Origin of the sequence: Promicromonospora sp. NPDC052451, assembly GCF_044547525.1 — a bacterium.
In the GTDB taxonomy this organism is placed as follows: domain Bacteria; phylum Actinomycetota; class Actinomycetes; order Actinomycetales; family Cellulomonadaceae; genus Promicromonospora.
This window is the reverse complement of the sequence record NZ_JBIUAP010000004.1, coordinates 292,921-344,112: the sequence shown is the minus strand read 5'-3', so window position 1 is coordinate 344,112 and position 51,192 is coordinate 292,921. Positions and strand designations below refer to the sequence as shown.

Sequence of the window (51,192 nt, the reverse complement as noted above, 5' to 3'; positions counted from 1 at the left end):
TCTTGTCGCTTTTCTCGCTGTTGCGGATGACCGGGTCGGCGCGCCCGGGCTGCGGCGGGCGGGGGGCGCGGGCGCGGCCGCGCCCCCCCCCCCCCCCCCCCCCCCCCCCCCCCCCCCCCCCCACGCCGGGTCAGAGCCGGTCGAACGGGGCGGCGTAGCGGAACCGGCCGGCGTACTCCGGCCGCCATGCGCTCAGGGTCCGTGCCTGGAAGTAGTCGCCCCATGCGGGGTCCGGGGACTCGATCCCGGTCTCGCCGGCGGCCACGAACCCGAACCGGGAGTAGAGGGCGGGCTCGCCGAGCAGCACGACCACGGGTTCACCGAGCGCGTCGGCGGCGCCGAGGACGGCGTGCATCAGGGCCGCGCCGACGCCGCGCCCCTGGTGCGCGGGGTGGACGCTGAGCGGGCCGAGCCCCAGCGCGGACCGGCCCGCGAGCTGCCCGCGGGTGGCCACCACATGGCCGACCACCTCCGGATCGGCCGGCCCGGACTCGGCCACCAGCGACAGCTCGGGCACCCACCCCGGGTCGGCGCGCAACCACCCGACCAGGGTGGCCTCCCCGGGCGCGCCGTCGGCCTCGACCGACGGCGCGGCGTGCGCGACGCCCGAGAAGGCGGCCGCGGTGACGGCGCGGATGGACGGGACGTCGGACGGGCGTTCCTGCCTGATGAGCATGCGGTCACTGTCGAGGGCGCAGCGCCGGGGGAGCAAGACAAATATCGCCCCGGGGCCGGGCGCCGCGCGGGAGCCCTGGCCGGGCAATCAGCGGTCCCTGGTGAGCAGGGCACGGTCCTCGACGTCCGGCACGGACGGATCCGCCGGCACCTAGGAGACGGCTCCGGCACCTGCCCGCGTGGGACGCACGAGATCGTCGAGGATCCGCGTGAAGCCGGCCTCGCTGACGACGGGGATGCCGTAGGCCGCGGCCTTGCGGGCCTTGCCGGACATCGAGTCGGCGTCGGCGGCGACGACCAGCCGCACCTTCCGGGTGACGGCGGGGCGGGGGACGAGCCCGGCCGCGGCGGCCCGGCGCTCCCACACGTCCCGCGGCTCGTCCATCGCCCCGGTGAAGACGACCTGGTCGCCGGGGCCGAGGGGGTACCGGCCAGGTCGGTCACCGGTCCCGGAGCCCGCCTCGGCGGCGGCAGCCGCGTCCTGGAGGATGCGTCCGGCGTCCGCGGCGGGGACCTCCAGCATGGCGGCGACGGCCTGGAGGTCGGCCAGCTCCGCCGCGTCGAGCACGCCGTCGGCCGAGGCCACGGTGGCCAGCCCGGCGAGGTACTCGCGGTGCAGGGCGGCGGCCTCCGTGCGGCCGATCCCGAGCTGTCCGCACAGCTCGGCGAGCTGGTCGTGCTCGCGGGCGGAGATGTGCCGGTCCAGCAGCGCCCGGTCGACCAGCTCGAGGTACTCCTCCTTCTCCCACGTGGTGATCGGGGTGGTGCGGGCGGCGGCGAGCCGGGCGAGGAAGTGGGTGTCGCGCTCGGCGGAGACGCCCCGCCGCACGGGCCCGGCCCCCGTGGCCGGGATGACCGGCCAGGGTGTGGTCGCGGCGAGCTCGACGACGTCGTCCCAGCCGGGCACGACGTGCCGGGCGCCGCCGGCCAGGTAGATCCTCAGGAGCTCCGCGGCGGCCCGGGCGTCGGCGAGGGCCTCGTGCGCGGAGGCGAGCGCGACGCCGTGGTGCGCGCACGCCCCGGCCAGGGACCGTGGGGCGGTGGGGAAGAGCTGTGCCCCGGTGCGCATCGTGCACAGGGTGGTCGGCTCGATGAGCGGCACGTCGTACCCGGTCGCGGCGAACGCGTGCCAGACGAACCGGCGGTCGAACTGCGCGTTGTGCGCCACGAAGGTGCGTCCGCGCAGCAGCTCGGCGGCGTGGCCGGCGATGTCCTGGAACGACGGCGCGTGGCGGGCGTCGGAGGCGCTGATGCCGTGGATCTGCTGCGGACCGAGGTCTCGTCCCGGGTTGACGAGCGTGGCCCAGGTGTCCTCGATGCGGCCGTCGGGGTCGACCTGGACGACCGCGAGCTCGACGATCCGGTCGTGCCCGCCCGGGAACAACCCGGTGGTCTCCACGTCCACGACGGCGTACCCGGTCACGTGCGTCTCCCCTCGCAGCGGTGTGCAGAACCGGGCAATCGTCGCAGCCGGCCCGGGGCGGCGCAGGGTGTGCCGTGGGTGAAGCGCTGGCGCGGCGGGGTGATCTCGTGCCGGTGGTGGCAGTGGCCCGCTAGGCGGGCCCGGCCGGCGGAGGGCCGCCGAGGGCGTCCAGCAGGGGCGCCCGGCCAGGACCCGCCAGCCACTGGTCGAAGCGCAGCAGGAAGGGGAACGCCGCCCGCAGCCCCGCGAGGTCGGCGCGGCCCGCGAGCCTGCCGTCGTCGACGAGCGCGACCGACCTGGCCAGGACCTCGTCCTGGTCGAGCAGCGCCTGCGGCAGACGGCGGTAGGTGATCGGGCGCCGCGCCGCGCGTGTCAGCCGGTCGGCGATCTCGGTGCCGGTCAGGGCGTCACCGGCGATCTCGACCGTGCGGCCGCCGAACTGGCCGGGTGCGCCGAGGACGGCGGCGGTGACACGGCCGATGTCCTGCACGGCGACGAGCTGCATCGCCTGGTCGGGCCGCATCAGGAACGTCAGCTCGCCCCGCCCGGGGTCGGTCGCGGTCAGCAGGAGCTCCATGAACGTGGCCGGGCGGACCACCGTGGTGGTCATGCCGAGGCCCCGGACGTGCTCCTCGATCCGGCTCTTGACGTCGAAGTGGCGCACGCCGGTCGAGACCGGCCCGGCGGCGATCATCGAGCTGTAGACCAGGTGCCGGGCGCCGCTGTCCTCGGCGGCGTCGGCCACGGCGACGCCGTAACGGACCTCGTCGTCGTGGCTGAGCCCGGCTCCCGCCTGACCCGAGCTCGGCTGCACGCTGAACACGCCGTGCACCCCGGCGAACGCCGCACGCAGCGACCCCGGGTCGGCGAGGTCGCCCCGGACGACCTCGGCCCCCGCCGCGGCCAGCGACCGGGCACGGCTGCCACCCGGGTCCCGCACGACGGCACGGACGGTCCAGCCGGCGGTCAGCAGCGCCGCGCTCACGGCACCACCCTGCTGACCGGTGGCGCCCAGCACGGCGACGGTTCGTCCGGCGTCGGGCCGCCGGGTGGAGGTTCGGGTCCGGGAGTCGCTCATGTCCGGGACCGTAACGGAGCGCCCCGTCCGCCTGGCTAAAGTGAGAGCGGTGACGACCGAAGTGAGAGCGCGGTTGCGTTCGGACGCCCGGGACAACCGCGAGCGCATCGTCGCCGTCGCCCGTGCCGCGTTCGCGGACGGCGGCCTGGACGTGCCCGTCCGGGAGATCGCCCGGCGGGCCGAGGTCGGTCCGGCCACGGTCTACCGGCACTTCGCGACCAAGGAGGCGCTGCTGGCCGAGGTCTTCGCGGCCCAGATGGCGTCGTGCGCCGAGATCGTGCGCCGGGGGCGGGCCGCCGGCGACCCGTGGCGCGGCCTGAGCCTGGTGGTCGAGGAGCTGATGGCGGTCCACGCCCTCGACAAGGGTTTCGCGCGGGCCTTCACCTCCCGGATGTCCGAGCCCGCCGAGCTCGCCGCCGAGCGCGACCGCACGCTCGCGGCGCTGCGCGAGCTGGTGCGGCAGGCGAAGGAGGCCGGTGCGCTGCGCGCGGACTTCGTGCTGGAGGACATCAACCTCGCCCTGCTGGCCAACGAGGGGATCCGTGCGGACACCCCCGAGATGCGGCTGGCCGCGTCACGCCGGTTCGCCGCCCTGATGCTGCAGTCCTTCCAGGCCCGCCCGGTCGCGGCCCCGCTGCTCCCGGCGGTCCGGCTGCCGCCGGCCCAGGGGTAGCCGGGCGGCCCTACAGGTGCTCGGTGTAGAACGCCGCGAGCCGCTCGGTGGCCGCGTCGACGTACTCGGGCACGTCGTACATCTCGTAGTGCCCGGCGCCCTCGACCACCATGAGGTCGACCGGGTTGGGCGCCATCTCCCACAGCCGCATGCCGGACTCGTAGGAGCCCGTGGTGCCGCGCCGTCCGGCGAGGACCACCTGGAGCGGCTGGGTCATGAGCTGGTCGACCAGGTGGAACGCGTCGTAGCCCAGCAGCAGCGAGTCGCCGCGGGAGAGCCGCCGGTTGGTCGAGCGCTCGTGCCCGCCCCGTGGGGTGCGGTAGTAGGTGATCGCCTGCGTCGTGTCGAGGTCGGTCGTGCCGGCAGCCGCGGCGTCCTCCAGCGTGTCGGGGAGCCAGGCGTCGCGGCCCAGCTCGCCGGTGCGGTTCTCCTGGGTGCGGGCCTTCGCCATGGCGTCGAGCGCGGCGACCGGGCCGTCCGGCTGGAAGCCGCGGAACGACGTGCCCATGTTGCCCGGGACCACCGTGCCGACGGCCTTGATGCGGTGGTCCGTGCGGGCGGTGTGCACCGCGTAGCCGCCGCCCGCGCAGATCCCGAGCACGCCGATGCGCTCCGGGTCGATGCCGGGCAGCGTGCCCAGCGCGTCGATCGCGTACGAGATGTCCTCGCCGCGGCGGTAGGGATCCTCGAGGTCGCGCGGCTCGCCGCCGCTCCGACCCTGGTGGGCGGGGTCGAACACGAGCGCCGCGAGGCCCCGGGCGGCCAGCCGGGCGGCGTAGTTCGCGCCGATCTGCTCCTTCACGCTGCTGCCCGGGGTGGAGAGCACCACGGCGCGCAGGGGCGTGGCGTCCCGGTCGTCGGGGAGGTAGAGGTCGGCGGCGAGCTCGATCGGCCCGCGGGGGATGGTCAGGTGCTGCATGGGTGGAGAACCTCTCGTTCCATGGTGTGCTAGTTCAAAATGGAGAGTAGTACAGTTCTGAACTAACATCACGGTAGCACCCCGCACCACCCGGACCGAGGAGGGCACATGGCGGTCGACGCCGCACAGCTCTGGACCCTGAACCACCGCCTGCTCACCGCCGTGCTGGACGAGGCCGGCACCCAGCTCGAGGAGCTCGGGCTGGAGCCGAAGGAGTTCTTCGTGCTCGCCGAGGTCGCGGCGTCGCCGCACCCTGCCCGGCTCGCGAAGGAGCTGGTGATACCCAAGGCGAGCGTGACCGTGTACGTGCGCAACCTGGTCGCCAAGGGCTTCTTGCGCCGTGAGATCGACGACGCCGACCTGCGGCGCCACCGCCTGGTGCTCACCGACGACGGCGTCGCCGCACGCGACCGCTCGTTCGCGGCGCTCGCGGCGGCGTTCGACCGCAGGCTCGCACGCATCGCGCCTGGCGACCGCGCCGAGCTGGCCCGCATCCTGACGGCGCTGCTCGAACCCGCCACGCCGCTCGAGCCGGCCCCGGAGGTGTCGCGGTGAGCGCCGGCGAGCGCCCGACGCGGCCGTGGACCGAGGCCGAGCTGGCCCTGCTCGACCGGGCCGAGCTGATCCGCGTGGCGGGCGCGCGCGACGACGGCACCCTGCGCCCCTTCGTGACCATCGGGCACGTCCGGCTCGGCCGGGACGAGCTCGTCCGCTCGCTCCACGGGCCCGGCGGCGCCTGGTACCGCGCCGCGACACGGTCCGGTCACGGCCAGGTCGACGTCGCCGGGCAGCGCATCGCCGTCGCCTTCCTGCCCGACGTCGGCCGCGCCGCGGAGGTCGACCGGGCCCTGCGCGCCCGGTACGGCAACGACTCTGGCGTCCGCCGGATGACCAGCGACCCGGCGCGGACGGCCACGCTCCGGATGGTCCCGCTGGCGTAGTCCTTCGCCGGGGACTCTTTCATGAGGGCGGATGAATACGTGCAGGAATGGGTGAAAAACGGCAGGCCGGGTTCTATTTTAATGTGGAGTGATTCAATCTCCATGTGGACGGATTAAACCCGTTTCTTGTGCGTGAAGTGCGTGTGAACAACGGTCGAAGCGCTTGAGAGGCCTCATTTTTTCTCGGCATGATGAAAGCCATTCGCCGAGACAAGAACTGAGGGGTCATCGTGAATCATCAGTCCGTTGTCACCGTGCCCGGCCTGCTCGCGGCCCGGGCACAGGAGCGGCCCGACGCGACCGCGATCGAGCTCGTCGGTGCAGGCCGGCTCAGCTACGGGGAGTGGGACCGGCGCTCGCACGCGGTCGGCCACGGCCTCGTCGCCAGGGGCGTCCGGCCTGGGGACCGCGTCGTCGTCCGCGCGTCGGCCGACTGGATCGCCTTCGCGGTCGGGTACGCCGGCGTGCAGGCCGCCGGGGCGATCGCCGTCCCCGTGCTGGCGTCCAGCAGCGACGAGTACATCGCTCGCGTCCACGCGGAGGCCGGGGCGGTCGGCGTGCTCGGCGACGCCGTGCCCGGGTGCCCGGGCTGGTCCCTCGCCGTGCACCAGATCGAGGCGGGACAGCCGGCCGGCCCGACCGGGGTGCCGGTGAGCGGCGAGGACGACGCCGAGATCCTCTTCACCTCCGGCACGACCGGGCGGCCCAAGGGCGTCGTGTCCACGCACGGCAACCTCACGTACGCGATCCGCCAGCGCGTCCCGGACGGGGCGGCCGCGACCCAGGTGCGCACCGTCCTGCACGCGCTGCCGCCCGCGACCAACGCGGGCCAGTCCCTCCTGGTCCAGACGCTCAGCGCGGCGCCGCACACCATGATCGTGCTCGAGAAGTTCGACGCCGGCACCCTGCTGCGTACCGCCCAGCAGGTCAGGCCGGACGACATCGTGCTCGTCCCCGCCTACGCGCTGGCTCTCCTGCGGGCCACGGCGCGGTTCGACCTGAGCGGCGTGCGGCAGGTGCGCACGACGAGCGCGCCGATCTCGGCCGCGACGCTGGCCAGGCTGGCCGAGCTGTTCCCGCAGGCGAGCATCGTCAACATGTACACCTCGACCGAGAGCTGGCCCGCGCGCCTGCGGATGCGCTTCGACCCGGGCCGCCCGTTCTCGCTCGGCCGGGCGCACGGGCGCAGCGAGGTGCGTGTCGTCGACGCGTCCGGCGCGCCGGTGGCGGCAGGCACCTCGGGTGCGGTGCAGCTCCGGATCGACGGCGTGCGTCCGCGCCGCTACTGGAACGACCCGGACGCCACCGCGCGCGTCTTCGGGTCGGACCGGTGGGTGAGCACCGGAGACGTGGGCCGCCTGGACGAGGAGGGGTACTTCTACCTGGAGGACCGCAGCGCCGACACGGTGAACGTCGGCGGACGGAACGTGTCCACGCTCGCCGCCGAGGGCGTCCTGGAGGAGCACCCCGACGTGGAGGAGGCAGCGGCGTTCGGTGTGCCGCACCCGACGCTCGGCCAGTACCTCGTCGCCACCGTGATCGGCTCCGGCGACCTCGACCCGGACGAGGTGCGCTCCTTCGCCGCCGCGCGGCTGGGGGAGTCGGACGCACCCAAGCGGGTCGTCCGGGTCGAGCACCTGCCCCGCAACGCCCTGGGCAAGGTCGTCAAGCGCGATCTGGCCCGGACCTTCTCCGCGCTGCTCGCTCGGGAGACCGGTCAGACGGCGCCGGCGAGCGCCACGGAACGCGCGGTGGCGGCGATCTGGGCACGGGCCCTGGACACCGACGCCACCTCGATCGGCCCGGACGCCGAGTGGCTGTCGCTCGGCGGGTCGTCGCTCGAGGCGGCCGAGGTCGCGCTGCTCGTCGCCGACGAGCTCGGGCGCGACGTGCCCGAGCGGGTGCTGCACACCAACCCGACGCTGCGCGCCTACGCCTCCGCGGTGGACGACGCACCGCAGGCTCAGCAGAGCCTGCTGCGACCCATCGCCCGCGCCGCCCGCGGGGTGGCCGGATGAGCACCCTGCACACCGCGACGCACTACCAGCGGTCCCTCTACGGGGCGACCGGCGGGCGCGCCTCCGGCGTCACCGTGGGCGCAGCCGTCCGGATGCGCGGACACACCGACCCCCGCCGCGTCCGCGCCGCGCTCGACGCGCTCACCGCCCGCCACGAGGCCCTGCGCACCACGCTGACCCGGCCCGGCACGAGCACCGCCGCGCACCAGGTGGTCGGCGAGCACGCGCCACCGGACCTGCGCGAGGTCAGCCTCGCCACGGTCGAGCCGAGGGAGCGCGAGGCCGCCTGTGCCGCGCTCCTGCAGGCGGAGCTGCGGCGACCGTTCGTGCTGGCGGACAGCCCGCTCGTCCGGGCGCTGCTGGTCACCCTCGCCGACGACGACCGGGTGTTCGCCGTGATCGGGCACCACGCGATCATGGACGGCTGGTCCGCGGGCGTGATCCGCGACGACTTCCGGTACCTGTACGAGCACGGACCCGGTGCCCCGCTCGCTCCGCCCGCCCTCCATCTCGCCGACTACGCCGCCTGGGAGGCCGAGCTGTCCGACGACCCCGCGACGCGGGAGCACTGGCGCGCGGTCCTGGCCGACGCCCGTCCCCGCCTCTCGTTCCCCCGGGAGACGCCGGCCGTCGGGACCCTCGCCCGCACCACACCGCATCCGCTCCCGCTCGACCACGGCCCGGCCCTCGACGCGCTGCGTCCGCTGATGGCCGAGCACCGGGCGAGCACGACCGCCGTCCTGCTGGCGGCGCTCGCGGCGGCCCTGCGGGACCACGCGACGGACGAGCGGATCACGGTCGGCGTCATGCGCTCGAACCGCCGGCAGCGCGAGGTCCGCGCGACGGTCGGGTTCCTCGCCGGGCACGTGCCGGTCACGGTGGACCTGTCCGGGGACCCGTCGTGCGCCACGCTCGTCGGGCGCGCGGCCGACGCCTACGACCGTGCGATCACGCGCCCGGCACCGGCGGGCGTGCTCCGCGCGTCCCTGCCCGACGTCGGCCCCGGCCCCCTGTTCGACGTCTCGTTGAACTACAGCGCGGGTGAGCGCCGGCCCGACGCGGTCGTCACCGGTGCCGGCACCACGTTCTCGCCGTTCGACCTCGCCCACGAGGAGCCCACCGACCACCCCTGGTGGGACGGCGCCTCGTTGCTGGACTTCCAGGTCAGGTCCGACCCGGCCGGCCGGTTCGCGGGCGTGCTCGTGGCCGACGCCACGGTGTTCGGCGACCGGGCGGCGGCCCGGTTCGCCGGCCGCTTCACGGCCGCGCTGCGCAGGGTGGCCGAGCACCCCGGGGACCGCCTCGACGACCTCGGTGCGACCCGGGAACCGGTCCGATGAGCGCCGTCACCGTGGGCGCCGAGGTGCTGCCCGCCACCTACCTCCAGCAGGAGTGGGTCGCGGCGGTCGGCGCGGAGGAGTCCAACCACAACATCCCGCACGCGATCGAGATCACCGGGCCCCTGGACCTCGACCACCTGTCCGCGGTGCTGGCGGCACTGGTGGACCGGCACGAGACCCTGCGCACGGCCTTCGCCCGCACGGCGGACGGCATCGCGCAGCGGGTCACGGCGCCGTTCCGTCCCGGGTGGGAGCTCGAGGACCTCTCCCACCTGCCGCGACCGGCGCGCCGCGCCGCGCTCGAACGGCTCGCGGTCCGGCGGTGCGAGCGGACGACCGACCTGTTCACCCCGCCGCTCTGGTCGGCGGTCGTGGTCCGGATGGCTCCCGGGCACCACGTCCTGCTGACCGTCTGGCACCACGCCGTCTTCGACGGCTGGTCCAACGCGGTGCTCCTGCGCGACGTGCACCAGCTCTACCGCGCCCGGCTCGACCCGACGTACCCGCCGCCGGCCGCGGTGCAGGTCCAGCCCGGCGACTACGCCGCGCACGAGCGCACCATCGGCCTCGGGGCGCACGCCGGGTTCTGGGGCGAGCAGTCCGCGGCCGACCCGCCACGCCTGCCCCGGGAACGCACGCGCCCGGACGATCCGCTGTGGCTGGAGGCGCACCCCCTGCCGCTGTTGGGCGCGGAGACGACCGGTTCCCTGCTCCGGATCGGCGCCCGGCACGGCGCCAAGCCGGCCAGCACCCTGCGCGCCCTGGTCCTGGCGTCGCTCACGCCCTACCTCGGCGACGACGTGACGATCGGGTGCGTCACGGCCAACCGGGACGTGCCCGGGCTGGCGCACACCCTCGGTCTCGTGAGCGACCACGTGCCCGTCCGGGTCGACCTGCGGGACGACCCGTCGTTCGGCCGGCTCGCCGGGCGCGTCCACGAGGCGACCCGGCAGGCGCACCGGCACCGGGTCCCGGTCGGGGTGCTGCGCCACGAGCTGCCCGGGGCGGCCCGGCGGGGCGGCTCGTTGTTCGACATCTCGATCAACTACCTGCCGCACGCCCCGGGCCGTGCCGCGACGATCACCGTCCCGGACGGCGGCACGGTCACGATGCGGCAGCTGACGCTGCCGACCACCGTGCTCCGGCCGCGGATGGCGACGGCGTTCAGCGGCGCCGTGCCGCTCGGCTTCCAGCTCCACCACGCGCACGAGGGTCATGTCTCCGGCGACCTGTGGGCGCACCGTCCCGCGTTCGCCTCGCGGACGATCGACGAGCTGACGGGGAACCTCGGCCGGACGGCGCGCGAGGTGCTCGCCGCACCCGGGCGCGGGATCCGGGGCCTCGCCGTCCGGGGGAGGGGGTGAGCACGGGCCGTACCCCGCACTAGGCCGCCATCGCGAGCCGCTGGTGGGCCGCCCACTCCTTCGCGGCGGCGGCTACGGGCAGCTCGGGGTCGAGGAGCCAGGCGGTCTCCAGGCCGTTGATGAACGCGATGATCTCGATCGCCTTGAGACGGGTGTCGACGTAGGCCCGGATCTCGCCGCGGTCCTGGGCGGCGGCCAGGACCGCGGCGACCCGGTCGACGGTTACGTGGTACCGGCCGGCCAGGCGAGGGTGGAGCACGCCGTCGTCGCCGAGGTTCTCGACGACCAGCACGGTGTGCATGCCCACCGAGTGGGAGTGGCTGGCCCACCGGGTGACGTTGTGCGCGATGACGTCGAGGATGCCCAGGCCCACGTCGGTGTCGTGCCACAGGATCTCGTCCTCGGCGTCGTCGCGGCGGTCCAGCACCGCGTGGAGCAGGGCCTCCTTGCTCGAGTAGTGATACAGGAGGCCGCTCTGCGAGACGCCCGCCTCGGCGGCGATCTCGGCGAGGTTGGTGCCGCGGGACCCGTTGCGCGCCACGAGGCGGGTGGCGGCGTCGACGATCAGCTCTCGGCGGGCCTTGCCCTTGGCCGACAGGGAGATCTTGGGCGCGCCCGTCTCCCGCGCCCCCTGAAGCTGGTCCTGATCTGTCATGTCCATCTCCTGTCGTCCACTTTTTGCGGGCCTTTCCGTGCGCGATGTTCCTTACTTCACGGCGCCCTGAAGAAGGGCTTTGACGAAGTGTCGCTGAAAGAAGAGGAATACCAGCAGGGAGGGTGCGATGATCAGCAGCGAACCGGCGCACAGCAGTGCGATGTTCGTCCCGTGCTCACCCTGGAAAGCACCCAGGCCCCCCGCAACCGTACGCATCGTCGGGTCGTCGACCAGGACGAGCGGCAGCAGGTACTGGTTCCAGGTCGCCAGGAAGAACAGGATCGTGAGCGCCGACAGCGCCGGCACCGCGAGCGGCAGCTGGACCCGGCGGAAGATCTGCCACGTGGAGGCGCCGTCGAGCTTGGCCGCCTCGGTCAGGGCGGTCTCCATGGTGCGGAAGCTTGCCCGCATCCAGAACACCCCGAACGGCATGAGCAGCCCGATGAGCGGCAGGATGACGGCCCACCGGGTACCGAGCAGCCCCATGTCGCGGAGGTTGTAGTAGAGCGGGGTGATGAGCGCCTCGAACGGCAGCGTCAGGCCGACGAGCAGGAGCACCTCCACGAACCTGCCGCCGGGCACGTCGAGCTGTGCGAGCGCGTACCCGGCCGCGGCGGCCATGGCGACGGCAGCGGGGACGACGCCGAGCACGATCAGGACGCTCGACCGGAACAGCGCGAGGAAGTTCGCCGAGGTCCAGGCGTCCGCGAAGTTGCTCCACTGCGGATCCTCGGGCCAGGCGAGGCCGGGCGGCGTGCTGTTCTGCGGTGCGAGTGCGGCGGTGAGCATGCTGAGCAGGGGCAGGATCGCGAACAGCATGAGGGCCAGGAGGATGACGGCCCGGGTGACGCGGTCGTGGACGGGTGAGGAGACGGCGCTCATTCGTGCCTCCCGATGCGCTGGATGGGCCAGATGACGAGCAGGACGAGCGCCGCGAGGAGCACGGCCAGGGCCGAGGCCTGGCCGATCCGCTGTTCCAGGAAGGTGAGCCGGTAGATCTCCACGCCGGGCACCATCGTCTGGTAGCCGGGGCCACCCTGGGTCGCGATCTGGACCACGTCGAAGCTGGCCAGTGCGGCGATGGTGCCGATGGTCGCGCAGACGGCGATCTCCTGCCGGAGCCCGGGAAGCGTGACCGCGAAGAACTCGCCCACGCGGCCCGCGCCGTCCAGGCGGGCGGCCTCGTAGAGCGACGGGTCGATCTTGCCGATGCCGGACAGCAGCAGGACCGTGCAGAACCCGAACGACAGCCAGAACCCGATGACGCCGACCGCCGGCAGGGCGAACGTGAAGTCCCCGAGCCACGCGCGGGTCACGGACCCGAGGCCTACGGCCCGGAGCGTCTGGTTGACGAGCCCGTCGGTGGAGAACATCCACGTCCAGGCGATGCCCGCCGCCACGGGCGGCAGGACCTGCGGGACGAACAGCACCACCCGGGCGGTGGTGCTGAACGCCCCGGCGCGCAGCTCCCGGACGAGGCTCGCCGCGACGAGCCCCAGGCCGACCGGAAGAGCGGCGTAGAAGAAGATGAGGACGAACGCGTGCGCGACCGACCCGAGCAGCTCTGGCTCGGTGAAGACGGCCACCCAGTTGTCCAGGCCCGCCGGGGTGGCGGGGCCGATGCCGTCCCACTCGTAGAACGAGAACTGGACGGACTGCCCCAGCGGGTACAGGACGAACGCCGTGTACATGGCCAGGGCGGGTGCGACCCAGAGCAGGGTGCTCCACCGCCGCGCCGGGCGGCGACGTCGGGCAGGACGCGGGGGAGGGGGCGACTCCTCTGCCTCGGGGGCCGGCCGCAGGGCGGTCGAGCCGCGGGGGTACCTGGACATCTACTCCTCCGCCTCGTTCTCGTAGTCCGCCTGGATCGCCGCCGAGAACTCGGCCGGCGACGTCTTCCCGGACACGAGCAGCTGTGTCTGCGGGATCAGGGTGCTGGCGTGCATCGACGCCGTCGAGTTCGACATGAAGTCGACCAGGCCGTCGCTCTCCAGCAGGGTCTGGAACGACTCGACGGTGCCGGCGACGAGGGATCCGGGCTCGGAGTCCGGCGCCGGTGCGTCCGCCGGGCCGCCGGGCGGCAGGCCGAGGAGGTCGAGGGTGCTCTGACGAGCGCCGGGGTCCGTCTGGACGAAGTCCAGGAACGCGGCCGCCACGTCGCGCTGGGCGGCCTTGGTAGGAATGGCCAGCACGCCGGCGGCCGTCATCGCGGTCACGGGGTCGCCGGCCTTCTCGGGCGGGAAGAGGAAGAACCCGATCTCGCCCTTCCCGGTCTCCTGGAGTGTCGGCGCCTGCCAGTTCCCGCTCGGGAAGAAGACGCCCTCACCCTCCGCGAACCGGGCGGGTGCCTGCGTCTGGTCGATGCTGTTGACGTCTGCGGGCAGGTAGCCCTCCTGGCCCCAGCGCTGGAGCGTGGCGGCGGCGTCGACCAGCGCGGGCGTGTCGATGTTCGCGCCCGGCGTGTTGTAGTTCCAGTCCTGGACCACCTGGGTGCCGCCCGCATAGTTCATCTGGAGGTTCTGCAGCGGATAGGCCAGCCCGCCGTCCTTGCCGTTGACCATCATCGGCAGCAGGCCGGCGTCCTTCGCCTTCTGCAGGCTCTCCTCGAAGGCGTCGAGGGTGGCCGGCGGCTCGGTCATCCCGATCCGGGCCGCGAGGGCCGTGTTGTAGTACACGCCCGTCAGGCCGAACCCTGGCCCGGCACCGTACAGGTGCCCGGTGCCGCGCTGCCGGCCGTCCTCCCCGACGCGGGTGGAGGCGAACTGCGACTGGGGCCACTCGGTCCATCCGTACGCCTCGGCGTACGGGTCGAGGTTGGTCAGGAGCCCGTCCTCGACCAGGTTGCCGAAGGACGCGAGCCGGACCAGGTCGGGCACCTCGGTGCCCGAGATCAGCCGGGGGACGTTCGTGGTCAGGTTGTTGAAGTCCTCACCGGTGACCTGCACGGTCACGGTCGGGTGCTCGTCCTGGAAGGCCTGGCCGAGCTTCTCGTAGAGCGCCACGTCGGGGGTGGAGACGAGCACCTGCAGCGTCACCGGCGTGTCGCCGATGCTGGTGCTCACGCTCTCCGGCGTGTCGGACAGGGGGCTCTGCGCGCCCGGCGCGCCGCACGAGGCCAGGAGCGCGACGAGGGCGACGGGCAACGCTGCCCGGTGGGCCGGCCGGCGGCTTCGCCGGGACAGGGTGGTGGTAGGCATGACAGCTCCTCACGAGTGAAGGTCGGACGATGAGGGCGCGTTCCGCGCCGCTTCGCGAGCCGGCCGGCGGGCGGCGAACGCGCGCCGCAGGGCCGAGGCGGCCTTCTCCACGGCGTCCGTCGCGTCCGCCATGACGCCGAGGGTCTCGATGAACCCGTGGATCTGCCCCGGGTAGTCGTGGACCTCGACAGGAACCTGGTCCGCTCGCAGCCGCCTGGCGTACTCGACGGACTCGCCGCGCAGGATGTCGTGCTCGGCGGTGATCAGGACGGTCGGAGGGACACCGCGCAGCGTCGTGGCGTGCATCGGCGAGACCACCGGGGACCGCCGCATCAGCCGGTCCGGGACGTAGGCGTCCCACAGGTACCCGATCCGCTCGAACGCCGTCCTGCCGTAGTCGGCCCGGCCCGCGAAGCCGGCGTAGGACTCGACGAACCGCCGCTTGGCCGCGGTGTCCATGGTGCTGTCCAGCACCGGGTACACCAGCAGCTGCAGCACCAGGTCGAGCCGGGCGTCCCGCGCCCGGAGGGCGCTCGCCGCGGCGAGGTTGCCGCCGGCGCTGTCGCCCCCGACCGCGACCCGGTCGAAGGTGCGCCGGGCCCAGCCGACCGCGGCCCACGAGTCGTCCAGCGCCGCCGGGAACGGGTGCTCGGGTGCGAGCCGGTAGTCGATGGCGAGGACGGCGCACCCGGCACGGTTCGCGATCGCCCGTGCCACGCCGTCGCACGAGTCCAGGTCGCCGAGCATCCAGCCCCCGCCGTGGATCCAGACCAGCACGTCGCCGTCGTCGTCGCCCGGCCGGTAGAGCCGCGAGGGGACGCCGCCGGCGTCGACCGTCTCCACGGAGACCACGTGCTCCGGGGGACCGCCGACCGCCAGGACGTGGTCACGGGCCTGTCTCCGCAGGGCGGCGAGGTCACGGCCCCAGTAGTTCGGCTGGGGCGCGAGGGAGTCGAGGTACGTCCGCACCTGCGCGCTGGGCATCGGTGTCGTCATGGGGGCTCCTCCTTGAGCTGGGCCTGTGGTCCTCGGCAGGCAGGCGTGAGCGACCACTCCTTCGTGGGCTCGGGGGTGTCGGTCAGGACCCGTGCGGTCGGGGTACCGGCCAGGGCCGGGCCTGCCTGCGGGGCACGGGTTCGAACGGTGTCGTCATGGAGCTCCTCCTTGAGCTGTACCGGCCTGCGGGTGCACCAGACAGGTGAGGAGTAACCGCTCCTTCGCGGGTTCTCGGTCTGCAGCCGGTCGCCGGTGGTCGCGTGTCGCACCATCCGCCAAAACCGACTGACTGGTCAGTCTGTGCTTTTGAATCTAGCTCTCCGGTGCTCGCCTGTCCAAGGGGTCCGGGGTGGTGTAACCGTTTCGTGATGCGGTGGACCCGGTGGCCCGCCGTCGGGCAGCCGGGTGGTGCGCCACTGGGGGAGCCTGCCGCGCGGGCCGGCTCCCCCTGGGGTTGGCGCGACAGGTCCTCCTGGACCGGTGCGCCGCGTTCGTGGTCAGCCGGCCAGCTGTTCCCTGGCGGTGCCGGTGTCCTGGAGGTTGGTCATGTTGACGAACCGTCCGTCACGGACGCGGTACAGGGCGTACTCGGTGATCTCGAACGAGGCGCCGGTCGGAGCGACGCCGAGCCATTCCTTGACCGGGGTGCCGGTGTTGGTCAGGCGTGCGGCGATCTCGTGGCCGTTGACGCGAAGGTCCTCGAGGCGCCATGTCAGGTCCGGCACGGCGTCCACCTGGGCGGTCAGTGCGGCGCGGACCTGGTCGCGGGTGACGGGGTCGCCGAAGTGCGTGAGCTGGTCGGCGACGAACTCGTCGAGGCGGTGGAGCTCGTGGGCGTTGAGTGCTGCGATGTAGCGCTCGTAGAGCTCGCGGAGTTCGGTGTGGGTCATGTCGGCTGTTCCTCTCGGCTGGTGCTGCGTCACGCAGGTCGCCTCGTGTCGCCGATGGCGATCGAGGTGCGGGCGCAGGGCAAGCCTGAGCGCGTGCACGGCTAGGATCCATAACGTGCCGTCCGCAGTTCCTTACGCGTCGTCTACTTCCGCGCCTGTGCCGCCGGCGAGTGATCCGGTCGCGGACGCGATCGGGCTGCTCAGGCCTCGTACCGTGGTCTGTCCGGCGCTGCGGGCCGGCGGGGCATGGGCAGTGCGGTTCGAGGCGTTCCCGCACGTCAAGATCGGGGGCGTGGTGCGCGGCGAGACCTGGTTGTCTCTCGACGGGCGCGAGCCGGTGCACCTGCGTGAGGGCGACTTCTACCTGCTGAGCAACCCGCCGGCCCACGTGCTGGGCAGCGGCGCGTCGGTGGAGCCGCTGCCGGCCGCGCAGCTGTGGGAGACCGCGGTGGAGGGTGCCGTGCGTACCGGGTCGGGCGACGACGACACCTACCTGTGCGGCGGGTACTTCTGGTTCGACGAGTTCAACGCTCCGATCCTGCTCGACGTCCTGCCGGAGCTGGTACACGTGCGCGCCGACGACCCCCGGATCCGTGCGCTGGCCTACGTGACCGAGCTGCTGTCCGGCGAGGTCGGGAACTGTGCCGTCGGGCGTTCCCTCATCCTCGACCACCTGGTCCAGATCCTCCTGGTCCAGGTGCTGCGTTCTCACGCGGAGCAGTCGGATCGCCCGGTCGGGTGGCTGGGGGCGCTGGTCGACGACGGTATCGGCGCGGCGCTGCGGGCGATGCACGCGGACGTGGCCCACCGCTGGACCGTCCAGGAGCTCGCCGGGATCAGTCACCTGTCGCGCTCGGGATTCGCGAAGTCGTTCAAGCGGCAGGTGGGGATCGCGCCGCTGGAGTACCTGATCCAGTGGCGCATGAGCCTGGCGCGTGACGCTCTCCGGCGCGACACGCAGACGATCTCCGAGCTTGCCTTCGCCACGGGGTACGAGTCCGAGAGCGCGTTCAGCACCGCGTTCCGGCGTGAGGTCGGCGCCTCGCCGAAGCAGTTCCGCGACCGTGCGCGCCGGGCGGCCGGGACCGAGGAGCCTCGCGAGGCGCCGGCCCTCGGCGTCGCCTGAGCGACGGGGCCGGCGCCGGCGGCCCGACAGGGGGATCGACAGGCCGTGGCTGCCGGCGCGGGGGATGTCTTGAATGACGGCATGACCTCTTCGAACATCCACGTGTCCGTTCCCGACCGCGTCGTCGGCCTTCCGGCGGCCCGGAGCAGGCACGGCGGTCGTGCCGACCTCATGGTGCGCATGCTGCAGGTGGGGGACCCGCTCGCCGACGCCGTGATCCTCGAGTTCGACGAGCTCGGCCGGCCCGCCCGCACCGCGCTCCGACGCGGTCTCGCCGAGGGGCGGGCGAACGTGCCGGACGCCCCGCCGGCCGTCGACGCGTTGCTGGCTCACGTGGAGACCGTGCCCGGCTGGGTCTCGCCGGAGCTGCTGGACGACGGGGACCTGATCTCGCTCGCCGTACCGCCGCACTGGCGGTTCCTGGCCTTCTCCGGCGGCTCCCTGGCGCACACCTACCGCTCCCCGGCCATCGCCCGGCTCCTCGTGGGCACGGGCCGGCTGACCGCCGCGGCCCCGCGCCGGCTCGCCGAGACCGGGCTGTGGAACGCCTCGACGATCCTTCCCGGCGGGCTGCGGCACGGCGCTCCCGGCTATGTGCAGACCGTGCAGGTCCGGTTGCTGCACGCACGCGTCCGGGCCTCGGCCACGGCGCACGGCTGGGACGCCGGCCGCTGGGGCGTGCCGATCAACCAGGCCGACATCGCCCGCACCTGGCTGGACTTCACCGTCGTGCCGTTCGCGTTCCTGGAGGGCGTCGGCTACCGGCTCACGCCCGACGAGCAGTCCCGCCTCTACCGCTACTGGTGGTACGTCGGCCACCTGCTGGGCCTCGACGAGACGTTCTTCCTCGACGTCGAGGAGCATGCGCAGGCCGGTGAGCTGCTCGACCTGCTGGACTCGACCACGGCCCCGCCGGACGAGAACAGCCGCGCCCTGGTCGGGGCCCTGTTCGACGCCGCTACGGCGACGCTCGCCGCGGGGCCGGACTCGCCGATGGACGCGGCAGGCTGGCGTGACCTGCTGAACGCACTGGCCGGTCGCTATCACGGCAAGGACGCCGCGGCGCTGGGGATCCCGGACTCGCCGCTCACGGCGGTGCTGCCGCTGCTCGCGGCGGCCGAGGCGGCGTCACGTCACTACCAGGCGCAGGTTCCCGGCGGCGTGCAGCAGGCGGTGGAGAACGGCATGCGCACCGTGCGTGGGCTGGTCACCGCGCTCGCGGAGAGCAGCACCGCCTATCAGGACCACGTCGCGACCCCGTGATCGGCCCTCGGGCCCCGTCCATGGCGGGGACCCGGGGCCGGTCAGGCGCGGAGGGCGGCCACGGCCTGGTCGAACAGGTCCACCGGATCGCTGGTGCCGCCCGACTGGCGCCACGCCTCCACCGCGACGTCGAGACAGGCGAGCGCCGCGGCGATGACGGCGCGGGCCCGCGGGTCGGCCGTCGCGCCGGGCTCGATGCCCAGGCGCCGTTCGATGTCCGGCGCGAGCAGCTCCTGCCAGCGCAGGTGCTTCTCGAGGTGGCGCGCGCGCAGCGACGGCGCCTCGGCGTACATGTCGGCGATCTGCAGCGGGGTCGCGGAGTCGCTGGCCTGCTCCTGGAGGCCGATGAAGGTCTCGCGGAGCGCCTCCCACGCCGTCTCCGTCGCGGGGCGCGCCTCGAGCGTGTCGCGCACACGGAGCCCGAGTGCCTCGAGGTCGCCCATCACGACGTCCTCCTTGCTCCCGAAGTAGTGGAAGAACGACCGCCGCGAGATCCCGGCGGCGGCCGCAATCTGGTCGACGGTCGTCGCCTCGTAACCCTGCTCCACGAACAGGCGCAGAGCCGTGTCGGTGATCTCGGCATGGACGGCCCGCCGTGTCCGTTCGCGCAGCGTCAGGCCATCAGGCTGTGGATCCATGGGCCCACCCTACCCTCGGTACATGTCTTGCATCCGGTGCAACAAACTGCCTACAGTGCAGTATGACTCCCGTCGACTTCACGTCCCAGACCACCATCGTCACCGGCGCCAGCTCCGGCATCGGCGTCGCGTTCGCCCGCGCTCTCGCACGGCGCGGCTCCGACGTGATCCTGGTCGCCCGCCGTCGCGACCGCCTCGAGGCGCTCGCGGGTGAGCTCGAACGCGACCACGGCGTGCGTGCCACCCCGATCGCGCTCGACCTCAGCACGCGAGGGGCCGGACAGGCCCTCGCCGACGAGGTCGCAGCGCGCGGCCTCACCGTGACGAGCCTCGTCAACAACGCCGGCTTCGGTACCGACGGGCCGTTCCACGAGGAGGATCCCGACCGCCTGCAGGACGAGATCGCCGTCGACGTCGCGAATCTCGTGGACATCTCGCGCGCCTTCATCGAGCCGCTCCGTCAGTCAGGTCGCGGCATCTTGGTCAACGTGGCGAGCATGGCCGCCTACGCGCCCGGGCCCGACATGGCCGTCTACGGGGCGTGCAAGGCCTTCGTCCTGAGCTTCACCGAGGCGCTCTGGTACGAGTCGCGCTCGAGCGGGCTGCGCGTGCTCTCCCTCGCCCCCGGCCTGACCCGCACCGAGTTCTTCGACGACCTGGCCGGCGGCGCCTACAACGGCAGCTACCAGACGCCCGAACAGGTCGTCGAGACGGGCCTGCGCTCGCTGGACCGCGGCAACCGCCGGCCCAGCGTCGTCTCGGGCCGGCTCAACGGCATCGCCGCGGAAGCCGGCCGCTTCTTCACCCGCCGCCGCGCCGTGATCCTCTCCGGGCAGTTCGGCGCCCGCTCACGCAACACACCGGCCGCAGCGCCCGCCCGCTGAGGTCGTGACCGCCCGGGCTCCACATCTCGGCGTCGAGCGGCGTCTTAAGGGAGCAAGCACGTTCCGCTCACCTGGAGGTCCACGTGACCAGCATTTTCCGTTCGAAGACCCTTCGGTTCACCGGCATCGGCGTCGCGGTGACGACCCTGTGCGTCACCGGTGCCGGGATGGCGGCCGCGGCCAACCCGGCCTCGGCCTTCGGCCAGGCGGTCGGCACCGCCGTGCACGCCGCCGGCGTCGACTGGTCCGACCTGCCCGACGGCTACACGCAGGCGCAGTACGAGGCGTTCTGGGGCGCCGAGTACAGCGGCGAGGACCTCGCCGCGCTGCAGGAGCTCTGGTCGCTCGACGAGACCGAGGCCAAGTCCCGCGCCGGCCAGGCCATCCTCGACGGCGAGCAGCTCCCGTTCGCACCCGGCACGCACACCACCCCCGAGCTCCCCGCGGGCGAGCAGGCGGCGACCGCCGCGTTCCTCGACGCCGGCTACACGTCCGAGGACGTCGAGGAGCTGAGCGCCCTGTGGGACACCGAGTACGTGGAGACCAAGGTCCGCGCCGGCCAGATGGTGCTTGACGGCGAGGACCTGCCCCTGGACGCTGCCACGACGTCCGGTAGCTGATCCGTGCGCCCGGCACCGCCGACGACTCGCCAGGAGGCGGCCATCGACACCCTCACGCTGCGTATCGGCTTCGAGATGGAGCTGCTCGCGCCCGCCGGCTCCGACCGGCAGGTGCTGGCACGTGCTCTCGCCGCCCGGACCGGCGGTGAGGTGCGCCGGTCCTTCCACACCGACAGCGAGCCGTCGGCCGTGCCGGGCGTCGGCGTCTTCCGCCACCTCTCCCCGGCGTTCGACGTGGTCGACGGCGACGGCGCTCCCGTGGCGAGGCTCGTGGACGACATCACCCTGGTGGCCGACCTGGCCGGAACCACCACCAGGCCCGGGCACCGCGAATGGTACCGGGTGCTGTGCGACGAGCCGCGCCTGCTGCGGCTGATCGAGCGGTCGACCGATCCCGACGCCGCCCTGCCCGAGGTGCTGGCACCGGTGGCCGAGCTCTTCGGCACCCGGGTGGAGATGAGGGGCGGGGCGGCACGGGTGAACGACACCGCGGGAGCCACGGTCGCCGTCGCCATGCCGCTGCCGGCCGGGCGCGAGCGGCCCTGCGAGATCGTCACCCCGCCGGTCGGCGCGAACCACGGCGCGGTGCTCGACGGGCTGCTGGGCACCGCGCGCGACCTCGGCTTCACCGTGCCCGCCGAGGCCGCCGTCCACCTGCACCTGGACGGCGCACCGTTCCGGCGGCCCGCGGCGTTCGCGAACCTGGTCCGGCTCTTCGGGCACTGGCGCGAGCCGCTGTGGGAGGCGCTGGGCACCAACCCGGCCTGTCGCCGCCTGGCTCCGCTGCCCGCGGAGCTGCTCCGGCTCGTGGAGCGTCCGGTCCCGCCCGGGGCCGGCCGGACCTGGGCGGAGCTGGCCGCGGGCGCCCGCGAGATCGGGCTGACGAAGTACGCCGACGTGAACCTCACCCAGCTCGTCGCACCGCACCCGGTCCGGGACACGGTCGAGGTACGGATCCTGCCCGGGGCGCTGGAGAGCGAGGACGTCCTCCGGAGAGCCGCGCTCGTCGAGGGCCTGGTACGGCGGTGCCTCGACGACGCGCCCGTCCCGCGACCGGGCGCCGCGGCGGCGTCCGACCCGGTCGCCGCACTGCGGGCGCTCGCGGCGGACGGGGCCGGCCGATGACGAACCGGACGCGACCGGCCCCGGTTCCCGTGCGCGGCCCGGACGGGGAGAACCAGGCCGGGACGCTGGGCGAGCTGGTGCGGACGCACCTGCCCGGCCTGATCCGGTACGCGACCGTGCTGGTGGGCGACCAGCACACCGCCGCGGACCTGGTGCAGGAGGTGCTGCTGCGAGCGCACCAGCGGTGGCACCGCATCGCCCTGACCGAGCGGCCCGACCTGTACCTGCGGCGCATGGTCACCAACGAGCACCTGTCCTGGCGCAGGCGCTGGCACGTGCGGATGATCCGCCCGACCGCGGACGATGCCCTGGCCGGCCACGCCGGCGCCGGCGGTGACCCCGCGGAGAACCTCGCCCGGCAGGACGCCGTCTGGCACCGCCTCGCGCAGCTCCCCGCCCGTCAGCGCACGGTGCTCGTACTGCGCTACTACGAGGGGCTGGCCGACGCCGAGATCGCTACCGTGCTCGATACGTCGCCGGCCACCGTCCGTTCCCACGCCTCGCGTGCCCTGGCCACGCTCCGCAGCACCGATCCGACCCTCATGGAGGCACCATGACCCAGGACCGCACCGCCGGCACGCCGGTGCAAGGACCCCGGCAGGGCGAGGACGGGCCCGACGACCTCGCCCTGCACATCGCAGCGGCCCTGAGATCACGTGAGCCCGGCGACGACGACGTCGCGGCGACCGCCCGGCGGATCGCCGACCGCCTCGCGGCGGTCGACGGCCGGGACGGCGTCGTGCCGCCGCACCGGCGCGTGGGCGCCATAGCGGTCACGGGCGTGGTCGCGTCGGCTCTGGGCGTGGTGGGCGCGGGGGCGGCCGCCGCGGCAGACCCCTACACCCCGTTCGCGGTCGCCGTGGACGGTATCGCCCAGGCCGTCGGCGTCGAGTGGTCGTCCATGCCCCGCGGCTACACCCGCGAGCAGCACGACGCGTTCTGGGGCGCCGAGTACACGGCGGCAGACCTCGAGGACCTCCGTGAGCTGTGGCATGTCGATGCGCTGGAGGCCAAGGCCCGCGCGGGCCAGATGATCCTCGACGGGGAGAAGCTCCCGGTGGCGCCCGGCGGGACCGCGGCCGACGGCTCGCCCGCGCCGTACCTGGACGAGGCGGAGGAGGAGGCCTACCGCGAGGCCGGGTACACGTTCGAGGACGCGGAGCGGCTCGCGGAGCTGTGGCGCGTCGACGCCTACGAGGCAAAGGCGCGCGCCGCCGAGATGCTGCTCGACGGCGAGACGCCCCCGCTGCCCTGACTCAGGACGGCTCGGTCAGCGCCTGTGTGCCGATCACGGCGAGCAGGTCGAGCAGCTCGGCGCTGTCCGTGCCGGGCGTGGGGGTGAACCACAGCAGCCGTTGCCGGCCGTCCTCGCTGAACAGGTTGAGGCAGTTGACATCGATCAGACCGAGCTCGGGATGGTTGATGCGCTTGCGGCCCCGGCGTCGGAACGCCACGTCGTGCCTGTCCCAGAGCCGCGCGAACTCTGCCGAACCCTCCTGCAGCTCGGCGATCATCGATCGTGCCTCGGTGTCCCTGCTGCCCCGGCGGGCGGCTCCCGCGCGGAGGTCGGCGACGAAGGCCCGGGACTGGGCGTCATGGTCGGCCTCGGGGTAGACGGCGCGGGACGCCGGGTCCATGAACCAGCGGTAGGCGAAGCTGGCCTGCCTGCCGGTGAAGCGGGAGTGATCGCCCACGAGGGCGACGGCGAGCGGGTTCTGCACCAGCGTCACGTGCAGGTCGGTGATGATCTTCGCGGGCGTCGGGCCCAGGCGGGTGAGCAGGTCCAGCATCCCGGGCTCGACGTGCGAGGCGGGGCTGCCCGCGGGCGGCACGGGCCGCTCGGCCAGGTGGTAGAGGTGGTTCCACTCGTCGTCGGTCAGCCGCAGCGCCCGGCCCAGTGCAGCGAGCATCTGCTCGGAGGGCTGGGAGCCGGCGCCGCGTTCCAGCTCGTTGTAGTAGTCCACGGAGGCGCCCGCCAGCTGGGCCACCTCGTCCCGCCGCAGGCCGGGCACGCGGCGTCGGGGACCAGGCACCAGCCCGACGTCCTCGGGCCGGATCCGATCGCGGCGCGAGCGCAGGAACGCGCCCAGCTCGGCGTACCCGGTGGTTCTCATGCCCCGAGTATCACGTGCGCGGGGTGGCGGTCACAGGGGATCACGTCCCCTGGTTCACTCCTGCGAGGTCTTGCACCGTGGGTTCCTCGCGAACAGACCACGCAGAGACCACGAACAGACGGAGGATCCACCGTGACCAGACAGCTCCTTGCCCCACGACCCCGCGCGACCGTTGCCGTGCTCGCCGTCGGCGCGATGCTGGCGGCGTGCACCGCCGCGCCGGCCTCGTCCCGGACGTCCGCCGACCGGACGGGCGCCTGGCAGGAGCGTGCGCCCATGGCCCTGGAACGGCAGGAGCTCTACCCCGAGGTCGTCGACGACCTGATCTACGTGGCCGGGGGACTCCTCAACCCCAACACGGGGGTGTCCGCCCACTTCGACGCGTACGACCCGGTCGCCGACGCCTGGCAGCGGCTGGCGACGCTGCCGCAGGCCAGGCACCACGTCGGCCTGGCCGAGGCGGACGGCGCCCTCTACGCCGTCGGCGGGTTCAGCGGCGGGTTCCCCCGGTGGCGGGCAGAGCCGGACACCTTCGTCTACTCGCCGGACGACGACACCTGGTCCACCGGCGTCGACCTGCCGGAACCGCGTGCCGAGTTCGTGATCGAGAGCGTGCGGGACCAGGTGTTCGTCATCGGCGGGCGGGTCCGGGAGACTCCTGACGCCACGACGTTCACCACCCACGTCGACAGCGACAGGAATGAGATGTTCGACCCGGCGACCGGAACGTGGACACGGCTCGCTCCGGCCCCGACCCTGCGGAACAGTGCCGCGTCGGCGGTCGTCGACGACCGGATCTACGTGATCGGCGGCCGGGAGTTCTCGCTGGCCGAGGACGGCTCCGCCGTCCAGGAGAACGTCGCGACGGTCGAGGTGTACGACCCGGCCACCGACGAGTGGGAGACGGTCGCCCCGCTGCCCGAGGCCCGCGGTGGTCTGGCCGCGGCCGTGCACGACGGTGCGGTCTACGTGTTCGGCGGCGAGCAGCACCACCCGGAGCCGCTGGTGTACGACGACGTCTGGCGGTACGACCCGCGGGCTGACGAGTGGACCGAGGTGGGAAACCTGCCCACGCCGCGGCACGGCCTCGGCGCCGCCACGGTCGGTGACGTCGTCTACACCTTCGGCGGGGGCACCGAGGTGGGCGGGAACTTCGCCGTCGCGCGCACCGAGGCATTCACGCCGGAGTGATGCGTCATCGCCGGGGCGCCGCAGTGTCCAGGGAGGTGATGCCCGCACCACCAGCAGACCGAGGAGCCCGCCGTGATCGTCCGGATGATCGAGTGTGACAGCTGTGCCCGCTGGGACCGGGTCGTCGAGGGCCGTCCCTCCCCGGGGACGCTGCGTGACCGGGGATGGCGGCTGTGGCAGTCCGGCCGGGCCGGGTGGCGGCACCTGTGTCCCGAGTGCGTCCGGGTGCTCGAGGGCTCTCGCCGGTCCGGCGACGGCGCGGCGCCGCGCCAGGCGCAGGGCCCCCGTTCCCTGTCGGCCGGCAAGGTCGACACCGAGCTCGCGCGGATGGTCGCGGAGGGCGAGGGCTGGGTCTTCGACGCCCAGGACCACCTGCGGACCGCGGACGGGCGGCCCGTGGCGAGGAGCATCGAGCTGGCCGCCGCCGCGATGCGGGCGCAGGGCTGGTTCGCCGCGGACGGCTCGGTGCGGTGGGACCAGGTCGAGGCCGTGGGCAGCGTCGAGACGTGCGTGCGGCGCGCCGCGTACGCGCTCGAGGCGCTCTGACAGTCCCGTGACGGCCGCTGCCACGCACCTCCGTGTGCCCGACGTCACCGTTGACCCGCGCAACGGCGCCCCGCACGATGGATCGCGAACGTGTTCCCGCGACGGGGACGCCCCCGCGCGCGTGACGCCGGAGCGGCCCTCGCCCCGTCTCCCCGTGCGATGCGCCGGAAAGTCGATCTGATGTCCGCTACCTCTGCCCAGGCGCCTGCCGGCGACGAGTCCGATGTCGCGCTCGCCGAGCGGGTCCGGTCCGGCGACGAGCAGGCGTTCGCGGTGCTCTGGGAGCGGCACGCCGAGGCCGCGGCGCGTGCGGCACGCCAGATCACGCAGCGGTTCGACCCGGACGACCTGGTCCAGGAGGCGTTCGTCCGGATCTTGTCCGCGCTCCGTGGCGGGAACGGACCACGCGAGGCCTTCCGCCCGTACCTCTACGCCGTGCTGCGCAACATCTCGATGAACTGGGCGCGGGACCGCGCGGACGAGCCGCCGCTCGACGACCTGGTGGCGTCCATGGACCCGGACGCCATGTTCGAGGACCCGCTGCTCGCGCGGACCATCACCGGTCGTGCCTTCAGCAGCCTCCGTCCGGAGTGGCGGTCCATCCTCTGGTACACCGAGGTCGAGGGCGTCCCGGCCCGCGAGGCGGCGGCCTACCTCGGTGTCACCCCGAACGCGGCGGCCGCGCTCGCCTACCGCGCACGCGAGGGCCTGCGGGTGGCGTGGCTGCAGGCGCACGTGCAGGCGGCGGCGGTCGACGGCGACTGCCGCTGGGTGGCGGAGCGCGTGGGCGCCTACCAGCGGGGCGGGCTGGGCCGGCGCGAGTCCGGCCGGCTGGAGGAGCACGTCGCGACCTGCCCCGCCTGCTCGGTCCTCGTGGCCGAGGTCTCCGAGCTCTCGCACAGCCTGCGCGCGGTGCTGGTCCCGGTGCTGGTCCCGGTGGTCCTGGGATCGGGTGTGCTGTGGCCGGCTGCCGGGGCCGGGGGCGGCGCCGTCGTCGGGGGAGCCGGGGCCGTGTCGCACGGTGGCGGGTCGGGTGGCGCCGGGCTCGCCGGGGGCGGGGGAGCCGCTGGGACCTCGGCCGCGTCCGCGGCGACCGCCACGCTCGCGGCGGTCGCCGTGGCGGCCGTGGCCGTGCTGGGCGCCAGCGCGTTGATCAACCGTACGCGGCCGGACGTCGTCGCGGAGGCCGCGGCGAGCACGGCGCCGGAGGAGGGGCCGAGGCGGCCCGGGGAGCGGCCGGCCGGCCGTGGCGGGTCGCCCGCCGCACCCGGCCAGGACGACGACGCCGGCCGGGGCCCGGCCCGCCCGGCCACGCCGGAGCGCGCCGAGGCACCGCCGGCGGCCGTCGCCGACCCCGGTCGGTCGAGCACCGCCGAGCCCGCCGGGAGGCCGGGCAGTGCCGAGCCGGCCGGTCCCGACGTCGCCCCGACACCGGAGCCGGCCGCCGTACCCGAGCCGACGGCGCCGGTCTCGCCGACGCCCCAGCCGACGGTCCTGCCGACACCGGAACCAGAGCCCGAACCTGAACCAGAGCCTGAACCGGAGCCCGAACCGACGCCCGTCCTGGCCGCGCCGTCGGTCACGCGGGTCCAGGACCGCGGCCTGTACCTCCCGACGGTCCACGGGACCGGGGTCCCGGGGGCCGAGGTCGTCCTCGTCGACGGCTCCGGGCTCCCCGTGGGCAGCACGCTGGCGGACGAGGACGGGCGGTGGGCGGCGACCGTGCAGGACGATGCACCGGTCGCCGAGGGGACCGTCCTGCGGGCACGGCAGGAGTCGGACGGACAGGTCTCGCCCCTGAGCGACACCATCGGTCCGCTGCGCCTGAGCACGCCCACGATCCTCGACCTCGCGGACGGGAGCGCCGCACCCGTGGTCGCCCTGTCCGGGAAGGACGGCGCCGAGGTCGAGATACTGGTCGACGGCGTGCGGGCCGCCGTCGTCCGGGCGGCCGGCTACGGGCCCGAGCTGCTGGTCCTGTACGGGCTGGCACCGGGTGAGCACACGCTGGGGGTGCGCTACCTGGACCCGGCCCAGAAGCTGGTCGGGGCGCGGGTCGAGCGGACGTTCACCGTGGTGCCGGGCGTCTCCGGCGACCCGGACCTCGCGGCCGGTCCGTGAGCAGCGGTTCCGGTAGGCGGTAGCCCGGCGTCATCGTTCGCGGTCGGCCGTGTCCAGGTTCGCGGAACCACCCGCGAGCTCGAAGGACAGGCAGATGACGAGTAGGGCGCGGCACCGCCGCCATCTGGTGGCGGTCCCGGAGCCGCTCCAGGACGACACCGCGATCCGCCGTGCGCGGGCCATGGCCGCCGCGCTCGACGCGGAGGTGCACCCGGCCCTCGGCCCGAGCACCACGCTCGGCGGGGACGGGCTCGCCGTCTCGCTGCTCGATGCCGGGCGTGCTCGCCTCGTCGTCGTGATCGAGCGCCTCCCGGGCGAACCGGCGCGCTGGGCCTACACCGTCGCGGGGTTCGCTGCGGACGGCGCCGCGACGGGCCACGACGTCACGGAGAGCCACGAGGACGCGCTGCGCACCGCGCGCGACGTGCTGGCCGCTCCCGGGTAGCGCGCGGATCTCCGCGTTCCCGCGTCATCGGCGGGGCGCGGGCGTGTCCTGGGTGGTGTGAGGTCCGAGGTACGAGAGGAGAGCTCATGCGCGTCATGCTCGTGACGGCGACCGGGGGAGGCCTGTCCCAGCTCGTGTCGTTGCGGGCCTGGTGGGGTCGGCACGACCGCCACTGGGTCACCGTGGAGGAGCCGTACGCCCGCGCCGCGCTGGCGGGCGAGGAGGTCACGTGGGCCTACGGTCCTGACCGTCGGGGCCGCGGGCACACCGTCCGCAACACGGTGCTCGCGCTCCGGCTGCTGCGGGTGGAACGGCCCGACGTGGTCGTGGCGACCGGCGGACGGCTCGCGGCGTCGTACCTCCTCGCGGCCCGCCTCCTCGGCATCCGGTCGGCCTACCTCGAGGCCGTCGACCGGATCGACGCCCCCACACCCGCCGGCCGCCTCTGCTACCCGCTGGCCGACGTCGTCTGCACGCAGCGCGCGGCGCAGGAGACGCTCTACCCCGCGGCCGTCACGATCGGGACCGCGCTGTGACCGGCCACGGGGCGGGCGACGCCCCGCTCCGGGTCGTCGTGTCGGTCGGCACCGGCCCCTACCCCTTCGACCGGCTGGTGCGCGCCGTCGACGCCTGGGCGCAGGACTGGGGCGAGCTCCATCACCGTCCGGTGGACCTGTGGGTCCAGCACGGTCACAGCGAGCCTCCGCAGCGCGGGCAGGCCGTGCGCACCGTCGTGCGCGGGGAGCTCGTCGACCGGTTCCTGACGGCGGACGTGCTGGTCACGCACGGCGGTGCCGCAACGGTCCTGGACGCGAACGCGGTCGGGCGCCGCCCGGTCGTGGTCCCGCGCCGCCGTCACCTCCGTGAGCACGAGGACGACCACCAGCTCACCTCCGGGCTCGCGCTCGCCGACCAGGGCCACGTCTGGCTGGCGCCGACGGTCCCGGAGATCGCGATACAGCTCTCGCGGATGGCCGCCGACCCGGCCACGGGCGTCGTGCCGCCCCGGCAGCACGGCACGCGTGCGGCGGCGCTGCGCCTCGAGCACGAGCTCGACCGGATCACCGGCACGAGCCGGCCGGCGGGCACCACGTTGCGGCGGTTCGCCGCGCTCACCCGCCGCCGGGACGAGCACCGGGGCCCTCGGCCGTCGGCGCCCCGGCACGCACGATGAGACGAGGGCTCGGCGGGACACGGTGGTGCGAGCCGTCGTGGCGGGTCAGCGGTCCGTCCCCGCCGCGACGGCGGCGTGGTCCCGCGTCCCGACGACTTCTGCGGCGGGCAGTGCCGCGGCCAGCTCGAGCCGCTCCGCCTGCGACAGCTCCACCGACGCCGCCCCGAGGTTCTCGTCCACCCGTGACCGGCGGCGCATCCCGGGGATCGGTACCGCACCCTCGGCGATGACCCAGGCGAGCGCGATCTGCGCCAGGCTCGCCCCGTGGCGCCGAGCGATCGCGGCGACCCGCTCGACCAGCCGGCGGTTGGCGGCGAACGCCTCGGGCTGGAAGCGGGGGAGGGTGCGCCGGGCGTCATCGTCCGCGAGATCGTCGAGCGATGTCACGCTGTCGGTGAGCACACCGCGCCCGAGCGGGGAGAACGCCACCAGGCCGATGCCGAGCTCGCGCATGGTCGCCAGCTCCTCGTTGTGCAGCACGTCCCGGGCGAACAGCGAGAACTCCGACTGCACGGCGGCCAGGGGATGCACGGCGTGCGCACGGCGGATGGTCGGGGCCGATGCCTCTGACAGGCCGATGTGCCGTACCTTGCCCTCCGCGACCAGCTCCGCCATCGCCCCGACCGACTCCTCGATCGGTACGTCCGGATCCACCCGGTGCAGGTAGTAGAGGTCGATGTGGTCCGTCCCGAGATGCTGCAGGGACCAGTGCGCTGCCTTGCGGAGGTACTCCGGGGTGCCGTTGCGACCGTGGACCGTGCCGTCGTCGTCGGTCTCCGCGGAGGCCTTCGTCGCGAGGATCACCTGATCGCGGCGGGAGCCGAGCGCACGCGCGATCAGCTTCTCGTTCTCGAACGGGCCGTACGCCTCGGCGGTGTCGATGAAGTTCACTCCGGTGTCCACGGCGTGGCGGAGCGTCGCGATCGACTCCGCCTCGTCGCTCGGACCGTAGTAGGCGCTCATGCCCATCGCGCCCAGGCCGATCGGCGGCACCCGGAGGTCGTCGCCGAGCAGCACCGGTTCGAGGGTGCGGGCGTGGTCATGCGTCATCAGGTGTCTCTTCTCTGTCGGCCACGTACGCGCGGTACGCGGCGATCTTCCGGTCCAGTGCCGCCAGGTGCTCCTCCGTCCGTCTCAGGCGCGCGACGACGACCTGCCGGTGCGCCTCGAAGAGCTCCAGACGCTGCCGCTCCGTGCCGGCGGTCCGGCTCAGTGCCGCGACCTGGCGGATCTCCGCGATCGGCATCCCGGTCTCGCGCAGCATGACCAGGCCGGCGAGCCAGTCGAGGTCGCCGCGGCGGAAGCGACGGTGTCCGTTGCTGCGGCGGGGCGTGGGGTCGAGCAGCAGGCCCTCGCGCTCGTAGTAGCGCACGGCCTGCACGCTCAGGCCGACGGCAGCTGCGGCGTCACCGATCGACAGGCCCGTCTCGGGGACGTCGACATCGAGCTGCGGGGTCAGGGCGGGTGGCACACGGTCCATGACACAACCTGTAGCGCGCTACAGGTCAAGCCGCCTGCGCTGCTCCGCGGCGGATCAGGGTGCCGGCGTGGGCGTCCCGAGCCGTGGCTGCGCGGTCAGGGGGTCGTCCCCGGGTGGGGAGACCGGTCCGCGACCAGGTCCGCGTCGGCGCCGAGCCCGAGCAGGAGGACGTCCACCAGCCGCTCGGCGGACGCCTTCCAGTCCACGTTTGGGCTCACGCTCGCGATGCCTCCGATGGCCCGGAGCAGGTCGAGCGGCTGGATCGCGGTCGTGAGCCGGCCCGTGGCCCGCGCGCTGCGGACCAGCGCGTCGACGCACGAGGCCAGGCGGTCCGAGGAGTCGCGGAACAGGGCGTCCGGGCCCTGCAGGAGGGTGCCGAGAGCCTCGGACATGCCCTGCTTGGAGTCGAGGAAGTCGACGAACAGCAACAGCCACTCGCGCAGGGCCACGACCGGTTCCTGCCGGGCCCTGAGGTCGTCCGCCGCCGCGACCAGTGCGCCGACCTCGTCCTGGTAGACCGCCTCGATCAACGCGTCCCGCTGCGGGAAGTGCCGGTACAGCGTGGCGATGCTGACCCCCGCGTCCCGTGCCACCCGCTCGAGGCTCACGTTCGCCCCGTCGGCGGCCATCGCGTTCCTCGCGGCGGCGACGAGGCGCGACCGGTTGCGAGCCGCGTCGGCGCGCGGCCTGCGTCCGGACGGCGTCGGTCCCGGGCTCGGCCTTTCCATGGGACGAGCATAAGCGTAGGGTGCCTACGGAAGTAATTCGTAGGCACCCTACGTTTCAGATCCCGAGGGAGTGAACCGATGTCGGAACGTGTCGTCCTGATCACCGGATCGACCGACGGTGTGGGCCGCCGGCTCGCCGAGAAGCTCGCAGCGCCCGGGACCCAGCTGCTCATCCATGGACGGGACGAGCGGCGGGGCGCGGAGGTGGTGGCGGCCGTCGAGCGCGCGGGCGGCCCGGCCACCTTCGTCCCTGCGGACCTGGCATCGCTTGCCGAGGTCAGGACGCTTGCCGACACCGTCCTGCGCACCCATGACCACCTCGACACCCTGGTGAACAACGCCGGAGTGTCCGTTCCGGACGGACGCCGCCGGGAGAGCGCGGACGGGTTCGAGCGGCACCTCGCGGTGAACTACCTCGCGCCGTTCCTGCTCACCCGGCTGCTCCTGCCGGTCCTCGGCGTCGAGCGACCCTCCCGCGTGATCAACGTCGTGTCCGCCGCGCAGAGCACCGTCAGCTTCGACGACCTGATGCTGCGCCAGCGCTACAGCGGTTCCCGGGCGTACGGGCAGAGCAAGCTCGCCCTGGGCATGCTGACGCTGGACCTCGCCGGCCGGCACGATCCCGGGCGGCTGAGCGCCACGTGCCTGCACCCGGGCACCTTTCTCGACACGACGATGGTGCGGGCCGCGGGGATACCACCCGCCGGCTCGGCCGACGACGGAGCCGAGGCCGTGCGCAGGCTCGTGCGCGCCGAGCACGCGGCACGCATCACCGGACGGTACTTCGACCGGACCCGCGAGAGCCGGATGCACCCGCAGGCCTACGACGCCGACGCGCGGGCCCGGCTCCGGGACATGACGGAACGGCTGCTGGCCTGAGCGACGCCGCTCCCGCCGTGCTGGAGGCGGCAGCGGCGCCTGCGCGCTCTCGACGTGCGAGTGGGCGAAGCGGGTGGCGACAGTGGAGACACCGTTCGCACGGGGCGGGGCGGGCGGTTCCAGTGGTACGGGTCCCCGAGGCCGGGGGGTTCGTGCCGTGCCGAGTCGACCGAGGGAGCAGGGCTATGTTCTTCCATCGCCAGGAGCTGCAGCACGAGGTCAAGCCGGAACGGCCCGACGCCGTGTATGCGCGCAAGCTGCAGGAGGTGCTCGGTGGTCAGTACGGGGAGATCACCGTGGCGATGCAGTACGGGTTCCAGTCCTGGAACGCGCACATGCCCGGCAAGTACCGCGATCTGCTGTACGGGATCGGTGCCGAGGAGATGGGGCATGTGGAGATGCTCGCGACGATGATCGCCCAGCTGCTGGAGAAGGCGCCGCTGGGCGTGACCGAGGGCGCGATGCAGGAGGACCCGACGGTCGCGGCGATCATCGGTGGTACCGATCCGCAGCACGCGATCGTGGCCGGTGCGGGAGCGCGGCCGGTCGACTCCAACGGCAACCCGTGGTCGGCCGGGTACGTGACCGCCAGCGGCAACCTGCTGGCCGACTTCACGGCGAACGCGAACGCCGAGATGCAGGGCCGGCTGCAGGTGGCCCGGCTCTACCACATGACCGACGACCCGGGTGTGCGGGACCTGCTGTCGTTCCTGCTGGCCCGGGACACGATGCACCAGAACCAGTGGATCGCTGCGGCGGCGGAGCTGCGCGCGGAGGGCGTGGAAGACCTGCCGGTGCCGAGCACGTTCCCGATCGGCAAGGAGGACCGCGACGTGTCCTACCAGTACATCAACTTCTCGGACGGGCAGTCCGCGGGCGAGGGCTCCTGGGCCAGCGGTCCGACGCCGGACGGCAAGGGCGAGTTCGAGTACGTGCCGGAGCCGCCCGCGGGCGTGCCGGCCCCGCCGCCCACGAAGCCCGACGTACGGCTGCACGGGACCACGGGCATGCCGGAGTCGGTGGAGAAGGCGATGGGTGCCGCCCAGGACGCGCTCCACAAGGAGTGAACCGGCCGGACGTCGGGGGAGTGCGCGTGGGCACGGACGTGAGCCCCGGGCTCCGCACCGCGCGCCTGGTCGGCCGGGCGTTCGGGGTCGGGGCCGCCATCGCGCGCCGGTGGCGGCCCCGGCCCCTCCACCCGGTCGGTGTCGTGCTCACCGGGACCCTGACTCTCGACTCCGACGGAGCGCCGGGTGCCGCGGCGCTCGGCGCACCCTCGGCTCACCCGGTGGTCGTGCGCGTCTCGCGCGCGGCCGGCCTGCCCGAGCCGCTGCCCGACGTCTTCGGCCTCGCGGTGCACTGGACGGCGGGTGACCAGGCCCAGGACCTGCTGCTGTCGGCGACCGGCCTCGGCCGGGCCACCCGGTTCCTGCTGGCGCCCCGGCTCCGCCCGCTCGCCGGGGGCTTCGGCACGCTCATGCCGTTCCAGGACACCGACGGTCGTCCTGTGCTGCTTGCCGCCGCCCCGCTCCGGCCGTCGCGGCGGGACCGGAGCCGCAGCGGTCGCGGGCTCGCGGCGCCGGCCGGGGCCGAGCTGGTAGTGCTGTCCGCCCGTCCCGCAGGACGGTGGCACCGGCTCGGTGTGCTCCGTTGCGGCGCGACGGCCACCGCCGACGCGCCACGACTCGATCCGGTACGAAACGCGCCAGGCGCTCTGCGCACCTTCCCGTGGGCGGCCGCACTGCGGGCTCCCGCCTACCGGGCCGCCCGCGATCACCAGCGCTGACGCGGGCGCAGTCGCCGAGCGCCCGCGTGCAGCGGCCGGTCAGGGCAGCACGGCGATGTCGCCCGTCGCCTGGGCCAGCAGCGTCACGCAGACCACGGCGACCGCCATACCCAGGCCGAACGGCGCGCGGCTGCGTGGCCGGGCCACGGACGTGACCCCGGCCGCGACGGCGAGCGCGGCGGCCAGAGCACCTCCCGTCCACGCCAGGGGCGACGGCTGCCCGGCGGGCCCGGCCACCACGACGGCCACCGCGGTCACGAGCAGACCCGGTCCGAGCACGCCCGAGGCCCGGCGCCCGATCCGGTGCGGCAGGCCGCGGACACCTGTGGCGGCGTCGTCCTCGAGGTCGGGCAGGGTGTTGGCGACGTGTGCGCCGACGCCGAGCAGCGCGACCGCGGCGACCGCCCACCCCGCGGGGACGCGGGGGCCGGGCGCCGCGAGCACCACGGTGACGGCGAGCAACGCGAACGAGGTCGCGTAGGGCACCCACGACCACACCGTCGCCTTGAGCCGGGCGTTGTACGCCCACGCCGACGCCACGGCAACGAGGTGCGCGGCGCCCGGCACGAGCCCGAGCGCGAGGGAGGAGACGACGCACACCGCCGCCGCGAGCAGCGCCGCACGCCGCAGCGTGCGCGGGGTCACGAGCCCCGCCACGACCGGCTTGTCGCGGCGTCCGACCGCGAGGTCGCGCGCCGCGTCGATCCAGTCGTTGGACCAGCCCACCGACAGCTGCCCTGCGCCGACGGCGGCGGCCACGAGCGCCACGGTGCCCGGCGGCGACCCGAGAGCCACGGCGAGCGCCGTCGCCAGGCCGGTCACCACGACGGCGGGCGCGGCGTGGCTCGCCCGCACCAGCCCGACCAGGCTGCCCGCACGGCGGGCGGGCGCGGCGCCGGGCCGGCGGCCGCGTTCCGGGTCGGTCGTCCGTCCGCCGGGCGTGCCCGCCGAGGTCATGCGCCGAACCTAGCCGCACCTCTGGCCGCTCGCAGCGTGTCCGCCCGCGCACGGCTCGCCGGGCAAGTGAACCGCCCCTGGGCCACGATGCCGGTATGGCGGATACCGGGAAGTCCTGCGTCGTGGCGGTCGAGCCGGTCCTGCCGGAGCACGTGTACGAGCAGGAGGCGATCACGGCCGCCGTCGGGCCGCTGGTGGCGTCCGACCCGGGCCGGGCCGCGCTGCTGCGCCGCCTGCACGCGGGCTCCGGCGTCGACCACCGCCACCTGGTGCTGCCGCTCGAGGACTACGCGGCCCTGCACTCGCTGGGTGAGACCAACGCCATCTTCGTCCGCGAGGGGGCCGCGCTCGCGGAGCGGGCGTGCCGCGGCGCCCTGGACAGCGCGGGCCTGGGACCGCAGGACGTCGACCACGTCTTCGCCACGTCAGTGACGGGTGTCGCGGCGCCCTCGCTCGACGTGCTCCTCGCCGAGCGGCTCGGCCTGCGCAGCGACGTGCGTCGCACACCGTCGTTCGGGCTGGGCTGCGCGGGCGGCGCCGGGGGACTGGCACGCGTGCACGACCACCTGCTGGGCCGGCCCGACGACGTCGCCCTCCTCGTCTCGGTGGAGCTGTGCTCGCTGACGCTCCAGCACGGCGACGACTCGGCCGCGAACATGGTGGCGTCCGGCCTGTTCGGTGACGGCGCCGCGGCGGTCGTCGTCGTCGGCGCCCGGCACCCCCTGGCGCAGGAGGGCGACGACCGGCGGACGACGATCGTGGACACGCGGTCGCGGCTGTACCCCGGCACCACGGACGCGCTCGGCTGGGAGGTCCGCGACACCGGGTTCGCGATCGTGCTCTCGGCCGGCCTGCCGGACCTGCTCGCCGCCCACCTGCTCGCGGACGTCAAGGGACTGCTCGCCGACCACGACCTGACCCCGGCCGACGTGCCCACGTGGGTGGTGCACGCGGGCGGGCCGCGCGTGATCGACGCGGTCCGCGACACGCTGGACCTGTCCGAGGACGCGGTGCGCGAGAGCCGCGCGAGCCTGGCCTGTGCGGGCAACCTGTCCTCGTCGTCGGTGCTCGACGTGCTCGCCCGGACGCTCGCCCACCCGGGCGCGCCACCGGGCTCGCCCGCCGTGCTCATGGCGTTCGGACCCGGCGTCGCGTGCGAGCTGGTGCTGCTACGGATGGGAGGCCGGTGACGTGCTGGTCGGATACGTCGTCCTGGTGGGGCTGACGGCGCTCGAGCGCCTCGCCGAGCTCGTGGTCTCCGCGCGCAACGCGCGCTGGTCGTTCGCGCGCGGCGGCGTGGAGTCGGGGCGGGGGCACTTCCCGGCGATGGTCGTGCTGCACACGGGTCTGCTCGTGGCGTGCGTCGTCGAGGTCGTGGCCGCGCATCGGCCGTTCCTGCCGTGGCTGGGCTGGCCGATGCTCGTGCTCGTGCTCGCGAGCCAGGCGCTGCGCTGGTGGTGCGTGGCGACGTTGGGCCCGCGGTGGAACACGCGGGTCATCGTGGTGCCCGGCCTGCCGCTCGTGACCTCCGGCCCGTACCGGTGGCTGCGCCACCCCAACTACGTCGCCGTGGTCGTCGAGGGCGTCGCGCTCCCGCTCGTGCACACGGGCTGGGTCACCGCCCTCGTGTTCACCGTGCTCAACGCCGTGCTCCTGGCGCGGTTCCGCATCCCCGCGGAGGAGCGGGCGCTGCAGGCGGCGGGCGATCCGGCGGCCGACGGTGCAGACGCCCCGGGCGGGGGCCGATGACCACCGACGCCGACGTCGTGGTGGTCGGCGCGGGGCCGGTAGGTCTCGCGACCGCCGTCCGTGCCCGGGAGGCCGGCCTGCGGGTGCTGCTCGTGGACCGGCGCGCGGGTGCGCTCGACGGGGGCCTGGACAAGGCGTGCGGCGAAGGTCTGCTGCCCGGTGCGCTGCGGGCCGTGCACGCGCTCGGCGTCGACCCGCCGGGTCGTGAGCTCGCGGGTATCAGCTACCGCGCTGCCGGGCGGCACGCCGACCACAGGTTCGTGGCGGGCGTCGGCCGGGGCGTGCGCCGCACGGCCCTGCACGGGGCGCTGACCGCGCGGGCCGGCGACGCCGGGGCCGAGGTGGTGCATGCCCGCGTGACCGGCCTGCGACAGGACGCGGCGGGCGTCGAGGTGGACATCGTGGTCCACGGTGCCGACCAGGTCAGGACGCTGCGTGCGGCATGGGTCCTCGGGTGCGACGGGCTGCACTCCACGGTGCGCCGCCTCGCCGGTCTCGAACCGGGCCGCCGGCGTGCCGGACCGGCGCGGTACGGCCTGCGCAGGCACTTCCGGGTCGCGCCCTGGAGCGACCTGGTCGAGGTGTACTGGGCGTCGCACGCGGAGGCCTACGTGACGCCGGTGGCCGACGACTGCGTCGGCGTCGCGCTGCTCGGGGCCGGGCAGGCTCTGCGCTCGGCGCACGGGTTCGATGCGCTGCTGCGCGCCGAGCTGCCGGAGCTCGGCGCCCGGCTGGCCGGTGCCCCTGCGGCGAGCGCGGTGCTCGGAGCGGGACCGCTGCGCTGCCGCTCGCGCCGCCGGACGGCGGGGCGGGTGCGGCTGGTCGGTGACGCGTCCGGGTACGTCGATGCCCTGACGGGCGAGGGCATCCGCGTCGGGCTCGCGCAGGCCGACGCCGTCGTGCGACACCTGGACGACCCGGCCGCGTACGAGCGCGTGTGGCGGGCGGCGACCCGGGACTACCGCGCGCTGACCACCGGCCTGCTGGCCTGGGCTGCGAGCCCGGCCCGCGGCGCCGTCGTGCCCGCGGCGGTCGGTGCGCCGTGGCTCTACGGTGCGGTGGTCGAACGGCTCGCGCGCTGACCGACGTCACACGGAGAAGTGCTTGGCGAGGACGCCGTCCTCGCCGCAGGGGGGATCGTCAGGCCGTGGCTACGTCCCTTCTGCGCGGGATAGAAAGATCACTCATCGACGATGACGTGCTCACCTGATGTGGAGAACCGGATGACCGTGACGATTGCCGCCGAGCCCTGGGACGCCGAGGACGGAGAGCGTCTGCGCAGTGAGATGCAGGCCGAGCTCGCGGACCGGTACGGCATTCCTGATCAGGAGACGGAGAAGCCGACGGCGGAGTCCGTCAGGGTCTTTCTGGTCGCCCGGGATGGCCAGGGGGAGGCGAGGGGGTGCGGAGCGCTCCAGGTGCTGAGCGATGACATGGCGGAGATCAAGAGGATGTACGTGGCGCCGTCGGTGCGCGGCACAGGTGTCGCGACGGGGATCCTGCGCGCCCTGGAGGACGCGGCGCGTGAGCTCGGTGTCACGACCGTGGTGCTGTCGACCGGTCCCCGGCAACCGGACGCCATACGGTTCTACCAGCGTGAAGGGTATGAACGGTTCGCCGGGTACGGGCCGTACATCGGCCACCCGATGGCCCAGTGCTTCACCCTGCGCCTCACCGACGCCTGACCCCCGTGGAAGCCTTCATCCTGAACGACGGCAACCGGATACCGAAGCTCGGCATCGGTCTGAACCAGGTGCGTTCCGCCGATGTCGGCCCCGCGCTGGCCCGAGCGCAACCTGCCGGAGTTCATCGAGCGGATCGTCTTCCAGTCCATGCGGACGGACTACGACAAGCGGCAGCGCTGAACAGGCATGTCGCGCGCGCCTCGTCCTCGGCGGCTGTACGTCCACGCCGCACAGCGAGGAGCGCCCGCTGGTCCTGCTTCGCGTGAACCGCGATGAGACCTGTCGCCCCGCACGTCACACGGAGAAGTACTTCGCCTCCGGGTGATGGAACACGAACGCATCCGTCGACTGCTCCGGGTGCAGCTGCAGCTCATCGGAAAGAGTCACCCCCACCCGCTCCGGCCGCAGCAGCTCCACCACCTTGTGCCGGTCCTCCATGTCGGGGCACGCGGGATACCCGAGCGAGAACCGCGCCCCCCGGTACTCCAGCTTGAACATCCCCTCGACCCCGGCGGGTTCCTCGGCGGCGAACCCGAGCTCGGCGCGCACCCGCGCGTGCCAGAACTCCGCCAGCGCCTCGGTGAGCTGCACCGACAGCCCGTGCAGCTCCATGTACTCCCGGTACTTGTTCGCCTCGAACAGCTTCGCGGTGTGCGCCGACACCGTGTCGCCTACCGTCACGAGCTGCACCGGCAGCACGTCGAACCGCCCGGTCTCCTCGACCCACGATCGCGGCCGGACGAAGTCGGCCAGGCACAGGTGCCGGTCGCGGCGCTGCCGCGGGAAGGTGAACCGCAGGCGTTCCGTCCCCACGGCACTTCCGGACCCGCCGTCGGGAGCCCCGATCCCTGCCAGGTCCCCGTGGTGGGCCACCACGACGGAGTCGCCCTCCGACCACACCGGGAAGTACCCGTACACCACCGTCGGGTCCATGATCTGGTCCGTGAGGATGCGGTCCAGCCACTCCGCCAGCCGTGGCCGGCCCTCGGTCTCGACCAGCTCCTCGTAGGAGGCCCCGTCCTCCGACCGCCCCGGCTTGAGCCCCCACTGGCCCATGAACGTGGCCCGCTCGTCCAGGAACGCCGCGTACTCCGAGAGCTGCACGCCCTTGACGATCCGCGTCCCCCAGAACGGCGGGTCGGGCACCGGGTTGTCGGCGGCGACGTCGGACCGGGCGGGCAGCGCCTCCACCGGGGTCTCGGTCACCTTCACCACGCCGTGCCGCCGCTTACGCAGCGCCGGCAGCCCGACGTCGTCCGGGGACGCACCCCGCGCGACCCGCACCAGCGGCTCCATGAGCCGCAGCCCCTCGAACGCGTCCTTCGCGTACCGCACCACGCCGGGGAACTGCGAGGCGAGGTCGTCCTCGACGTACGTCCTGGTCAGGGCCGCTCCGCCCAGCAGCACCGGCCAGCGCTTCTCGAACCCGCGCGAGGCGAGCTCCTCCAGGTTCTCCTTCATCACCACGGTCGACTTCACGAGCAGCCCGGACATGCCGATCACGTCGGCGTCGTGCTCGATCGCGGCGTCGATCATGGCGCTCACCGGCTGCTTGATGCCGATGTTCACCACCGTGTAGCCGTTGTTCGTCAGGATGATGTCCACGAGGTTCTTGCCGATGTCGTGCACGTCGCCGCGCACCGTGGCCAGGACGATCGTGCCCTTGGACCCCGAGTCGCCCTCAAGACGCTCCATGTGCGGCTCCAGCAGCGCGACGGCGGCCTTCATCACCTCCGCCGACTGGAGCACGAACGGGAGCTGCATCTCGCCCCGCCCGAACAGGTCGCCCACCACCTTCATGCCCTCCAGCAGGTGGTCGTTGACGATGTCCAGGGCCTTCATCCCGGTGCCGAGCGCCTCCTCGATGTCCGGCTCCAGGCCCTTGCGCGCGCCGTCGACGATGCGCCGCGCCAGCCGCTCGCCCACCGGCAGCGCCAGGAGCTCGGCGGCGCGCGCGTCGCGGATCGCACCGGCGTCCACGCCCTCGAACAGGTCCAGCAGCGTGGCCAGCGGGTCGTACGTCAGGTTGCCCTCGGCGTCCCACTCGCGCCGGTCCCACACCAGGTCCAGCGCGACGCGCCGCTGCTCGTCGGGGATCGAGGCCAGCGGCAGGATCTTGGCCGCGTGCACGATCGCCGAGTCCAGCCCGGCCTCCACGGCCTCGTGCAGGAACACCGAGTTCAGCACCGCACGGGCCGCCGGGTTGAGCCCGAACGACACGTTCGAGACGCCGAGCGTGGTGTGCACGCCGGGGTACTTCCGCGTGATCCGCCGGATCGCCTCGATGGTCTCGATGGCGTCGCGCCGCGTCTCCTCCTGACCCGTGGCGATGGGGAAGGTCAGGGCGTCGACGATGATGTCGTCCACCCGCATGCCCCAGTCGCCCACCAGGGTGTCGATCAGCCGGGACGCGATGGCCACCTTGCCGTCGGCGGTGCGGGCCTGCCCCTCCTCGTCGATCGTCAGCGCGACGACCGCGGCGCCGTGCTCCACGACCGCCGGCATGATCCGCGCGAACCGGGAGCTCGGCCCGTCGCCGTCCTCGAAGTTCACCGAGTTGACCACGCCACGACCGCCCAGCAGCTCCAGGCCCGCCCGGATCACGGCGGGCTCCGTCGAGTCGATCACCAGCGGCAGGGTGCTCGCGGAGGCGAGGCGGGAGACGACGTCCCGGACGTCCGCCACGCCGTCGCGCCCCACGTAGTCCACGCACACGTCCAGCAGGTGCGCGCCGTCGCGGGTCTGGGCGCGGGCGATGTCCACGACGTCGTCCCACCGGCCCTCCAGCATCGCCTCCCGGAACGCCTTGGAGCCGTTGGCGTTGGTGCGCTCGCCGATCGCGAGGAAGCTCGTCTCCTGTCGCAGGTCCGTGGCCGAGTACAGCGAGGCGACGGCGTTCTCCCGCGCGGGCTCCCGCTCGGCCACGGGGGCGCCGCCCACCGCCTCGACCACGAGCCGCATGTGCTCCGGCGTCGTGCCGCAGCAGCCGCCCACCAGGCCCAGGCCGAACTCGCGCGCGAACTGCGTGTGCGCCGCGGCCAGCTCCTCCGGCGTCAGGGGGTAGGAGGCGCCGTCCGGCCCGAGCACCGGCAGGCCCGCGTTCGGCATGCATGCCACGGGCACCTCCGCGTGCTGCGACAGGTGCCGCAGGTGCTCGCTCATCTGGTCGGGGCCGGTGGCGCAGTTCATGCCGATCGCGTCGATGCCCAGCGCCTGCAGCGCCACCAGCGCCGCACCGATCTCCGAGCCCATCAGCATGGTCCCGGTGGTCTCCACCGTCACCGACACGATGACCGCCACCCGCTGCCCGGTCTCCGCCATCGCCTGCCGGCAGCCCGTCACCGCGGCCTTGGCCTGCAGCAGGTCCTGGCTGGTCTCGATCAGCAGCGCGTCGGCGCCGCCCTCGATCAGGCCGGCCGCCTGCTCGGCGAAGGTGTCCCGCAGGTGCGCGTACGTGGTGTGCCCGAGCGACGGCAGCTTGGTGCCCGGGCCCATGGAGCCGAGCACCCAGCGGGGCCTGTCCGGCGTCGTGTACGCGTCGGCACGCTCCCGGGCCAGGGCTGCGCCCGCCCGCGCCAGCTCGCGGATGCGGTCGTCGATGCCGTAGTCCGACAGGTTCGACCAGTTCGCCCCGAACGTGTTGGACTCGATCGCGTCCACACCCACGGCCAGGAACCCGTCGTGCACGCCCGCGATGATGTCCGGCCGCGAGACCGTGAGGATCTCGTTGCAGCCCTCCAGACCCTGGTAGTCCGCCAGGGTCGGGTTGGCCGCCTGGATCATGGTGCCCATGGCGCCGTCGGCCACGACCACGCGCGTGCGCATCGCGTCCAGCAGGGCGGCGGAACGCTCGGCGAGCGCGGGCAGGGCGGCGGGGAGTGCGGTCACCCGGGCAGCGTAAGCCTTGCCCCGCCGCCGACGCCGCGTGCGCCCGGCAGTCGGTACCGGGCAGGTACTGTCCCGGCATGACCACGCACGACTACCTCGCCACCCTGTTCTCGCTTCAGGGCCGCACCGCAGTGGTGACCGGCGGCAGCTCCGGCATCGGCCGGGCCATCGCCGAGGCCCTCGCCCAGGCGGGCGCCCGCACCGTGCTCCTGGCCCGCGGCGCCGACCGCCTGGCCGAGGTCGCCGCCGGCCTGCGCGCACGCGGCTGCGCCGTCGAGACGGTGGTGGCCGACCTCGGTACACGAGAGGGCATCCACGCCGCCGCCGACGCGATCGTCGCGGCCGCCGGCGAACCCGACATCGTCGTCAACAGCGCCGGCATCAACCTGCGCCCCCACATGGACCGGATCGACGAGGCGATCTGGGACCTCACCCTGACCGTCAACCTGGAGGCCCCGTTCCTGCTGGGCCAGCGCTTCGCACCCGGGATGGCCGAGCGCGGCTACGGCCGGCTCATCCACATCTCCTCCCAGCAGGCCCACCGCTCGTTCGTCGACAGCGGCGTCTACGGCGTCTCCAAGGGTGGCCTGGAGTCCCTGGCCCGCTCGCAGTCCGAGGCCTGGTCCGCGCGCGGCGTCACCGCCAACACCCTCGTGCCCGGGTTCGTGCTGACGCCCCTGAACCAGCGGCTGCAGGACGACGCCGAGAAGATCACCGCGCTCGCCGCCCGCACCACGGTGGGCCGCAACGGGCTGCCCGAGGACTTCGCGGGCGCCGCCGTCTTCCTCGCGAGCGAGTCCTCCCGCTACGTCACGGGGCACTCGCTGTTCGTGGACGGCGGCTTCTCGGTCCACTGACCGGCTGTCATGTCGCCGCCGCGTCCGGGGTGTCGACACCGTGCAGCGCCAGCGGCTGCGACAGCCGCCGGTAGCGGGCGTGCAGCTCACGGCGCTGCTGGTCCAGGTGCTCGCGCCAGCAGCGCGCCGCCCTGACCTGAACCTCGCGGCCGGGGGCCGTCCCGGCCGGCAGCTTGTGCAGGACGTCGCGGATCGCATCCAGGGAGGCGCCGACGTCCTGCGACCACCGGATGAACAGCACCTGGGCCAGGGAGACGTCGTCGAAACGCCGCTGGTTCCCGGGTGTGCGCCAGCTGCTCAGCAGACCGTGCTCGTCCCAGAAGCGCACGGTCGAGGCCTTGACCCCGGCGCGCCTGGAGAGCTCTCCGACGCTCATCTCCGGCTGCTGTTCGCGGCGTTCGTCCACCCGGCGAGCCTACCGAGCGACCGGCGCGTTGACTTCGACCCGGGTCGAAGTTGCACGATCGCGGCATGGCTACGAGAACAGCAAGAATCCTGGTCATCGGCGCGACGGGGCATGTCGGAGGTGCGCTCGTCCGACGCCTGGCCGCCGGTCGGGAGGACCTGACGGTCCGGGCGATGGTCCGCACCCCGGGCTCCGCCGGCCTGCCCGACGGCGTCGAGGTGGTGCGCGGGGACCTGACGGACCTCGACTCCCTGCGAGCCGCGCTCCGCGGCATCGACCGCGTCTTCCTGGTCTGGCCGCTGGGTGGTGGCGACCTGGCGCGGGCGGTCGTCGACCTGATCACGGCGCACGTCCGGCGCATCGTCTACCTCTCGGCGATCGGGGTCCGCGACGACGGCGCCCCGGCCCCCGACCCGATCCTCCAGTTCCACACCGACATCGAGCAGGCCGTCCGCGCCTCCGCCGTCGAGTGGACGCTCCTGCGGTCCGGAGGGATGGCGACGAACACCCTCGGCTGGGCGCAGCAGGTGCGCGAGCAGTCGGCGGTCAGCTGGATCTACGGGGACGGCGGCCGGGCGCTGGTGCACGAGGCCGACCTCGCCGAGGTCGCCGAGATCGCGCTGCTCACCGACCGGCTGGTGGGGCTCGCACCGGAGATCACCGGCCCCTCGGTGCTGACGCAGCGGGAGCAGGCGAGCGCCATCGGGAACGCCGTCGGGAGGACGGTGACCTGGAACGAGCTCCCCGCACAGGAGGTTCACGAGGTGCTGGTGTCCGGCGGCTGGGACGAGGAGACGGCTGACGGAGTCCTCCGGGCATGGGCGAGCACCATCGACCGTCCCGAAGCGCCCACGCCGGACTTCGAGGCGATCACCGGCGCGACCGGTCGCACCTTCGGGCAGTGGGCCGTCGACCACGCGGGGGACTTCCGCTGATCCCCGGCCTGGCGCCGGTTCGTCGACCCTGTCCCGCTGAACAGCGCTGCCCGTCCGCCCGGGCTCAGCCCCGCACCGGCACCGGCAGCCTGACCTGGCGGCCGGGCTCGTCCTGCCCGTCGAGCTGCCGCGCCAGCAGGTCCATCGCGGTGCGGCCCAGCTCCTCGCCGTCCACGTCGATCGCGGGGGTGTGCTCCAGGCCGAGGGCCTCGATGACCGTGGGCTCGGTGCTCACCACCAGGTCACGCGGCACCTCGACGCCGCGCGTGCCCAGCGCGAGCAGCAGGCCCAGCCCGATCGACGTCGCGTAGGGGACGACGGCGGTCGCGCCCGTCTCGACGACCGCGGGCGTCACCTCGACCCCCGCCACGAACGTCGCCGGCCGGGGGCCGAGCACGGTCAGCTCCGCCCCGGCCTCGCGGGCGGCGTCCCGCACGGCGGCGGTGCGCTGCCGGTCCTGCCACGACCCCTCGGGCCCGCCCACGTAGACGATGCGCTCGTGGCCCTCGGCGGCGAGCCGCCTGGTCAGGGTGCCGAAGGCCGAGGCGGTGTCGGCCACGACCGACGTCATGCCGTCGATCTCACGGTCCACCAGCACCGCGGGCTTGGCGGCGCCGGCGCTCGCGACGAGTGTGTCCGTGCCCCGCGGGGCGACGACGAGGAACCCGTCGACCTGGCGTGCGAGCCGGTCGACGGCGGCCGCGGAGTCCAGCGCGTGCACGGCCACGGTGAGCTGGAGGCCCGCCTCCTCGGCGCGCGCCTGGGCGCCCGCGATGATCGGGGTGAAGAAGGTGTTGTCCAGCGTCGGCACCACGATCGCGATGATGCCGCTGCGCCCGCGGGCCAGCTCGCGGGCGGCCCGGTTGGGCACGTAGCCCAGGCGGGCGGCGGCCGCGACGACCTTGACGGCGGTCTCGGGGGCCACCAGGCCGCTCCCGTTGAGGGCGCGGGACGCGGTCGCCTTGGAGACGCCCGCCACCGCGGCGACGTCGGACAGATCAGGCACCGTACCTCCTTTGTCGGTGGGGACACTCTAGACGGACGATGCAACCGTTTCCGCCCACCCTGTCCGGTGCCGTAACAGGAAGTTAACGCGCGATTGCAGGAGAGGCGCCCGTCATGCCTTAGGGTCCGATGGAACCGGTTCCATCAACGAAAGACGGCTCGTGCGAGCACGTTCCACACTTCTGCTGCTCCTGCCGGGGCTCGCGTTCCTGCTCGTCGGGTTCCTGCTGCCGGCGGTCGCGATGCTCTTCGCGCCACCCGGCGTGACGTTCGCCCAGGTGATCGAGCGCATGGGCGCGATGCTGACCGACCCCTACGACCTCGGGATCATCTGGCGCACCGTGCGCATCGGTCTGATCGTCACCGCGCTGTGCGTGGTCCTCGGGTTCCCGATCGCGTCGCTGCTGGCCCGGTCGCAGTCCCGGTGGGCGGGTGTGCTGCTCGCGCTGGCGATCTTCCCGCTGCTGCTGAGCAACGTGGTGCGCACCTTCGGCTGGCTCGTGGTGCTCGGCTCGAACGGCGTCGTCGGCCAGCTCCTGACCGGGCTGGGCATCGTCGAGAAGGCGCCCCAGCTCCTGTACACCGAGCTGGCGATCGTGCTGGGCCTGGTCCAGCTGTTCCTGCCGCTGGCGGTCATCACGTGCTACTCCGCCGTCGCGCAGGTCGACCCCGGTCTCGACGAGGCGGCCCGGGGCCTGGGCGCCAGCCGTACCCGGTCCTTCTGGACCATCCTGGTGCCGCTGTCGCTGCCGGGCGTCGTGGTCGCCGCGACGCTCGTCTTCGCGGGGTCGGTGACGGCGTACACCACGCCGTACCTGCTGGGCGGGTCCAGCCAGCGCATGCTGTCGACCCAGCTCTTCTCCTACGCGAGCGTCACCGTGGACTGGGCCGCGGCGTCGGCCACCGCGATCGTCATGACGGTGCTGGTCTTCCTGGTCTCCGGGATCTCGGCGCTGGTGGGCCGGAAGGGAGCCACCTCGTGAGCCGGAGCCTGAGGCTGCGTCACCCCGTGGCGGGCACGCTCGCCGTCGCGGGCTACGTGATCATGATCGTGCCCATCCTGTTCGTCGTGGCCACGGCGTTCACGGCCGGGAGCACGCTGCGCTTCCCGCCCGAGGGCCTGTCCCTGCGCTGGTTCGGCGAGGCGCTGGCCTACTCGCCGTTCATGGAGGCCGTGGTCTCCAGCCTGGAGCTCGCCGTGCTGGCCACCGCGCTGGCCCTGGTGCTCGGCGTGCCGGTCACGCTGGCGATCCACCGCGGCAGGCTGCCCGGCAAGGGCCTGCTGGAGGGCCTCTTCCTGTCGCCGCTGGTGGTGCCGGAGCTGGTCGTGGGGCTGGCGCTGTACCAGCAGCTCATGATCGGCCTGCACCTGGACAACTTCACCACCCTGCTGCTGGGCCACACCGCCCTGCTGCTGCCGTACGCCGTCCGCGTCACCGGGGCCTCGCTCGCGCTGGCCGACCCGGCCCTGGAGGAGGCGGCCCGCGGTCTGGGCGCGTCGCCGGTCAGGGCGTTCGTCACCGTCACCCTGCCGATGCTGCGGCCGGGCCTCATCTCGGCGGGGCTGCTCGGCTTCGTCACCTCGTTCAACAACGTGCCGCTGTCGCTGCTGCTGCAGACCCGCGACTTCCGGACGCTGCCCGTCACGATGCTCGACTACGTCCAGCAGAGCTACGACCCGATGGTGGCCGCCGCCTCCACGCTCGTGCTCGCCGCGACGGTCGTCGTCGCCGTGATCGCCGAGCGCACGGTCGGCTTCGCCAAGATCTTCGGAGGGATCAACCGATGACCACCCCCGCCGCCGAGCTGGTCGGCGTCTCCCAGCGGTTCGGCAGCTTCACGGCCGTCGACTCGATCGACCTGCGCATCCCGCGCGGCCGCCTGACCACGCTGCTGGGCCCCAGCGGCTGCGGCAAGACCACCACGCTGCGCATGCTCGCCGGGTACGCGACGCCGACGTCGGGCCGCATCCTGATCGACGGCCAGGACGCGACGCGCACGCCGCCGGAGAAGCGCGACCTGGGCATGGTGTTCCAGTCGTACGCGCTCTTCCCGCACCTGACCGTCGCCGACAACGTGGCGTACGGCCTGACCATGCGCAAGGTGCCGGCGCCCGGGCGCCGCCGCCGCGCGGCCGAGGCGCTGGAGCTCGTGGGCCTGGGTCACCTGGGCGACCGCAAGCCCAAGCAGCTCTCCGGCGGGCAGCAGCAGCGTGTGGCGCTGGCCCGCGCCGTCGCGATCCGCCCGCGGCTGCTGCTCCTGGACGAGCCGCTGTCCAACCTGGACGCGCGGCTGCGCGTGCAGATGCGCGCCGAGATCCGCCGCATCCAGTCGGAGACCGGCCTCACGGTCGTCCTGGTCACGCACGACCAGGACGAGGCCCTGGAGATGTCCGACGAGATGGTGCTGATGCGCGCCGGCAAGGTCGTGCAGACGGGCGCGCCCCGTGACGTCTTCCCCGCACCGGCCGACAGGTTCGTCGCCGAGTTCCTCGGCTACGAGAACTTCCTGACCCTGACCGACGGCCGCGAGGCCGCCGTCCGCCCCGAGCACCTGCGCGTCGTCCCCGCGGACACCCCGCTGGACGGGCAGGCCGACGGCGCCGTCGTGCTGGACGCCGTCGTGCGCGACGTCGCCTACCGCGGCGTCGACGTGCTCGTGACCTGCGAGGCCACCGACCCGGCCGGTACCACCGTGCGCCTGGTCGCCGACCACCGTGCCGACCACACCGCTGCCGGGGCCGGACCGGCCCCGACCCCCGGCGACCGGGTCCGCCTGCTCGCTCCCACGGCGCGGCTTGCCCCGCTGACCGCCGAACCCGCAACCGAAGGAATCTCATGACCCACGCCGTGCCCGTCCGCCGCCTCGCGGCCCCGACCGCCCGCCGCTCCGCGGCCGTCGCCGCCGGCCTCGCGGCCACCGCCCTGCTCGCCTCCGGCTGCTCCGCCGGGGACGACGCCGCGGCCGAGGACACCATCGTCGTGTCCACGTTCCCGTTCGGCGTCGAGGAGTTCCAGGAGGCCGTGATCGACCCGTTCACCGCCGAGACCGGGATCAAGGTCGAGGTGGAGACCGGCTCGAACGCCGACCGGCTCTCGCAGCTCCAGGTGGCGGGCGACAGCTCCGGCATCGACGTCATGCTGCTCTCCGACTACTACGCCGCGCTGGGCCAGGAGACCGACCTGTTCCAGCAGGTCGACGCCGCGAAGGTGCCCGCCCTGGACGACGTCGCCGACTTCGCGCTGGAGGACTCCTACGCCGGGCCTGCCTACAGCTACCAGCTCAACGGGACCATCTACTCGACCGAGGCCCTGACGGCCGAGGAGGCCGCCGACTGGGACCTGTACGGCGACGCCGTGCAGGCCGGGAGCCTCGCGCTGCCCGACATCTCGGTCACGGCCGGCCAGCTCATGATCTCGGGCGTCGGCGAGACGTACGGCGACGGGCCGTACGACATCGACACCGCGCTGGGCACCATCGGCGGCTGGGCGCCGGGCATCCTGCAGTTCTACTCGTCGTCCACCGAGGTGACGAACCTGCTCACGCAGGGCGAGATCGTCGCCGCCGACTCCCTGAGCGGCTTCGCGACCGACCTGGTCGCCTCGGGCGAGCCGTTCGCGTGGACGCCGCCGGCCACCGGCCGGTACATGGCCACCAACCGCGCCATGATCCCCGCGGGCGCCCCGAACGTCGACGGTGCCCACCAGTTCATCGACTATCTGCTCTCGGCCGAGGCACAGACGAAGTCCGCCGAGCTCGTGGGCGACCTGCCGGTCAACCCGGACGCGACGGTGCCGGACTCCATCTCGGCAGTGGTCGGCGACATCGCGGCAGACCCGGTCGCCGCCGGCTACGCGACGCTCGACCCGGCGGAGCTGGTGCCCACGCGCGGCGAGTGGGTGGACCGGTTCGCCCGTGAGGTGACGGCCGGCTGACGGGGCCGCGAACCATGACGAGCACTGACATGAGCACTGACCTGACCGTGCTGGACCGCATGCCCAAGGTCGACCTGCACTGCCACCTCATCGGCACCGTCCGGGCGAGCACCTTCGCGGAGCTGGCCCGGCGCGAGGGCCTCGACCTGCCGGCCGAGCCCGAGCGCATCTACGCGGACATCAACTCCCTGCCGCCGGACCCGGACCTGTACCGCGACACGCGCGTCCCCGTGCCGCAGGGCCGCAGCGCCGACGAGCCCGAGGTCTCCTACTCGCTGTTCCAGGCTTCCCGCTGGGTGACCCAGGTGCTGCGCGACGCCGACGACCTGACCCGCATCACGTACGAGGCGTTCGAGGCGGCGCACCGCACCAGCGCGACGCGCCACCTCGAGGTGTCCTTCGACGCCGTGCCCGAGCACCTGGCCTCCCTGGGCTACCTCGGCGCGGTCGAGGCGTACGCCGAGGGCATCCGCATGGCGGAGCGCGACTTCGGCATGTCGGGCCGGCTCATCGCCGCGATCGACCGGTCCGGCTCCGGCGAGGACGCGCTGGAGCGCGTCCGCACCGTGGTCGACAACCCGCACGAGTACGTGGCGGGCATCGGCCTGGACAACCTGGAGACGGCGGGGCCGCCCGAGCGCTTCGCGGCGGCCTACCGGCTCGCCGGTGAGGCGGGCCTGGGCCGCACGGCGCACTCGTCCGAGCACGCCCCCGTCGCGGTCAACACGATCACCTGCCTGGACGTGCTCGGCTGCGACCGCATCGACCACGGCTACTTCGTGCTGCAGGACGACGACGTCGTGGCGCGGGTGCGCGACGAGCAGGTGCCGTTCACGGTCATCTCGACGACGTCGCGCCGCTCGTGGCGGCCGTGGCGCCGGGCCTCCATCGCCGCGATGCTGGACGCGGGCCTGAACGTGATCCCCGCCTCCGACGACCCGGGCATGTTCCCCACTACGCTGGCGGGGGAGTACCGCATCCTCGCCGACGACCTCGCGGTGCCGCAGGAGCGGCTGCGGGCGATGGCGCTGGCCGGTGTCGAGGCCTGCTGGCTCCCGCCGGCGGAGAAGGCCGGGCTGCGCGAGCGGGTCGCCAGGGAACTCGACGAGCTCTTCGGGCTGGGGGCGGCGCCGGGGCGCTGAGGGCGGGCTCGATCTGGGTCTTCTGGTGGCCTGGTGCTTGTTGGTGGTTTGGTTGCTTCGGTTCGGTCTGTTGGTGGGTCCTGTTGCTTCGGTTCGGTCTGTTGCTGGGTCCTGTTGCTTCGGTTCGGTCTGTTGCCGGTTCCAGCCGCTTCGGGTTCGGTCTGTTGCTGGGCAGTGGTGGTTGGGTTCGGTCCGTTGCTGGGCGCTGATCGTCGAGGTCGGTCCGTTGCACCGAGATCGGTCCATTAACGGGCCGCAGTCGGTGGCACCGGCCCCCCCCGGGGGGGGGGGCGGGGGAAAAGCCCCCCTGGGGGGACCGCCCCACACCGGGCGGGCCCCCCGGG

General features: G+C 73.7%; 52 protein-coding genes. 33 read left to right on the top strand and 19 right to left on the bottom strand.

From position 1 onward, the window contains the following. Positions 1–130 precede the first annotated feature (130 nt). The 3 genes from ACIG47_RS09525 to ACIG47_RS09515 all read right to left on the bottom strand — a co-directional run bounded on the left by ACIG47_RS09525 (position 131) and on the right by ACIG47_RS09515 (position 3,176). Complete coding sequence (locus ACIG47_RS09525; RefSeq protein WP_397430589.1) at positions 131–676, bottom strand: GNAT family N-acetyltransferase; 546 nt, start codon at positions 674–676, stop codon at positions 131–133. A gap of 150 nt (positions 677–826) precedes the next feature. Then, complete coding sequence (locus tag ACIG47_RS09520; RefSeq protein WP_397430588.1) at positions 827–2,098, bottom strand: exonuclease domain-containing protein; 1,272 nt, start codon at positions 2,096–2,098, stop codon at positions 827–829. 130 nt (positions 2,099–2,228) lie between these two features. Then, entirely contained in the window at positions 2,229–3,176 is a 948-nt protein-coding gene (locus ACIG47_RS09515) for an NmrA/HSCARG family protein (protein WP_397430587.1), read from the bottom strand. Between the two features lie 49 nt (positions 3,177–3,225). Between ACIG47_RS09515 and ACIG47_RS09510 the strand changes: the two genes are divergently transcribed. Then, a complete protein-coding gene (locus tag ACIG47_RS09510) occupies positions 3,226–3,849 on the top strand; it encodes a TetR/AcrR family transcriptional regulator (protein ID WP_397430586.1) in 624 nt (207 codons plus the stop codon). Between the two features lie 10 nt (positions 3,850–3,859). Here the strand turns inward: ACIG47_RS09510 and ACIG47_RS09505 are convergent, their stop codons facing one another. After that, on the bottom strand, positions 3,860–4,768 hold the full coding sequence (locus ACIG47_RS09505) for an alpha/beta hydrolase (protein WP_397430585.1): 909 nt from the start codon (positions 4,766–4,768) through the stop codon (positions 3,860–3,862). 108 nt (positions 4,769–4,876) lie between these two features. Between ACIG47_RS09505 and ACIG47_RS09500 the strand changes: the two genes are divergently transcribed. From ACIG47_RS09500 to ACIG47_RS09480, 5 genes are all read left to right on the top strand, one after another. Next, entirely contained in the window at positions 4,877–5,323 is a 447-nt protein-coding gene (locus ACIG47_RS09500; protein ID WP_397430584.1) for a MarR family winged helix-turn-helix transcriptional regulator, read from the top strand. Continuing rightward, positions 5,320–5,709 carry a DUF2255 family protein gene (locus ACIG47_RS09495; protein WP_397430583.1) on the top strand — a complete coding sequence of 130 codons (390 nt, stop codon included), beginning with the start codon at positions 5,320–5,322 and terminating at the stop codon, positions 5,707–5,709. Before ACIG47_RS09500 ends, ACIG47_RS09495 begins: the two co-directional genes overlap by 4 nt. 230 nt (positions 5,710–5,939) lie before the next feature. Then, complete coding sequence (locus ACIG47_RS09490; RefSeq protein ID WP_397430582.1) at positions 5,940–7,727, top strand: AMP-binding protein; 1,788 nt, start codon at positions 5,940–5,942, stop codon at positions 7,725–7,727. Continuing rightward, positions 7,724–9,067 carry a condensation domain-containing protein gene (locus ACIG47_RS09485; RefSeq protein WP_397430581.1) on the top strand — a complete coding sequence of 448 codons (1,344 nt, stop codon included), beginning with the start codon at positions 7,724–7,726 and terminating at the stop codon, positions 9,065–9,067. Before ACIG47_RS09490 ends, ACIG47_RS09485 begins: the two co-directional genes overlap by 4 nt. Further along, complete coding sequence (locus ACIG47_RS09480; protein ID WP_397430580.1) at positions 9,064–10,431, top strand: condensation domain-containing protein; 1,368 nt, start codon at positions 9,064–9,066, stop codon at positions 10,429–10,431. The genes ACIG47_RS09485 and ACIG47_RS09480 overlap by 4 nt, the downstream gene beginning before the upstream one ends. Before the next feature lie 19 nt (positions 10,432–10,450). Here the strand turns inward: ACIG47_RS09480 and ACIG47_RS09475 are convergent, their stop codons facing one another. From ACIG47_RS09475 to ACIG47_RS09450, 6 genes are all read right to left on the bottom strand, one after another. Continuing rightward, positions 10,451–11,086 carry a TetR/AcrR family transcriptional regulator gene (locus tag ACIG47_RS09475; RefSeq protein WP_397430579.1) on the bottom strand — a complete coding sequence of 212 codons (636 nt, stop codon included), beginning with the start codon at positions 11,084–11,086 and terminating at the stop codon, positions 10,451–10,453. A gap of 51 nt (positions 11,087–11,137) precedes the next feature. Beyond that, positions 11,138–11,968: a carbohydrate ABC transporter permease gene (locus ACIG47_RS09470; protein WP_397430578.1), complete on the bottom strand. Its 831-nt coding sequence runs from the start codon at positions 11,966–11,968 to the stop codon at positions 11,138–11,140. After that, positions 11,965–12,918 carry a carbohydrate ABC transporter permease gene (locus ACIG47_RS09465; RefSeq protein ID WP_397430577.1) on the bottom strand — a complete coding sequence of 318 codons (954 nt, stop codon included), beginning with the start codon at positions 12,916–12,918 and terminating at the stop codon, positions 11,965–11,967. The genes ACIG47_RS09470 and ACIG47_RS09465 overlap by 4 nt, the downstream gene beginning before the upstream one ends. Further along, the gene (locus tag ACIG47_RS09460; RefSeq protein WP_397430576.1) at positions 12,919–14,283 is read right to left on the bottom strand and encodes an ABC transporter substrate-binding protein; all 1,365 of its coding nucleotides are present in this window, start codon (positions 14,281–14,283) and stop codon (positions 12,919–12,921) included. A 9-nt stretch (positions 14,284–14,292) separates the two neighbouring features. Next, positions 14,293–15,279 carry an alpha/beta hydrolase gene (locus ACIG47_RS09455; protein WP_397430575.1) on the bottom strand — a complete coding sequence of 329 codons (987 nt, stop codon included), beginning with the start codon at positions 15,277–15,279 and terminating at the stop codon, positions 14,293–14,295. A gap of 497 nt (positions 15,280–15,776) precedes the next feature. Continuing rightward, positions 15,777–16,169: an ester cyclase gene (locus tag ACIG47_RS09450; RefSeq protein WP_397430574.1), complete on the bottom strand. Its 393-nt coding sequence runs from the start codon at positions 16,167–16,169 to the stop codon at positions 15,777–15,779. Positions 16,170–16,326: 157 nt separating this feature from the next. Here ACIG47_RS09450 and ACIG47_RS09445 point away from each other — a divergent pair, with 157 nt between their 5' ends. Together ACIG47_RS09445 and ACIG47_RS09440 are read left to right on the top strand one after the other, a co-directional pair. Continuing rightward, positions 16,327–17,295: an AraC family transcriptional regulator gene (locus ACIG47_RS09445; protein ID WP_397430573.1), complete on the top strand. Its 969-nt coding sequence runs from the start codon at positions 16,327–16,329 to the stop codon at positions 17,293–17,295. 81 nt (positions 17,296–17,376) lie between these two features. Continuing rightward, the gene (locus tag ACIG47_RS09440) at positions 17,377–18,558 is read left to right on the top strand and encodes an oxygenase MpaB family protein (protein WP_397430572.1); all 1,182 of its coding nucleotides are present in this window, start codon (positions 17,377–17,379) and stop codon (positions 18,556–18,558) included. A 41-nt stretch (positions 18,559–18,599) separates the two neighbouring features. Here ACIG47_RS09440 and ACIG47_RS09435 read toward each other — a convergent pair whose 3' ends face one another. Continuing rightward, positions 18,600–19,196, bottom strand: coding sequence for a TetR/AcrR family transcriptional regulator (locus ACIG47_RS09435; protein WP_397430571.1), 597 nt, complete (start codon positions 19,194–19,196; stop codon positions 18,600–18,602). A gap of 62 nt (positions 19,197–19,258) precedes the next feature. On the opposite strand from ACIG47_RS09435, the gene ACIG47_RS09430 reads away from it, so the two are divergent. The 5 genes from ACIG47_RS09430 to ACIG47_RS09410 all read left to right on the top strand — a co-directional run bounded on the left by ACIG47_RS09430 (position 19,259) and on the right by ACIG47_RS09410 (position 23,080). After that, a complete protein-coding gene (locus ACIG47_RS09430; protein WP_397430570.1) occupies positions 19,259–20,080 on the top strand; it encodes an SDR family NAD(P)-dependent oxidoreductase in 822 nt (273 codons plus the stop codon). An 83-nt stretch (positions 20,081–20,163) separates the two neighbouring features. Then, positions 20,164–20,700 carry a hypothetical protein gene (locus tag ACIG47_RS09425; protein ID WP_397430569.1) on the top strand — a complete coding sequence of 179 codons (537 nt, stop codon included), beginning with the start codon at positions 20,164–20,166 and terminating at the stop codon, positions 20,698–20,700. A 3-nt stretch (positions 20,701–20,703) separates the two neighbouring features. After that, the gene (locus tag ACIG47_RS09420; protein ID WP_397430568.1) at positions 20,704–21,825 is read left to right on the top strand and encodes an amidoligase family protein; all 1,122 of its coding nucleotides are present in this window, start codon (positions 20,704–20,706) and stop codon (positions 21,823–21,825) included. After that, entirely contained in the window at positions 21,822–22,382 is a 561-nt protein-coding gene (locus ACIG47_RS09415) for an RNA polymerase sigma factor (protein WP_397430567.1), read from the top strand. The genes ACIG47_RS09420 and ACIG47_RS09415 overlap by 4 nt, the downstream gene beginning before the upstream one ends. Further along, positions 22,379–23,080, top strand: coding sequence for a hypothetical protein (locus ACIG47_RS09410; protein WP_397430566.1), 702 nt, complete (start codon positions 22,379–22,381; stop codon positions 23,078–23,080). The genes ACIG47_RS09415 and ACIG47_RS09410 overlap by 4 nt, the downstream gene beginning before the upstream one ends. Before the next feature lies 1 nt (position 23,081). On the opposite strand, the gene ACIG47_RS09405 is transcribed toward ACIG47_RS09410, so the two are convergent. Beyond that, positions 23,082–23,939, bottom strand: coding sequence for a helix-turn-helix transcriptional regulator (locus ACIG47_RS09405; RefSeq protein ID WP_397430564.1), 858 nt, complete (start codon positions 23,937–23,939; stop codon positions 23,082–23,084). 132 nt (positions 23,940–24,071) lie between these two features. Between ACIG47_RS09405 and ACIG47_RS09400 the strand changes: the two genes are divergently transcribed. The 6 genes from ACIG47_RS09400 to ACIG47_RS09375 all read left to right on the top strand — a co-directional run bounded on the left by ACIG47_RS09400 (position 24,072) and on the right by ACIG47_RS09375 (position 29,416). Then, positions 24,072–25,130, top strand: a complete 1,059-nt coding sequence (locus ACIG47_RS09400; RefSeq protein WP_397430563.1) for a Kelch repeat-containing protein — start codon at positions 24,072–24,074, stop codon at positions 25,128–25,130. A 72-nt stretch (positions 25,131–25,202) separates the two neighbouring features. Then, positions 25,203–25,676: a hypothetical protein gene (locus ACIG47_RS09395; protein ID WP_397430562.1), complete on the top strand. Its 474-nt coding sequence runs from the start codon at positions 25,203–25,205 to the stop codon at positions 25,674–25,676. A gap of 180 nt (positions 25,677–25,856) precedes the next feature. After that, positions 25,857–27,797, top strand: coding sequence for a sigma-70 family RNA polymerase sigma factor (locus ACIG47_RS09390; RefSeq protein WP_397430561.1), 1,941 nt, complete (start codon positions 25,857–25,859; stop codon positions 27,795–27,797). A gap of 94 nt (positions 27,798–27,891) precedes the next feature. Continuing rightward, positions 27,892–28,242: a hypothetical protein gene (locus tag ACIG47_RS09385; protein WP_397430560.1), complete on the top strand. Its 351-nt coding sequence runs from the start codon at positions 27,892–27,894 to the stop codon at positions 28,240–28,242. Between the two features lie 86 nt (positions 28,243–28,328). After that, positions 28,329–28,778 (top strand): UDP-N-acetylglucosamine--LPS N-acetylglucosamine transferase, encoded by a 450-nt coding sequence (locus tag ACIG47_RS09380; RefSeq protein ID WP_397418812.1) that lies wholly within the window; start codon positions 28,329–28,331, stop codon positions 28,776–28,778. Beyond that, positions 28,775–29,416 carry a glycosyltransferase gene (locus ACIG47_RS09375; protein WP_397430559.1) on the top strand — a complete coding sequence of 214 codons (642 nt, stop codon included), beginning with the start codon at positions 28,775–28,777 and terminating at the stop codon, positions 29,414–29,416. Before ACIG47_RS09380 ends, ACIG47_RS09375 begins: the two co-directional genes overlap by 4 nt. 45 nt (positions 29,417–29,461) lie before the next feature. Here the strand turns inward: ACIG47_RS09375 and ACIG47_RS09370 are convergent, their stop codons facing one another. The 3 genes from ACIG47_RS09370 to ACIG47_RS09360 all read right to left on the bottom strand — a co-directional run bounded on the left by ACIG47_RS09370 (position 29,462) and on the right by ACIG47_RS09360 (position 31,624). Further along, a complete protein-coding gene (locus tag ACIG47_RS09370) occupies positions 29,462–30,466 on the bottom strand; it encodes an aldo/keto reductase (RefSeq protein WP_397430558.1) in 1,005 nt (334 codons plus the stop codon). Further along, entirely contained in the window at positions 30,456–30,896 is a 441-nt protein-coding gene (locus tag ACIG47_RS09365) for a MerR family transcriptional regulator (protein ID WP_397418818.1), read from the bottom strand. The genes ACIG47_RS09370 and ACIG47_RS09365 overlap by 11 nt, the downstream gene beginning before the upstream one ends. A gap of 95 nt (positions 30,897–30,991) precedes the next feature. After that, complete coding sequence (locus ACIG47_RS09360; protein ID WP_397430557.1) at positions 30,992–31,624, bottom strand: TetR/AcrR family transcriptional regulator; 633 nt, start codon at positions 31,622–31,624, stop codon at positions 30,992–30,994. Positions 31,625–31,702: 78 nt separating this feature from the next. Between ACIG47_RS09360 and ACIG47_RS09355 the strand changes: the two genes are divergently transcribed. The 3 genes from ACIG47_RS09355 to ACIG47_RS09345 all read left to right on the top strand — a co-directional run bounded on the left by ACIG47_RS09355 (position 31,703) and on the right by ACIG47_RS09345 (position 34,289). Further along, entirely contained in the window at positions 31,703–32,503 is an 801-nt protein-coding gene (locus ACIG47_RS09355) for an SDR family NAD(P)-dependent oxidoreductase (RefSeq protein WP_397430556.1), read from the top strand. 185 nt (positions 32,504–32,688) lie between these two features. Continuing rightward, complete coding sequence (locus tag ACIG47_RS09350) at positions 32,689–33,570, top strand: manganese catalase family protein (protein ID WP_397430555.1); 882 nt, start codon at positions 32,689–32,691, stop codon at positions 33,568–33,570. A gap of 26 nt (positions 33,571–33,596) precedes the next feature. Next, on the top strand, positions 33,597–34,289 hold the full coding sequence (locus tag ACIG47_RS09345; RefSeq protein WP_397430554.1) for a hypothetical protein: 693 nt from the start codon (positions 33,597–33,599) through the stop codon (positions 34,287–34,289). A 39-nt stretch (positions 34,290–34,328) separates the two neighbouring features. On the opposite strand, the gene ACIG47_RS09340 is transcribed toward ACIG47_RS09345, so the two are convergent. Next, the gene (locus ACIG47_RS09340; protein ID WP_397430553.1) at positions 34,329–35,246 is read right to left on the bottom strand and encodes a UbiA family prenyltransferase; all 918 of its coding nucleotides are present in this window, start codon (positions 35,244–35,246) and stop codon (positions 34,329–34,331) included. A gap of 95 nt (positions 35,247–35,341) precedes the next feature. Between ACIG47_RS09340 and ACIG47_RS09335 the strand changes: the two genes are divergently transcribed. From ACIG47_RS09335 to ACIG47_RS09320, 4 genes are all read left to right on the top strand, one after another. Beyond that, positions 35,342–36,436 carry a type III polyketide synthase gene (locus ACIG47_RS09335; RefSeq protein ID WP_397430552.1) on the top strand — a complete coding sequence of 365 codons (1,095 nt, stop codon included), beginning with the start codon at positions 35,342–35,344 and terminating at the stop codon, positions 36,434–36,436. A gap of 4 nt (positions 36,437–36,440) precedes the next feature. Next, positions 36,441–36,995: an isoprenylcysteine carboxyl methyltransferase family protein gene (locus ACIG47_RS09330; RefSeq protein ID WP_397430670.1), complete on the top strand. Its 555-nt coding sequence runs from the start codon at positions 36,441–36,443 to the stop codon at positions 36,993–36,995. Next, positions 36,992–38,077, top strand: a complete 1,086-nt coding sequence (locus ACIG47_RS09325; protein WP_397430551.1) for an NAD(P)/FAD-dependent oxidoreductase — start codon at positions 36,992–36,994, stop codon at positions 38,075–38,077. Before ACIG47_RS09330 ends, ACIG47_RS09325 begins: the two co-directional genes overlap by 4 nt. 141 nt (positions 38,078–38,218) lie before the next feature. Continuing rightward, positions 38,219–38,680, top strand: coding sequence for a GNAT family N-acetyltransferase (locus ACIG47_RS09320; protein WP_397430669.1), 462 nt, complete (start codon positions 38,219–38,221; stop codon positions 38,678–38,680). Positions 38,681–38,974: 294 nt separating this feature from the next. Here the strand turns inward: ACIG47_RS09320 and metH are convergent, their stop codons facing one another. Further along, positions 38,975–42,505 (bottom strand): methionine synthase, encoded by a 3,531-nt coding sequence (gene metH, locus ACIG47_RS09315; RefSeq protein ID WP_397430668.1) that lies wholly within the window; start codon positions 42,503–42,505, stop codon positions 38,975–38,977. A gap of 140 nt (positions 42,506–42,645) precedes the next feature. On the opposite strand from metH, the gene ACIG47_RS09310 reads away from it, so the two are divergent. Next, the gene (locus ACIG47_RS09310) at positions 42,646–43,425 is read left to right on the top strand and encodes an SDR family NAD(P)-dependent oxidoreductase (protein WP_397430550.1); all 780 of its coding nucleotides are present in this window, start codon (positions 42,646–42,648) and stop codon (positions 43,423–43,425) included. A gap of 7 nt (positions 43,426–43,432) precedes the next feature. Here ACIG47_RS09310 and ACIG47_RS09305 read toward each other — a convergent pair whose 3' ends face one another. Next, a complete protein-coding gene (locus tag ACIG47_RS09305; RefSeq protein ID WP_397430549.1) occupies positions 43,433–43,831 on the bottom strand; it encodes a MerR family transcriptional regulator in 399 nt (132 codons plus the stop codon). A 65-nt stretch (positions 43,832–43,896) separates the two neighbouring features. On the opposite strand from ACIG47_RS09305, the gene ACIG47_RS09300 reads away from it, so the two are divergent. After that, on the top strand, positions 43,897–44,766 hold the full coding sequence (locus ACIG47_RS09300) for an SDR family oxidoreductase (RefSeq protein ID WP_397430548.1): 870 nt from the start codon (positions 43,897–43,899) through the stop codon (positions 44,764–44,766). A 64-nt stretch (positions 44,767–44,830) separates the two neighbouring features. Here the strand turns inward: ACIG47_RS09300 and ACIG47_RS09295 are convergent, their stop codons facing one another. Next, the gene (locus tag ACIG47_RS09295) at positions 44,831–45,772 is read right to left on the bottom strand and encodes a LacI family DNA-binding transcriptional regulator (RefSeq protein WP_397418842.1); all 942 of its coding nucleotides are present in this window, start codon (positions 45,770–45,772) and stop codon (positions 44,831–44,833) included. 160 nt (positions 45,773–45,932) lie between these two features. Between ACIG47_RS09295 and ACIG47_RS09290 the strand changes: the two genes are divergently transcribed. From ACIG47_RS09290 to ACIG47_RS09270, 5 genes are read left to right on the top strand one after another with little or no spacing between them, the layout of a single operon-like run. Continuing rightward, complete coding sequence (locus ACIG47_RS09290; RefSeq protein ID WP_397430547.1) at positions 45,933–46,754, top strand: ABC transporter permease; 822 nt, start codon at positions 45,933–45,935, stop codon at positions 46,752–46,754. Then, positions 46,751–47,560: an ABC transporter permease gene (locus ACIG47_RS09285; protein ID WP_397430546.1), complete on the top strand. Its 810-nt coding sequence runs from the start codon at positions 46,751–46,753 to the stop codon at positions 47,558–47,560. The genes ACIG47_RS09290 and ACIG47_RS09285 overlap by 4 nt, the downstream gene beginning before the upstream one ends. Continuing rightward, positions 47,557–48,612: an ABC transporter ATP-binding protein gene (locus ACIG47_RS09280; protein WP_397430545.1), complete on the top strand. Its 1,056-nt coding sequence runs from the start codon at positions 47,557–47,559 to the stop codon at positions 48,610–48,612. Before ACIG47_RS09285 ends, ACIG47_RS09280 begins: the two co-directional genes overlap by 4 nt. Further along, positions 48,609–49,706, top strand: coding sequence for an extracellular solute-binding protein (locus ACIG47_RS09275; RefSeq protein WP_397430544.1), 1,098 nt, complete (start codon positions 48,609–48,611; stop codon positions 49,704–49,706). The genes ACIG47_RS09280 and ACIG47_RS09275 overlap by 4 nt, the downstream gene beginning before the upstream one ends. A 29-nt stretch (positions 49,707–49,735) precedes the next feature. Next, positions 49,736–50,848, top strand: a complete 1,113-nt coding sequence (locus tag ACIG47_RS09270) for an adenosine deaminase (protein ID WP_397430543.1) — start codon at positions 49,736–49,738, stop codon at positions 50,846–50,848. The last annotated feature ends 344 nt before the right edge of the window (positions 50,849–51,192 follow it).

Excerpts from the sequence above, each read along its gene's own strand:
- ACIG47_RS09525 (WP_397430589.1), bottom strand. The coding sequence starts at position 676 with ATGCTCATCAGGCAGGAACGCCCGTCCGACGTCCCGTCCATCCGCGCC.
- ACIG47_RS09515 (WP_397430587.1), bottom strand. The coding sequence starts at position 3,176 with ATGAGCGACTCCCGGACCCGAACCTCCACCCGGCGGCCCGACGCCGGA.
- ACIG47_RS09505 (WP_397430585.1), bottom strand. The coding sequence starts at position 4,768 with ATGCAGCACCTGACCATCCCCCGCGGGCCGATCGAGCTCGCCGCCGAC.
- ACIG47_RS09500 (WP_397430584.1), top strand. The coding sequence starts at position 4,877 with ATGGCGGTCGACGCCGCACAGCTCTGGACCCTGAACCACCGCCTGCTC.
- ACIG47_RS09485 (WP_397430581.1), top strand. The coding sequence starts at position 7,724 with ATGAGCACCCTGCACACCGCGACGCACTACCAGCGGTCCCTCTACGGG.
- ACIG47_RS09480 (WP_397430580.1), top strand. The coding sequence starts at position 9,064 with ATGAGCGCCGTCACCGTGGGCGCCGAGGTGCTGCCCGCCACCTACCTC.
- ACIG47_RS09475 (WP_397430579.1), bottom strand. The coding sequence starts at position 11,086 with ATGACAGATCAGGACCAGCTTCAGGGGGCGCGGGAGACGGGCGCGCCC.
- ACIG47_RS09470 (WP_397430578.1), bottom strand. The coding sequence starts at position 11,968 with ATGAGCGCCGTCTCCTCACCCGTCCACGACCGCGTCACCCGGGCCGTC.
- ACIG47_RS09465 (WP_397430577.1), bottom strand. The coding sequence starts at position 12,918 with ATGTCCAGGTACCCCCGCGGCTCGACCGCCCTGCGGCCGGCCCCCGAG.
- ACIG47_RS09460 (WP_397430576.1), bottom strand. The coding sequence starts at position 14,283 with ATGCCTACCACCACCCTGTCCCGGCGAAGCCGCCGGCCGGCCCACCGG.
- ACIG47_RS09455 (WP_397430575.1), bottom strand. The coding sequence starts at position 15,279 with ATGACGACACCGATGCCCAGCGCGCAGGTGCGGACGTACCTCGACTCC.
- ACIG47_RS09450 (WP_397430574.1), bottom strand. The coding sequence starts at position 16,169 with ATGACCCACACCGAACTCCGCGAGCTCTACGAGCGCTACATCGCAGCA.
- ACIG47_RS09440 (WP_397430572.1), top strand. The coding sequence starts at position 17,377 with ATGACCTCTTCGAACATCCACGTGTCCGTTCCCGACCGCGTCGTCGGC.
- ACIG47_RS09435 (WP_397430571.1), bottom strand. The coding sequence starts at position 19,196 with ATGGATCCACAGCCTGATGGCCTGACGCTGCGCGAACGGACACGGCGG.
- ACIG47_RS09430 (WP_397430570.1), top strand. The coding sequence starts at position 19,259 with ATGACTCCCGTCGACTTCACGTCCCAGACCACCATCGTCACCGGCGCC.
- ACIG47_RS09415 (WP_397430567.1), top strand. The coding sequence starts at position 21,822 with ATGACGAACCGGACGCGACCGGCCCCGGTTCCCGTGCGCGGCCCGGAC.
- ACIG47_RS09410 (WP_397430566.1), top strand. The coding sequence starts at position 22,379 with ATGACCCAGGACCGCACCGCCGGCACGCCGGTGCAAGGACCCCGGCAG.
- ACIG47_RS09405 (WP_397430564.1), bottom strand. The coding sequence starts at position 23,939 with ATGAGAACCACCGGGTACGCCGAGCTGGGCGCGTTCCTGCGCTCGCGC.
- ACIG47_RS09390 (WP_397430561.1), top strand. The coding sequence starts at position 25,857 with ATGTCCGCTACCTCTGCCCAGGCGCCTGCCGGCGACGAGTCCGATGTC.
- ACIG47_RS09385 (WP_397430560.1), top strand. The coding sequence starts at position 27,892 with ATGACGAGTAGGGCGCGGCACCGCCGCCATCTGGTGGCGGTCCCGGAG.
- ACIG47_RS09380 (WP_397418812.1), top strand. The coding sequence starts at position 28,329 with ATGCGCGTCATGCTCGTGACGGCGACCGGGGGAGGCCTGTCCCAGCTC.
- ACIG47_RS09370 (WP_397430558.1), bottom strand. The coding sequence starts at position 30,466 with ATGACGCATGACCACGCCCGCACCCTCGAACCGGTGCTGCTCGGCGAC.
- ACIG47_RS09365 (WP_397418818.1), bottom strand. The coding sequence starts at position 30,896 with ATGGACCGTGTGCCACCCGCCCTGACCCCGCAGCTCGATGTCGACGTC.
- ACIG47_RS09360 (WP_397430557.1), bottom strand. The coding sequence starts at position 31,624 with ATGGAAAGGCCGAGCCCGGGACCGACGCCGTCCGGACGCAGGCCGCGC.
- ACIG47_RS09355 (WP_397430556.1), top strand. The coding sequence starts at position 31,703 with ATGTCGGAACGTGTCGTCCTGATCACCGGATCGACCGACGGTGTGGGC.
- ACIG47_RS09350 (WP_397430555.1), top strand. The coding sequence starts at position 32,689 with ATGTTCTTCCATCGCCAGGAGCTGCAGCACGAGGTCAAGCCGGAACGG.
- ACIG47_RS09340 (WP_397430553.1), bottom strand. The coding sequence starts at position 35,246 with ATGACCTCGGCGGGCACGCCCGGCGGACGGACGACCGACCCGGAACGC.
- ACIG47_RS09335 (WP_397430552.1), top strand. The coding sequence starts at position 35,342 with ATGGCGGATACCGGGAAGTCCTGCGTCGTGGCGGTCGAGCCGGTCCTG.
- ACIG47_RS09325 (WP_397430551.1), top strand. The coding sequence starts at position 36,992 with ATGACCACCGACGCCGACGTCGTGGTGGTCGGCGCGGGGCCGGTAGGT.
- ACIG47_RS09320 (WP_397430669.1), top strand. The coding sequence starts at position 38,219 with ATGACCGTGACGATTGCCGCCGAGCCCTGGGACGCCGAGGACGGAGAG.
- metH (WP_397430668.1), bottom strand. The coding sequence starts at position 42,505 with ATGCGCACGCGCGTGGTCGTGGCCGACGGCGCCATGGGCACCATGATC.
- ACIG47_RS09310 (WP_397430550.1), top strand. The coding sequence starts at position 42,646 with ATGACCACGCACGACTACCTCGCCACCCTGTTCTCGCTTCAGGGCCGC.
- ACIG47_RS09300 (WP_397430548.1), top strand. The coding sequence starts at position 43,897 with ATGGCTACGAGAACAGCAAGAATCCTGGTCATCGGCGCGACGGGGCAT.
- ACIG47_RS09280 (WP_397430545.1), top strand. The coding sequence starts at position 47,557 with ATGACCACCCCCGCCGCCGAGCTGGTCGGCGTCTCCCAGCGGTTCGGC.
- ACIG47_RS09275 (WP_397430544.1), top strand. The coding sequence starts at position 48,609 with ATGACCCACGCCGTGCCCGTCCGCCGCCTCGCGGCCCCGACCGCCCGC.
- ACIG47_RS09270 (WP_397430543.1), top strand. The coding sequence starts at position 49,736 with ATGAGCACTGACCTGACCGTGCTGGACCGCATGCCCAAGGTCGACCTG.